The sequence below is a fragment of the Pseudanabaena biceps PCC 7429 genome, assembly GCF_000332215.1.
In the GTDB taxonomy this organism is placed as follows: domain Bacteria; phylum Cyanobacteriota; class Cyanobacteriia; order Pseudanabaenales; family Pseudanabaenaceae; genus Pseudanabaena; species Pseudanabaena biceps.
This window is the reverse complement of sequence record NZ_ALWB01000003.1, coordinates 1-50,704: the sequence shown is the minus strand read 5'-3', so window position 1 is coordinate 50,704 and position 50,704 is coordinate 1. Positions and strand designations below refer to the sequence as shown.

The window sequence follows — 50,704 nt, the reverse complement described above, 5'->3', positions numbered from 1 at the left end:
GCCGTTGATGGTTTGCTGATTTCCCTCATTTTTGCTATGGCTATTGCTGGCTAACTCAATGCCTATTTTCTCCCTTTTGTCAATGCGTAACTTCTAGAGACAATAAAACTTGGCGATCGCCGTTTTTTCGAGATCCAGTAAATCTTGATACGACTGAGACTCATTTGAGATTAAATTTTTCTGTTCGGCGGGAGATAGGATTTTTGCCCTAGAGACAGCTTGGTAACGCTCCTGCCTCGTTTGAGCTAGCGCCTCCTTAATCGACTTCCCAGAATCATCATTACCGATCGTCACGACCGTAACTTGATTGCCCTCAAACACAAGGCGTTCGAGCAAATAGTCTCGCAAAGCCCACATCGCTGCATTGGTTCTCGCCTCCACACTCGCCCAAAGGTCAATGTGCGGATTGTCCAAAGAAACACTATCTACTGGCAAATTAAAATCGCCTAAGCCCGCCCGAATGAGGCTCACCTCCCGATCCCAGCGATTCCTGAGAGTATTTTTGAGATGCATCGGCGAAGAAGACCGATCAATTTTGCAGAAATTAATCCCACGTTCGGCACACCAAACAGTACGCGGGACATTATCCCTAACCCGAGACAAAGCCTGACTCGCATCCGCATCGGTAACCGTACCATAGAACAAACCATAGACCTTATGAAAGCGCTTGACCTCAATCGAAACACCCGTACTCATTGAAGGCGTGGCAATGATCACATCGTAGTTGAACACCCGCTTATTGATATTGCTCATAAAATCCGTTTCATGGCGACCGCCACTGGTATCAGAATTAAAAAGCAAGACCCTAATCTTGGGACGAATCGCCCTAATTTTCTCAACCAACTTAGCGATCGCCTTACTACTAGACTTGCTATCCGTCGCCACAAAAACCCGATTGCCTTTGGTCACATCCGCTAGTAATTCCTGAATAATCGGCACATCGTTATTTGCCACAATGAACCGAGCGGGATAGCCTTCGGGTTGAAATTCGTTCTTAATCAAAAAGACATCAGAACCGTCCCCACGCAAAGCTTGGAGATAGTTCAAACTAATATCGGAGAGATCGGCATCGGCAACAATTACCCGTCTGGCGACTTTTACTAAAATATGCAAACGGGCAAGCAGCGCAGAACGTTTTCCATCCTTATTACAGGTCGAACCTGAAATCAAATGTCGGAGTACTTGCTCCACCTCATCAATGACGAGATCGCAATCCACAAACTGACGGGGATCGAAAGCAAGCAAGCTATCGACACAGGCTCCAACACGAGCAGAATAAGCCGAATCCGTAATAAACTGTCCATCAGCCATATCGAGATCGCCTTTGAAATCCGCATTCATCACCTTACATAGATTGCGAACCAAACTGACTCGATGACCGAGCAAAGCCAACTTATCTGTCCCCGCCACGATCGCTGCAATTGCTTTAGTTTTCCCAGTCCCCTTAGCCGATTGCAGCGCCACAATCCCAGTTTTGGGAATGTAATCGGGGATTTCATATCGATCTAATTGAAATAAAACGTCCATGGATAGATTTCTAGAAGGCTTAAACGTAAGCTGGCTATCTTGCTGATGCTCCCAAGCATAGGTATTGAGAGAAATAGCATTCGCATATACCTGATGAAAAGCATCAATACCGCGCTCAACGATAAAATCATCAACCCCAGTTTTATCAGTACCTTCTAGCAAAGGCAGCTCGAGTACTTTGACGAGACAATCAGCATCCGCAAATAGCTTGCCAGTCTTGACCGTAGCAAGAAAGACATCATGCTTAGTTTTCTCCTTAGTTTCGGCATCAAAGCAGAAGCAGACCTGCCGCTTGGGAGTAGCAAACTTAGCCAGATAGGTTTGCAAAGCCAACTTGCCATCTGCCCCTTGTATCCGCCCCATCGTAATCCCACTCAAAGCGATCGCCACATAACCCTGAGACAACAAGCAGCAAGCCTTTTTCATACCCTCACAGATGAAGATCGGAATTTGAGGATTAGCAGCTACCCAAGACCAAAAATTAACAGAATCAGGTAAAGCCGAGAAATCAACCACCAGACCATAGCGATCGGCTACCTTTTGCCAAATTGCCTGAGTAACTACCGCAAAACCACCGACCTGTCCGCGTTTAGCAGGATTCTCATACTTGCGGGGTTTCCCCTTTTTATGATCGATTAGAGGATTGCTAAGCTTGACTTGGAATACTTCAGACTGGTCGCGCATGGGATTCCAAGAATGAATGAGCGCTCCAAACAGCTCTGGACGCTGTTGTTTACCAGACTGCCAGACAGTACGCCACTTAGCAGGACACCAATTTAGAGCCTCATGGATGGGGTAGCTGACTTCACCCCCACTTTCAATAATTTCATCTGCTATAATTTCCACGTTAGCGGTAAAGAGTTCGGGCTCTACAGCGCTGCCATCAACCCATTCACGGTAAACTAAATCAGAGAAAGAATGCAGATCTAAAGTTGTTGATTTCATCTTTAATGTTAAATAAAAAAACTACAGTTTTGGTACAAAACGTTAAATCTAACGTTTTATGACATAAGAAATCGGCTCGGCTGCAACACCCGATAGGAGGATAATTTCAAAATGTAGGTGAGAATCTGTGTTGTTTCAGGCGAAATTAATTTAATAAAGCATAGTAGAAAAAACTAATTTTTGGGAATACTTTTATTAAATTCTACCCTTTTATATATATTTTCGACATATAGATATCGTAAACCATCAAAAATGCCCCTGAATATTGAGAGCTAGTCCATGGAAAATCAAAAAGCAGACAAGGAGAAAAGCCCAAAAGCAAAGACTTCAAAGGCAAGAATTCCTAGAGTTATGCCCGATGTATCGGAGTATATCAAGCTGTACAAAGAACAAAACTACCCGATTCGGGATATTGCAACCCACTATCAGGTATCGGTTTCGACGGTATATCACGCGATGGTCGCATCAGGGTTTAGTGAATTTAGACCCAAACATGCCCGTATGAGCCATACGAGGATGTCAAAAGAAGAACAGGCGATCGCTCTATATCAATCAGGCTTAACAAGGACAGCCGTAGTTCAAAAGCTCAATATCTCAGCTAGGACCCTCAACAAAGTCCTAGAAAAGCATGGCATCACCATCCGTCGAGGGATTGATTTAGTCACCTCCGCCAACCGCGCCGCCCAGTTCCACAAAGCCTATAACGATCACCAACTAAGCCTAAGAGAAACCGCAGAGCTATTTGGAGTCTCCCACCCGATTATCCTGCGGGAGCTAAAGCGCAATGGCTACCCAATTAGGCAAAGCGTAGACTCCAAAAATCGTCCCACCTTTAAGCTAAAACACAAGCTAGGAGGCATCGCAGGCTTACCCACACCAAAGCTAACACCCAAACAAAAAGAACGCCGTCAGATCTTGATAAGGATCAGGCAGAAACGCGAAGACGACCAAAAGCTCAAGCGACTCAAGAACTACAACCGCGCCAAAGAATATTGGCAACTGGTAAATGAAGGCGGATTGGACTTTGAGGAAGTGGGTAAGCTATTTAACCTGTCAGGCAAAACCATCGAAAGAGTCATTGTCCGAGCGGGAATCGACATTTCTGCAATCGCCCTCAGAGAAAAAGCCGCCGCCTTCAAAGAAGAACAAGCACTCGCCCAGAAATACTGGGAGTTGTATAGCAAACCGATGAGCCTAGAAGAGGTGGGAGAAGCCTTCGGGCTCAGCGATTCCACGATTCGAGCCACGTTACTGAGACATGGATATGAGATCAGGAAGCGAGGTCGAATCGAAAACAGCGATCGCAATCGGCTGAAGCCAAGGTCACCAAAATCCAAAAAAATTAAGCAGCAAGCCGTCATCCCATCCGAAAATATGGAAGCAACGGGACAAGCCTTAGATCTACTGATTTCAAATACAAAAGTTAAGTAGTCCGCGACAGGGCTCATTTTTAGGGTAAATATTACTAACTTTTAGAAATAAATTAATCAATTTATTAGCTATAGTGTTTTTTTCGACTAGCGATCTGCGGAACAAAATTAACGCTGATCTTCATATACTGTCTAGGTTTCAGGTTCATACCCCGAAATTACAAACTTTCAGTTGATTTTAAAAACACAATAACCAAGGAATTGGCTATTGTGTTTTTTTCGATTAAAAATCGATGCAGTCAAAATCAATACCGATATTCCCAAATCTTCATATACTGTCTAGGTTTCAGCCCCATACCTGCAAAACCCGATCGTTAATCAAAAAAACACAATAACCAAGGAATTGGCTATTGTGTTTTTTCGATTAATGATAGTCGCAATCAAAATCCACGTCGATATTCCCGATCTTCATAGACCCTCTGGCTTTCAGGCAATACCCAAAGAGCGCATAAACCTTTAGTAACGTACTTACCCTTGAGAATAATCAAAGCATCCTTAAGATTTTGTTGGTCTTGCAGACAGGTTTTTAAAATGTCTCGATTCCAGTCCACGAGATTCCTTGCTAGCTTGCCATCATCACTCGCTAACCAATCCAAATCCTTGACTGATTGGGGATTGAGGTTAGCTTGAGGAGACAGTACTTTAGCGATCGCCAAGCCCGAAACCAGCCCTGCCGCTAAGCCAATCATCAGCATCCCCGCACAGAAACCAATGAAGGGCAAGCTAATCGCTCGCCAATAACCTTGGGATTCCTGATGCTGCTTATTTTTGATGATATTCGCGATCGCCTGACTAATCGCCACCTCCTGTTCTTTCACCGCAGTCTCGCGCAGAGTCGCCAGAAAGTCACGGAACTTCTGGATACCAACATCGAAGCCCTTAGCTAACGCACTTTGGAGCAGGTTGGGTGCAGTGGCAACCGTAGCTGCAACCTGAGCATTGGACAGAAAAATCGCAATGTAAGGATCGTTCTGGGGAATGCCCGACTTAGCTACAATCTCGTAAATTTTGGCTTTGACCGTGGGGTCGTAATCGTGGATGGCAATATCCAGATAGGTTTTGGGTTGAGGATCGCTATTCATACTAGGATTTTGCTTCTTTTTTCTGGACGTTTTGAGGCAAGAGATTCGTGGACTCGAAGGCTTTGTAAGCATCTCTGAGGAAGGTTTTGATCTGGTTCCTGCCAATGATGCCAAATTCGGAGTAGTTAGAAGCCTCCTCAAAAGTTAGGCGTTTAGCATTGATTTCAATGCGTCTGCCATCTCCCAACTTTGGAAAATCAATCACGGCTACACCATATTCGGCGATCGCTTTCTGGATTGCTTCATGCTCATGGAAATAGCCCCATTCATCACAGCGACCCCAGTTTTTGATAAACACATGGGTGATGTAGCCTTGGTAATGTTCCAGAGACTCGATGAATAGCTCGATTGAGTCACTTTCACCATCACTGACGAACCACTTGATGAAAGACACTCCATGCTCTTTGCCCAAGTCTAGTAAGCCTTTGGTGTTAATCCATTGGGATACAGCGCGATGGGCTTGAGCGGGTAAATTGACGACGACAGTTTTCTTGAGCGCATAGTCAAAAATAGAATCAGGGACATCCGCCATTTTTTCATTTTCAGAGAAAAAAGCAGCTTTACTGTCTTTGTAAATATTGAGAACAGTGGGATTACTACGATCCGCTTCAATGCCAGCCAAAGGGATGGCTCGATCCTTGAGGTATTGGAGCATGGTTCGAGCAACCCAGCTTTTACCCACGCCACCTTTTTCACCATCGATCAGGTTAATAATTGCCATAAGGTTACCTCCTAGTAACGATTGTAGTGTTTCAAGATTTTCTGTTGTGCTAAGTAGTCATCATCGTCGTCATCGTCTATAGGGACAGACTTAGGAACGATACTTTTGGGCTTGCCAGACTCAACCTGAGTAGTCTGTTTTAGATCCGAATTCGTTCTGCTAGATACAGTCCGATCGTCTCTAGTCACGTCAGTAACATTCTGACTGATAGGTGCTGAAATAGGATGCGAATCCGACAACTTTGCGGGTTCAGACGGCAAAACTGACAGCGCAGGAGCGCCCAAGGCTTTTGCGGCTTTAGTAGCATCGCGTTTGGCTTTTGCCGCCGCCTTTTTATTTTCCACATCGATCTTCTGTAAATACTTTCGTACTGTCTCACCAGAGATAGCAATGTGTAGTTCGCTTGTCAGTTTGTTGCTGACTTCTTCAAAGGTGTATCCCAAAGCGATTAAAGATCTAATCCCACTTTCCAAGGTTCGGATGATATCGAGTTTGGTTTTGGGGTTGGTTTTCTTCTGGGGTTCATTGACCCATCGCTCTGATAAAGCTACCAGTTTATCCGTATCTAAGTCCGCTAACGATGAACGAGAGGGATCTTCAGTCATTTTTTTAGCTGTTGTTTAGTGGATGTAAATTCCTAAACTGTTGTCAAAAAATCCCTCGACATGGAAATCTTTGACCCAGATTAATTTCTATATTGGTTTTAATACCTCCCAGTTTATTGCTTTTTTCAATCATAACCATTGCGAAAGAATATTAGGTTGCTTTGCTTGATGATATTTTTACAATTTGTTAACGACCGCGTAATTCCTGTCAATGTCTAGCATCTCAGAGTTTAGTTTGCTAAGAAAGTATTAAGTCAATTCTTGTCTTAGATTATTTTTATACTCAGACCATAACTTCTATGTCTTAAGTATTATTTTTTAAGTGACAATTCTATGCCAATTGAGTGACAATTCTGTACGGTTTGTTTACCAAAACTGTACCTTTTATCGTTCCAAAATGATTCCAAAGTTGTACTAAAATGATTCCAAAGTTGTACGGATCGATGACGCAGCTACAACGATTTTGCGTCGTTTGATGGGTATGCGTCGCGTGTAGCAAGCTATGTTGCTTGTCGGACAAGAAATCGCGCTATCGCTTGATTTTTGTTCGACGGCAACATTACGCTTGCCAAAGGGGAGTACCCCCTTTGGAATCCCCCCAAGCCAAATGATAAAAAGCAAAGAAATTCAAAAAAACAAACTAAATCCAGAATTAATCCTTTAAAATTTAAGAGTGTGTAGGAAAAGATTAACTGTAAGAGTAACTGATAGCTGCGGCTTATCAGTTTGTTTGTGATTTGTATCTATTTTCGACAACAATTAAGCAGGATAAACTTTAGGAGTAATAGCAATGACTTTATCCGTTAAGCTGACAGTGCGAATGACTGAAGATGCGAAAGCTTCATTAGACAAGAAGGCAAGTAAACTGAAGGTCAAGCCAAGTGAATTTGTTCGATTTGCAACTGATAATTACGATCCACAGACACTACCAGTTCAACAGCCCAAAGTTGATTGGGACACATATCACCTGCTTGGGGAACTTAAATTTGAGTTGAATAAAATTGGGACAAACATTAACCAGTTAGCCCATGATGCAAATCTAAGTTTATTGATGGGGAGTCCAATGCAACCCCAACTTGATGAACTAACTGATTTATCTAATCGTATCAATCAAGCTATTGGTTTGATATTTGGTGTGAGGTCTCAAATTATCGAGATAGCAGGTTTAACCTATAAAGCAGAAAAAGAGGATGATTGGGAAAATTAGCAAAGGAAGTGGCTTCCGAGGATGTCTATACTATGTACTGGGCAGAACTGGGGCAGAAATAATTGATACGAATATGGATGGTGACAGTCCACGTAGTCTAGCAAATGAATTTGCAATATCTCGACAACTGCGTCCAAAGCTGAATCAAGTAGTTTGTCACGTAGCACTTAGCCTTCGTCCTGAAGAGCATCTTAGCAATGCTTCTTGGCAGACAGCGATCGCCCAATATCTCAAAGAAATGGGATTTACCAATAATCAATATGTGGCTGTAAAGCATACTGACAAAGAAAATCATGAACACATACATCTCGTGACCAGTCGGGTGCGGATGGATGGCTCAGTGGTTTCTGACAGTTGGGATTGGACGCGCAGCCAAGATGTAATCCGCAAATTGGAGCAGGACTTTGGACTAGCGGCTGTACCCTCAAGTTGGGAGAGCGATCGCCAAGAGCAAACCAAAAGTCAGATTGATAAGGAATTAGAAACAGGCAAAGTTACTGTGAAGCGTCAACTTGCGGACAAAATAGATGCAACTTTGGGAAACAATAATTCACTACCAGATTTTATCGAACAGCTAAATCTTGAAGGGATTGAAGTCAGGGTTGACCGCGATCGCAAGGGAAACCCGAAAGGGATTGCTTACAAATTTGATGGAGTGAGCATGGCAGGCTCCAGTGTGGGCAAGGCTTATTCCTTACCGCGTATCTTGAAGCGGATAGAAAGTGTCTCTGAGCAGAGGATACACCCTAATATTTCCTCTATGGCATCTCACATATCACAAATCATTAGAGAGCAAGTAAAAGCAGATATCACTATGCCCCAGTTGATTGAGCAATTAAAACATTCAGGCGTAGATGCTCATGTCAAATATACCCGCACCAAAAAGATTAAAGGTATTTCCTACAGTTTGGGAAGTAACAGCATTCAAGGTAATGAGCTAGGCAAAGAGTTTAGTTGGGGAGGGCTTCAGAAGTATTTGCAGGTCAGTTACGAACCAGCACGCGATCGCTCGATTATTTTAGAGATGCAAAGTGCTGACCGAAATGCGGTAAGTCAGCCTATGGAGAATCTCAATGGTCTATCAGATAGTTTTCTAAATGAGCTTGTGGTTGAGTTAGAAAAACAGCGATCGCTTAAAGTACCCAAACCAAATCTATCTGAAAATATTACTAAATCAGAAATCCCCATTAACCTAGAGCAGGGCAAAATTGATCGCGCTCAGATGGTTGCAGCAATCTGCCATCAACTCCTCAATGATCTAGGGGCTGACAGTTTTGGAGAAACGGGCAAGAATTCTTACAGTATTCAACGAAGTGGAGATGCTTTGACAGTTGAGAGATTACGAGGCGATCACCAGATCATCTTGCAGGTTAAGGGGCAGGAAATTGGGTTTGCCAATTTAAGCGAATTTGATATCCAACAATTTGAGCAGGCTTGGCAGCATCGATCTCAAGCACAGCAACAAAATATTGACTCACAAGCCAAAACTGTATGAGCTACCATGAGACAGTTTTGCATCTTGCCAATGCACGGTACAAAATAGCGATCGCCCTTGCTACAATCAGAAAACTAGGTGTTGCTGATTTAGATTTGAAATAATCAAAAAATCTTTGTCCATTGTGCTAAGAATATGCGCGTTTCTGCCTTTGGTCTATCTCTATCGTCGCTTGCATCTCAATTGCGATCATGGACAAGCGATCGCGGATTTACATAAAATCTGGCAACCCAACGAGACTTGGCAAAAATTTATTGACACAAAACTCACTTAAGTATCAAAAGCTTATGCTGACCTAGAAGCATTCAGCATAAGCTTTTGAAGTATGCTGAACTACTGTAAGTTTTGCGTCAACTAGGATCGCAGCGTATTTCAATTAGAAATCCATCGGGGTCATAAAAATAAACACCTCTGCCAGTAGGACGAGTAACAGGCTCACCCTCAATTTGGACTTGATGCGATCGCAATACTGACACCGCTTGCTCAAACAATTCAGGAGCAATATCAAAGGCTAGATGATTAGCACGAGTAAATTGTCGTTGTGGATCAGGATCGGGCGGTGTAAGTTCTGGTTCCCAAAACAAATCGAGAACTGTGCCATCGGGGGTTCTAAAATTGGCGACTTTACCTGCTGCTACTAAATCGATTAGAGTACTGGGAACCTCATCACCAATGAGTTGATGCAGTCCCAAAATGCTTCCATAAAAATCACAAGAGACTTGCATATCCCGCACATTCAAAGCAATGTGATGTACTCTTCGTAAAGCTCCATTCGCGATCGTAGATAGCATAGTCGAACTATTGGATGACATAAAATCAGTTCTAGCTAGGTTTACCAATAGTGTAAGACGGTTAGCGCAAAGTTTTGTGTTCCACAAGTCTGAAAAACTCCTTAGAGTCATCACTTAAGATTGAGGAGCGGCAAACTTTGCTAAACGTTTCGCAAGATAAGTATATCTATGCCGATCGCTAACTTGTTTGACCGCCATCCCGATCGCCTTCGACTCCCCGACAATAATGGCAAGCTTTCGCGCACGAGTTAGCCCAGTGTAGAAAAGATTGCGAGAAAGCATCAGAAAATGCTGCATGAACAGAGGCATGATTACCACAGGATATTCGCTGCCCTGTGCCTTATGGATTGTCGTCGCTCTAGCCAGAGCAATCTCATTAAGATCGGCATAATCATAGGTCACTTGCCGATCGCCAAATACAACCGTGACTTCCCGCTCCTCCAAATCGACACCCGTAATCGAACCAATATCCCCATTAAAAACCTCACGGTTATAGTCATTCACCTGCTGCATAATGCGATCGCCAAGACGAAAGATCGTATTCCCATACTTGATTTCAGGCTTAATTGCCTCTGGAGGATTGAGTAGCTGTTGAAGGACAGCATTGAGATTGCGCGTACCGACATCACCTCTAGTCATCGGACAGAGAACCTGCATATCTTGCTGAGGGTCAAAGCCCAGACTCGGTAACAAGTCGGTAATGATGTCGCAAATACCTTGTTGACCCGCTTCAGCATTGGGCATTTCCAGCCATAGGCAATCGGATTGGGGCTGGTTAGAGACTTTTTCCATCTGCGGAAACTTACCCGTATTGATACGGTGAGCATTCTGGATGATTTGACTTGCCTGAGCCTGACGAAACACCTCAGTGAGCGTGATTACAGGGACTTGCTGAGAATCAATCAAATCTTGGAGAACATTGCCCGCACCCACACTGGGAAGTTGATCGGTATCGCCGACAAGGAGTAGCTGAGCGCCCAAGGGAATCGCCTTCACCAGAGAAAAGGCCAGAAACAGATCCAGCATCGATGCTTCATCAATACCGATCGCCTGAGCCGTCAGAGGATATTCCTGATTACGCTTAAAGCCCATTGATTTCGGATCAAACTCTAGAAAACGGTGAATTGTCTTAGCTTCACAGCCCGTGACTTCCTGTAATCTTTGAGCCGCTCGACCTGTCGGCGAAGCAAGAGCAATTTCCTTACCCATCGCTTTCCAGAGTGCGACAATCGTGCGGGTGGTAGTAGTTTTACCTGTCCCTGGTCCACCTGTGAGAATTAACACTGACGAAGTTGCCGCCATCTCCACGGCTTCCCGTTGTTTGGGAGAGAGTTGGATATTTCTTTGGGTGGTGTAGCGATCGATCCAAGCATTGACTCTTTCAGGATCTGGATGATGTTTGCGTTGCAATAATTGATAAACCCGTTCGGCAAGATTTTGTTCCGTGTGGAAGTAAGTAGGTTTATAGCAGATGAACTCTCCTTCTAATCCCTGCATCACTAAGCGATCGTTAACGGAGAGATGGAGAACAATTTTAGAAATGGTTTCAGGATCTGGTTGATAATCTTCGAGGGCAAGTAGTTTGATGGCTTTCTCTTCTAGTTCAGGGCGCGGTAAATAGCAATGCCCATCTTCAGCAGCTTCCCCTAAACAGTGAAAGATACCCGCTATGCTGCGAAACTCTGAACTAACTTCAATACCAATATTCCGAGCGATCTGATCGGCAGTAAAGAAACCAATGCCATAGATATCCGTAGCCAGTTGATAAGGATTTTCGGTAACAGTCTGAATGGAATCATTACCATAGTGCTTAAAAATCTTGACTGCATAGGTGGTGGATACTCCATGTCCTTGCAGGAATACCATGACCTCCTTAATCGCCTTTTGGGTTTCCCAAGCAGTTTTAATCATCTTCACCCGTTTCTTGGCAATGCCAGGAACTTCTATCAGACGATCAATCTCATTTTCAATGATGTCAAGGGTATCTAAGCCAAAATGAGTGACGATGCGTTTAGCGGTGACTGGTCCCACGCCTTTAATCAGTCCACTGCCCAGATATTTTTCAATTCCTGTAATTGTGGCGGGTTTAGTTTCACGGTATTGAGTGACTTGGAACTGGTCACCAAACTTAGGATGCGATCGCCATGTGCCTTCTAGGGCAAGGGTCTGTCCTGCTTGGATATTGGCAAAGTTACCGACTACGGTGATTAGGTCTTGAGCTTTGGGTACTTTTAGCCGCGCTACGGTATAGCCTGTCTCTTCGGAGTGAAAGGTGAGGCGTTCGATGATGCCTTGGAGGTAGTCGATGTTGTCAGGCATATGCCATAAGGACGGATAAGTGTAGCGATCGCTTTACCATTTATATATAGCAATAGATGATGAGTTTATTTATTAGGTTTGTGAATACATTGATTGCTTCAAGAGTATTGATAAAACATTTACTAAATCCCACATTTTACTTAGTACTTGAAGAATGTATGTATTTACTAATCCACATTTTGAGATATTAATATAAGCTTTAACTATAAGTATTTTGCATAAGGTAATGAATGATATTAATAATAGCAATCTAAAAAAACAAAATTTGATCTAAAAAAGAACAAAAGCTTTTATTCCCTATGCTGATGTTTCATTAAAATAATTCTTTCTTTTGCCATTATCTCTTCACTGTCAATCATACGATCTAACATTGCTATGTAGTCTTCTGCAAAAGCTCTAATTTTAGAATCATCATTTTCAAGCCAAAGTTCTATCTCTGTTTTTTTCCTTTTATAGGCTTCAACAAATCCATACTCACCAGTCACAACACCAGTACTCTGTAAAATCATCATGATTTCATTAAGTTCTCTTCTACCTTCTGGTAATCTTTTTATAAGTTCGGTGATAACATCATATATGTTATGGTTCTCATGATAGTTTTTGAGAATCTCTAGGATAAACTGATAATCTTCTTCACCTCCTTCTTGTATCAGATTAAGGATCTCATTTTTGAGATTCTCTTCAAACTCAGGGAAAATATTGCTGATTAATTTTCCACATAAATGACAAAATAATCTTGATCTATCATCGATGCACCATTGCCTTATTATTCTAATTGTTAGCTCATGAATTTTGGCTAGGGGAGAGCGTAATTGATCAAAACTGAATGGTACGGGTTCATAATCTCTTTTGTATTCTTCTTGGCTTATAGATTTGATACGCTTGCCAAAGAAATCAAGAATTTTTGTAGGATTACATTCAGCAATTGCAGCTAAGATATATTCACCCACATAATCTATCCGATCTAAGTAGGTTAGATTGCTTAATACATCATCAATTGTCTTGTCTTCCATTGTCTGGATTATAGTTTGTAGATTATTGCGATACCAGAAGTTTTGAATCCAATGACTATCTTGACACTCTGTCAATACCTTTAAAATTCTCTGTAACAGGGTATTGAAAACTGTATTTGTATATTGTTCTAACTTGCAAAATAATGCCGATAAGCATTCGTAAAGTGTTCTTCGATCTTGCAAATTTATTGCAATCTCCGTAACTTCTAGTAATAGATTTTGGTCAAAGTAATCTGCATATTCACATACTTTTGCCATCACCTGTAAGTGTTTTTCTTGTGCAAGCCATGATTTTGTAAATGTTTGAAATTCGTCTTTTTTATTTGACTGTAAAATACCTATTATTATTGGAACCATAAACCTATCCAAATGCTCGTCATGTTCTCTGATTAGGCTTAAAGTAAAGTCTGGCAAATTTTTACCTATATTTTCAAGAAATCTACTAAAATAAGGGAAAGTAGCCATGTCATTAGACTGGATTTGCGACCAAGCTATGATACGTTTTTCCCATTGCTCATAATTTTCTGGATGAACATCATTAATTAATTCTTGCAACCGTTTTTCTCTATTCTGATTTTCACTTTGGAATTCATTTTCTACATCTATATCTCCTATCTTAGGATCATTCTCCTCATTACACCAAGAATTGAAAACTCCTCGAAAACCGATAAGTACTTTAAAAACCTGATATTCATATTTAGTATCTAGGATTGCCTTTACCTTGCATGTCGCATTCCTGACTGTCTGGTCAGGAAAATGACGGTAGAGCCAGTATGCATCTTCTTCTATTACTTGGACAAGTTGTAAATCTTCTTCAGTGTCCACAATCTTTTCTAAGACTCCAAGAATATACTCAGTGTTTTGCCGAATGATTTGATAAAACTCGTTATCGTATTTTGCTCTATGAGGAGTTCTACAAGCATTTTGTAAAGTACCCAAAATAACTTTTTTGTCTTCTATATTTACTACAAGTTTATAGAGATTTTCCAAGAAAATAATGCTTCTTTGTCGTATATCTGCAAGGATATCATTGGCTATATGACTAGCAGTAGTAAATGTAATGTTTGGATAGCTGAAAGTTGTAGATTTCAATTCAGGAGAAAGAAGATTGATGCAGACAGCAATTAGTCCGTTGAAATACTTTACTTTCTCTTCATTTAGGAGAGATTCAATTCTATCAATTATTTCTCGATGATCATATAAGCCCCTCACTTTATAAACTTCTAAATTATACCCAGCAATATCATTTATGCCTTCAACAGCTTGTCTTCTAATATTAGTATCTTCATTACTACTGTACTTCAGAAAAATCATTAATATTTTCTTGATGTCGAAGTAACAAATATGTCGATAGCAATTGAGACATGCATTAACAAGTTTACTTTTGCTATATAAGCGAGAGACCATATCTTCAGAGATCATAGAAAATGGTTCATGAGTAACTTGCAGAGTCTCCAATCTTTGTAATAGACAATCAAGAATTGAAAATGCTTTTTCTGGGATGCGATAAGCGAAAGCATCAAGCAAATCAATATAGTCTTCAATGGTCTTGAAATCAGTTACTTCATTTAGAATCTTTTCTATCTTTCCAGCTTCTTTTTCTAGAGAAGTCAGAATAACATCTCCATCATCTTTGGCGAGTTGCCTCAGTATATTCTTTCTAGTCTTGATATCAATCATTTTCAATCCTCATCTAATAACGATAAAACATCAGATAACACTTGATTGGCTGCATCTTTACACATCTTGATATCGACAGCTATATAGTAGTTTCCTGTATCTTCAATAACCTTTGAAACGTGGCTCAGATAATCAGCAGTACTTCTTATCTGCTCAGATGTGTAGCCATACTTCTGCTTGAGCCTTTCAATTAAAGTGTCTTTAGAAACTGCATTTTCTCCTTCTAACCAGTATATATAGCCTAGTACCCTTTGAAATAATTCTAGATTAAAAAGTTGAATTAAGCTTCCATCAGAATTCTTTTCGTGAGAATCTTTGATTTCTGGTATATCTTGCAGAGAAGGAGTTGTCTCTTTATCTTTTTGCTCTATGGCATCTAGTACTTCCCTTGCGTTGTGATATGTTTGAATACCCAACTCATTTTTAAACGAATTGTTTAAGCGCTTATCTCTACAAAGAACATAAAAGTTTGCCGTGGTTTCCGAAAAATCAAGTGCAGCCTCTAAAATCCAAGCGTCAGGAAAATGTTCTTTTCTTGCCATACGTGTTTTTGTATCTTCTCTATTTTCTACTCCTTTTTCGCTATTTAATGGATTATTGAAGGGTGGCTTCCAATCAAAGTATCTTGTAAATGCACCTTCCGTATGATGAGGCTGTTTACTGAGAACATATAACCTATTATCACTGACTAGCTTATTAGAGTAAGCGCTTACTTTGGAGTCTATGTCTTTCTCAAATGATTCAATAGAAATATTGGCAATAAAATAAGGATTTTCATCAAGCTTAGAATAACCTGTTGTTGGGCTTTTATCCCAAGTATCGATTAGAGTGTCTATAGATTCTTTCACTCGTCTAGCTTTTTGAATAATGTCATCTCTCCATTGTGAAGACCACTCTTTTAGAACTAATTCTGGAATAACTATCTGTATATTTGCTTGTTTTGATTTTTCTAGTAACAATTGCCAATGAGGATCTTTCCAACTTATTCCTTTAAGGAAGCTGGTATCAATAAATATGATGGGTTTACTATCAGGAGTTGTCATCTAAAGCAATTGACTTTCAAGCATCAAGTATAAATATCAGTATGTAATAGAAATTTTGGCAAATTTTTTATTGTTTATTTTACCTCACCTTCTGCCCCTATGCTATTAGGCACTGAGAATTGAGGCGATCTCCCTTAATTTGCTGAAAATCAAAACAGCGATTTATATAGGGTAATATATAGCTAGTAAACGCTTGAGATTCCTAGGGAGGTATAAAATGAAACAAAAACGAATTACAGATTTAACCATAGAAGATCTCAAAGCCGTGATTACTGAAGTAGTAGTTACGCAGCTACAGCAATGGTTTGGCAAACCAAACTCATCAATTACCACAGTCAAACCAGAGCCAACCATCCCTACCAATCAGCCCTACATTAATGCTGAAGGTGTTTACATATTGCCAACAAGGACACCAGAAGAAATTGCAGTAAGGGCAAAAGCACTGAGCGATCTTTTTAGTGAATGGGATCGCGAAGAAGATGCTGATGAACAGCGAGAGACATGGGAATACTTGCAACAGGCTCTAGGCGAAGAATTGATAACTGAGCGTCCACTATCCCTGACCGCATGATTGTTTTACTCGACTCAGCGCCACTTGGCATCCTATCAAACCCCAACTCCACTCCCTCTACCCTAGAATGCCGCTATTGGTCAGAGAGATTAGTTGCAAAGGGGTATAGATTAATTGTTCCTGAAATTACAGACTACGAAGTTAGGCGCGAATTACTGAGAGCCAATAAACTAGCAGGTATCAGACGTTTAGATAAGCTAAAAGATAGATTGGAGTATTTACCCCTGACCACAGCAACGATGCTGAAAGCTGCTGAATTTTGGGCAGAAGCGAGACAGACAGGTAAACCAACAGCCAGTCCAGAGGCACTAGATGGAGATGTCATCCTTGCCGCGCAAGCATCACTAATTGCAGAATCACAGGGCGATCGCATTGTCGTAGTCGCCACAACAAATGTGGGTCATTTGGAAAGATTTGTAAACGCCAAATACTGGCAAGCGATCGCCTAAGTTACAGAAACAAATAGAGATTCACTTCAAAAAACACCCTAACCACTCAATCAAGAAATGCACCTGCTTATCCCCAGGTAGAAGAGCCAGACTCGTAATCTTAATTCTCCCCTTCTCGAAAGAGAAGCGATAATAGAACTCAATCGGGATCTTCGCATGAAGCAACTCCCAAAGCGAATCCGTAAGCTTCGAGTCCAGAAACAGATCGCGCCCATCTTCTGACGAATAAATGCGAAACACCCCAACCTGACGCGCCACCAACTTCAATTCCATCACCCTGAGCAATACCTGAGTTTCTTCAGGCAAAGCCCCATACAGCCCCTCCCAAACCGCCGCCAACTTGAGAATCTCCTCCTTTGACTTCACCTTCGCCAAAGTCAAATAAGCATTAATCTTCGTCTCATTGTCCTCTATGTAACTATCAGGAATGAAAGCCACCAAACGCGGCAACTGAAGCTCAGTATCCGCAACTTCAGGCAAAATCTTTCCGCGCAACTCATTAATATATTCCTGAAGTAAATCCATGTACAGCGCAAAGCCAATCACATCCGCCTGACCCGACTGCTCCTCACCCAAGAGATCCCCCAAACCGCGAATCTCCATATCGCGCATCGCTAGTTGATAGCCCGAACCAAGCTGACTAAATTCCTGAATCGCATCCAATCTTTTTTTCGCTGCATCCGTTAACTCAAGATTAGGCGGATACAGCAAATAAGCATGAGCCTGAATCCCCGCCCGACCAACCCGACCGCGCAATTGATAAAGTTGCGCTAAACCCAATTTATGAGCATCTTCAATCACAATCGTATTCACACGCGGAATATCCAAACCCGACTCAATAATCGTGGTACAGAGCAAGATATCCGCCTCATTGTTATTAAAAGCAACCATCGCTGCCTCTAACTCTGACTCCTGCATCTGTCCATGCGCGATCGCTAATCTCACATTCGGCAACATCAACCGCAAAGAATCAGCGATCGCCTCAATCCCCTCAATGCGCGGCACAACATAAAACACCTGACCACCACGGTCTAATTCATGACGAATTGCTGTTTTCACAAGTGACGCATCGTAAGCAGACAAATGGGTTTGAATCGATCGCCTTGAGGGAGGAGGAGTCGCAATCACACTCATTTCCCGCACCCCAGAAAGCGCCGCATAGAGAGTACGCGGAATCGGCGTTGCACTTAAAGTCAACAAATCCACATCCCCCTTCATCGCCTTGATTTTCTCCTTCTGCAAAGTCCCAAAGCGTTGCTCCTCATCAATCACCAGCAAACCCAAATCGTGAAACTCAACATCCTTAGACAACAGTTGATGTGTACCGACAATGACTTGAACTTTCCCATCCGCAACATGTTGTAAAACCTGCTTGCGCTCCTTCGCAGGGCGAAACCGATTCACGATCTCCACAGTGAAAGGATAAGCCGCAAACCGAGTTTGGAGCGTATGAAAATGCTGTTGCGCCAGAATCGTCGTGGGAGCTAACAGAGCCACTTGCTTACCCGCACAAATCGCCTTAAAAATTGCCCTCACCGCCACCTCAGTTTTACCAAAGCCGACATCACCACAAACCAGCCGATCCATTGGGCGATCGCTTTCCATGTCTTGCTTCACATCTTGAACTGCTTTGACCTGATCGGGCGTAAGTTGATAGGGAAAAGAATCTTCCATCTCCTGCTGCCAATCCGTATCAGGTGGAAAAGCATAGCCGACTAAATTGGCGCGGCGGACATAGAGTTGTAGTAAATCCCTTGCTAACTTGTAAATCTCCTTTTGGCATTTGCTCAGCGCGTTATCCCATGCTTTTGTATTGGCGATGCTGTTTAACTTGGGAGGTTTATTAGAAGCACTGCGATAGCGGGAGAGAATCTTCTCATTTTCCTGCGCGATCGCCACCGCAGTTTTACCATCAGCAAACTCAACGATATAATGCGGTTGCTTTTCTCCCTTCACTTCAATGGTTTCAAAGCGCGTAAACTTGCCAATCCCATACTTACGATGCACGACATAATCACCAACATTTAGCTCGTCAGGATTAACTGACTTAGCCCTATTCATCCGTGAGGGATGCACAAAAGTTGGCGCGGCTAATAGTTGCTGTCCGAATAATTCGCGATCGGTCAAGAGGGCAAGCTTGCAACTAGGCAAAACAAAGCCTTGCATCTCCATCAGTCCCGAATATTTCAAAATGACGGGTTTACCAGCTTTCTGAATCCGCGCAATGGACTGTAAATCATCAGGATCACTGACAAAGTTAGCAATGCAGTCATACTCCTTGAGCAAAGTTGCCACGCGCAAAGGTTGCGCCGAAATCAGGGTGACTTGATATTCCGATTTGAGATATTCACGAATGAGAGACGCAATCTGGTCAAACTGATGGGGAATTATCGGAATAGAAGTACTCGTAAAATCAAAAATATTGGCTTTGGGTTTAAGCGATCGCTCAGTAAGTTGAAGCATCTGAAACTTCTTTATCTCAGTCATGCACTTAGCAAAGTCCCAATGCAGTTTCAGTGTATCTGCTTGAGGATATTGATTTTGATAAAGCTCATCGGCAGCTTCGTACCAGTGATCGCCATAGCTCTGACATTGTTCTGGTTCATCAATAGCGACAATGAAGTTCTTGGGTAAGTAATGCAGTAATGTAGCTTTGTGAGCAGAAACAAACTCATGCAAATCGATAGGGGCGATCGCTAGGTTGGATAGGTCAGTGAAGCTTTTTGGATTAGTAGGGTCAAACTCTCTGATTTTCTCAACAGTACCCCGATTGCAGCTTAGGCGCACTGGTTGATTTCGATTAACTGGAAACACTTCAAAACTAAATCCTTTACGGCTCCATTGCTTTGATTCCTTTACTTCTTTGACTTCTGCATATCCCAATCTTGCCAGAGCCTCGGCAAGTAATTTAACTGATTGCGAATCGCCGATATTGAGATAGATGCTATGTTTTTGGAAGACTTGAGTGGATGGTAGATGGGGCTGTAGGGCGTTAATGGTGGTAGCGATCGCTAAGTTAGGCTGTGGTTTGGCAAGCAGTTCCGCTAATATCTCAATCCTTGTCCAAGCGGTTTCTAAATCGATTTGGGCTGGTTCGTAGGGAAATGTATCAAGGGGTTGATATAGATAGACGCGCCATGACATGGACTGGAGTTGTAAAGCCCATCGGGTGGCTTCTTCGACGGTGGCGGTGACGATGAGTAATGGTTTGGTTTGTTGTTGGCATAGGTGAGTGCTAATCAGTCCTTTACCTAAGCGTGATAATCCTGATAGGGATATGCTTTTAGCTGTTTTGAGTTTCTCGCCTATTTTTGTGGCGATGGTTGATCTAGCTATATTTTCAAGGGCTGATGTGAAGGTCATAGGTTGGGACTAAGGGTTCTCTATTCTAGTTAAAATACAATCCCTTCGTAGAGAAGCTTGATCGCAAACTCAAATTCAAGACTTGATAAGGTAATCGTATCGCCAGCAATATAGGGATAATACAGCCACATTCTGCCTTCGCCGCGTGCGTAGCGCTCTACTGATATTTTGTCGGAGTTGATGAGTATATACTCTTGTAAGCTGGGGATGGTGAGATAGTTGGTAAATTTCTCGCCGCGATCTCTGGCACTGGTTCCAGGTGAGAGAACTTCGGCAATTATGGTCGGACTTTGGATAAATTTACGGACGTTGATATCTTGAGGATCGCAACTGACGACGACATCGGGATAGTAATAAGGGCTATTGGTCGTAACTTGCACTTTGACATCGGCGACGTTGATGCGACATCCACGCGATCGCACTTGAGGATATAAGGTTCTGTAGAGGTTGAGGGTGATGTCATTGTGGGCGAGTGTGCCGCCTGTCATGGCAAATACTTCACCATTGATATATTCATGGCGGAGATCTTGCTGGGGTTCCCATTCAAGATATTCTTTTATGGACATTCTGGGTTGTTGAGATATGGCAAGCATATTTTTCTCTTTGACTAAGATTCAAGAACAATGAATTAAATGAATTATTTTTATTGTCGCAATTTGGTTAATGGCGATCGTTCCTAACTTGATGGGCGCACAACCCTAATAAGTTTACCTTGTAGAGATTCTTGAGTAGTGATCGCTTCATTAATTCGAGTTGCCATGCGAGGGCGATCGCTGTCGTTGGTACAGATAATAATTCCCAAATGCTCGGAACTAGCGCGATGTAATTTGATAAAGTCTAGGCGATTGATGGTGACGACTGCCCGATTGTTGCTAATTGCAAAGGCTAATACTCGATCGTCAGGAATGCCTAAGTTTGCATTGCCAGCTTCTTGGACTGTCAGAACGTCATGTCCCATATTCCGAAGTAGTTGGCTGACTAACCGTGGAAATTGTTCGTCTGCATATAGTCGTGCCATTGGTTAGGCTGCCTCGTTATTTGCAAGGATTACTGCGGCAATTTCTTCGGGATAGGCTTCGGCATAAGTCCATGCGTTGACGAGATCGGCGGCGGTGATGTGGGGATAGTCTTGTAGTAGTTGGGCTTCGGTGATGCCAAGTTGTTGGGCTTCGACTAGTAACCAAACTGCTATTCGGGTTCCTGCAATGCAAGCTTCGCCCCCACAAACGCCTGCTGTTTTTGTAATTCCTTTGCCGCTTTTGCTTAGGGTTTTGGTAAGACGTTGGACGATCGCTGCTCGGTCGGCGAGTGATATGTTGAGAAATTGATGTTCGATTTCTTGAATGGTCATGGCGATTTCAGTTGATTAGAACTGTGTTTATTGTAGCAATCTGGTGAAGGGCGATCGCCTTGTCATCTCATGGTTAAGCGCATAGGCGATCGCTAAGTTTTTGTAAACCTATTATTCATCGAGCAAAGGTTCTATTGCCGAGGGTTTACAGTGCGGGGGAGGTATGGGTAACTGAGGCGGTGTTGGTTGAGGTAGGTAATGCTTTTAGTGCGATGAATCGTGGTGCTGCTTCTCAATTTATTCAACAGTGTTATCAAACTCCAAATATTCGGGTGGTTAGTGTGGATACGGCGTTGTTGGGTCGTGCTTTGGAGCTTTATGGTGCTAGACCAGATAAGGATTGGGGTTTGACGGATTGTATTTCTTTTACGGTGATGTCAGAGAATAGTTTGATTGATGCTGCAACGGCTGATTTTCATTTTGTGCAAGCGGGATATCGGGCTTTGTTGCTAGAAGCAAGCTAGATATGAAAATATGAGATCGCTTTACTCTAATTTATCACGTTTATATTTTTCAATTTCAGCGGTTGGCAAAAATAAAGTATTTTCTATTTCTTGATGCACTGCGCTACTTACAACACTACAATTAGTAAGGCATTGTATTATCAATTCATTAGCATCATAATATTGTTTTAAGAGTGCACTCTCTTCTTTGCTGAATTGCCAATCATGTCCCATATTAAAACTTTTTACCATAATTTCCCTTAGTTCTATCACCCAAAATCCACCTTGTGATTTCCACCATTCTTCGTAGTGTCTCTCCCAAGTATCATTAGATGAAGGCAACTGTTTTTTGAGCTTTTGCAATTTTCCTTTCACTCTGGGAGTAACTTTGAAATCAAGGATACTATCAAAATCTTGTTCAATAGATAAAGCAATATTGTCAACCTCATCGAAAGGAAGATAGAAATCAATATTTTCGTTAAAAAATTTTAATAAAGTTAGTGTATCATTCAAAATAGAGTTAATAATAGAGTCATGTCGGAGATTTAGCTCATGGGCAAGGTAAATATAAGAACTAGATTTATCTTCTAAATCATCTAACTCAAAGTAACTAATATTATTTACATCTGTATCTATATAAAAATCAATATAAAGGCTTACATAAAATAATCGAGCTTTGTTCTTAATTTTATTTTCTGAAAAAATCAGTGACTTTTCAGTTGCCCAAGTTAGGAGATCTTGTAGTTTTGTTTGAGTGCAAACTAAATAGTCAGTTTTATCCTTCATTAGTAAGAGTAAATCATCTGCAATCTGTATTTGATCTAATACAAGTAGAAATATTTCTTGCCAATTCTTATTAATAATATGAATGATTAAATTTGAGTAATCAGAATGATTAATAAACCACTTTGTCGCAAAATACTCTTGAAACGTTAGATGTGAAAACGACCAAATTTTCTGCGCTCTTTCGATCAATATTCCATGTTGAGATTCGATCGATTTTAATACTGTTCTACTATCTCTTAGCTCAATCTCCAAAAAATTGGCGATATTCTTCTCCAATTCCTCTTGTTCAAACAATACATATTGAGTTTGCTCAAACTTCGTAAGAATTCAGGTAAGAATAGGAATGAGAGAAATAGAAGAAGGATCAATTAAAGCTTGACGGAAAAAATCAATGACAGATTTACCTTGAGCTTTACAGGTTTGAATAACCGTCAACAAAGCGGCGGTATTGTGTAAGCCATCCATAGAACGGGAACCACCAGAAACTTTGCGTTTGGTAACGGCAAGCCTGAGATTACGCTCGGCACGATTATTATCAGGGGGGACAAGGGGATCATCAAGAAAATACCACCACTGAGCTGATTTTTTCTTGAGGGAGTTTAACAAAAGCCCTGCGGCATATCCAACCTTGGGCAACCAGTCTGAAATGGCTTGGTTGACGCGAATTTTAAAATCAGTTGCCCAAGTAAAATATGGTGGATTATCACCGTGTATTCGCCAAGTCGCATGATGTTCAAAGGCTTCATCAATGAGTCTGATAAATACTTTGCCAATTTCTTGTTGCGATTTAAGGGTTAATTTCAGCAATGCTTTAAAGTGTCGTCTTAGGTGAGCAAGACATTTTGTTGTCGCTCAACGGCGTAACCGTTATAGACACTATAGTCGTCACTACAGAGTACGCCATCATAGCTTTGTCCCAACACTGACTCCAGTTCGGCACGACTGCGAGTATCTGCACCACGATATAGGGCATAACCTTCTCCACTGAATGACCATAGCCATTCTTTTACCCCTTTGACCAGCCATGGTGTTTCATCAACTTGCACTTGCGGTTGGTCTTTAATCCACTCTGCTAACTCGGCTACTTTTGCTTCAATACTGGCAGCTACTCGCTCATTGGTGACAGCGATGGTTCCTAGTCCGATTTCGCCTACTCCCATCTCTTTTAGCCATTCTTGCTGTTTTCATAACTCATATGTCCATAATTTCCGAGCCATACCAACATTCCTTGTAGACTTGCTTCTAGGTCTTGTTCGCCTATCACTTCCTTAGGTAATTCTCCCCACACCACCGCCCCACACTGGTTACATTGACATTCCTGTTGCTGATATTCAACGATTTCTATTGGTTGCTTTACCAATCTTGCTGTTTGTCTGATGCTGACTCCTATCTCAGTCCATGATGCGCCTCCGCAATCTGGACATCCTTCGGGTGAGACTGTCTCAAAGCGATCTACTCGATTAAATCCTTTTCTCGTTTTCCTTTATGTCCGATTTGTCCCCCTGCTTTTTCTTCCCCTCCTCTTCTTCTTTTGATTCGTCTATTTTCTCTGACCGCTTTATTAGGTCACTGGATGGCGGTTTGGATGAGTCTTTGCTACTCCTGTTGTTCACCGCTTTTAGTCTCTCTATTTCTTCGTATATTTGTTGCGCCCATTCCTGTTGCCGCACGATTACTTCTACCAGTTCTCCTACTGGCATATTTTCTAGGGCTTCTCGTTCATATTGCGGTGGCTCTTTCATCCCTTTACTTTAGCCGCTTTGGCTCTTTTGTCAATTTCTTACCTGATTCTTTACAAATAAACAGCATAGCTGCCGCCAGTCTTGTTAGGACAAAATTAAAACCCAAAACAGTGTTGCCGCGCTCCGCACGGCAACACTGTTTTTTATGCCCTGATCCAGTTGACGGCAGCTATAAATTAGATCGCAAGAATTAGATATTCACTCTCAAGTCTGGTGACATAGGATATCAAAATAGTCACGAAGTAGTTACGAGGTATTTCGCCATGACGCAATTTACTGCTAGCGATCGACGATGGGAGGCAATTATTGCCAGCAATCCGCCAGCAGAAGGAGCCAAATTTTATGCCGTGAAAACGACAGGTATCTATTGCCGACCACAATGCAAATCCCGAATCCCAAAACCCAACAACATCCAGTTTTTCGCCACCACTACCGAAGCTGAAGCCGCAGGCTTTCGCCCCTGCAAACGCTGTCAGCCCCATACCGACTCGCCACAAACAGAACGAGAGCAACTAATTGCCAATATCTGCAAAACCATCGAAGCCTCTGCGGAAATGCTCTCTTTAAATGAATTGGCACAGATGGCAGGCTTAAGCCCCGATCATTTTCAACGGGTATTCAAGCAGATTGTCGGAGTCACACCTAAAGACTATGCCAAAGGCGAACGAGCAAAACGTTTGCGCGATCGCCTACCCCAAGATCCTTCGATTACCAATACCCTCTATGCAGTAGGTTATGAATCTAGCAGTGGCTTTTATACTGAAGCCCCCCATATATTAGGAATGAAACCCAAGGAATACAAACAAGGAGCGCAAAATCAGGAAATCCGCTTGGCGATAGAGAATACCAAGTTGGGGTGGGTCATAGTTGCCGCAACCGAACTAGGAGTTTGTGCGATCGCCCTCGGCGATAACCCCGATGAACTAGTTAGCGAAATCCATCGGCAATTTCCCCAAGCCAAATTTTGTAACGACAATCTCACCTTCCAAGCATGGGTAGCCGATGTCGTAGCAGCGATCGCCATGCCACAGCGCAGCATAAATTTGCCCCTAGACATTCAGGGTACGGCCTTTCAACAACAGGTATGGCAAGTATTACGGGCCATTCCCCTAGGCAGCACCCTCAGTTATCAACAGGTTGCTAACCAGATCGGGAAACCCAAGGCAGTTCGAGCCGTTGCGTCAGCTTGTGCAGCGAATAAAATAGCGATCGCCATTCCCTGCCACCGTGTAGTGGGGAGTAACGGTTCGCTCAGTGGCTATCGATGGGGAGTCGCCCGAAAGCAAGCAATATTGGAACTGGAAAAACAGTGGAACTAACCAAACCAAATCGAGATTTCCGCAAGGCGATAAGGTTGCTTGCTGCCAAGCCCTAGCAGTGGCAATTCTGGAAGGAAAGATCCATCTAGAATCTTTTGTCAAACTGCCAGATGATGCGATCGCCACCCAACTCCTCCAGATTAAAGACATCGGCAAATGGACGGTAGAGATATTTTTATTATTCTGCCTTCAGCGGCTAGACATCCTGACAGCCAACGATCTGGCGATCCAAGTCGCCTATCAAAAATTAAAGAACCTCAGCATTCGACCTACGGCAAAGGAACTGATCGCTTTAGTTGCTCCTCTAACTCCTTACCGTGGCGTTGTTGCCCATCTCCTCTGGCATTACTATCGCTATCTCCATTCATACAGCGCTTCGCGCTCAAACCCAAACCAAGGAAATTTTTGAAAGCGTTGCTTTGCAACGCTTTCAAAAATTTCCTTGTGGTTCTTTTGATCGATAATTGCTGTAAAAGTTGAACTCATGAAACCATAAAGTTTGCAGGATCTTGATCGCGGCGATGTCTGATTGGAATAGGTGGGCTTTGACGATCGCCAGATAGAGAGGCAGTTTTTTCAAGCGCTTCCCGCAAACGCTTAGCAGCATAGATGGACATATCGCGGGGCACACTAATGCGATCGCGCAGATATCGTAAAGCAAGATCGCTATCGGGTGGGGGCATACATAGGCGATCGCTTGCCATATCGTTCATCATATTGGTTAACGCACAGCGTAAAGCAAGATCGCATAATTGATCGTCCGCAGGGTTGACCTTAATGATATTAGTGCGGTGCTTGATCACACGCTGGAGAGCCTCCTGACTCGAGTTAGCAGGTTCTGGATAATTCACATCGGGTAGATCAAACCAAGACCCATAGTTGACTTTCGCTTGATTGATTCGCGCTTGCGGTTCTCCATTCTCATAGCATCCCCCCATCTGGGGGGGAAGATCATGGACGTGGGTATGGAAGTCACTTTGGGTTCCGCGATAGGTTGGACGACTTTCCATAGCATCAAACCAATCGGACATACGGGGATTCTCTTCGCGCATGGAGTAACCTTTGTAGTAATAGAGGCTGGCATTCATGCGCTCCACATAGGGTGTAAAAATTACATCCGCCGTACCAAAATCATCTAAAAAGTAGGGGCTAGGTGTATTCCCTAAGGCTTCCTCCACCTTTGTCATGACTTCGCCAAACTGATGCCGATGACGTTGTTCTTGCTGTGCTGACATAACAGGACGACACAGCCATTCACACCAAGCCCTAAATAATATCCTTTCTAATCTTCTAAGAGGAATTACTTGGGAATCATTCATTCCCTTGCCAAGAGTCCCAAAAACTTTTTCTAACGCTATTAAAATATCGTCGCTTTCAGTAACGATTTTTCCATCTAAAGCGATCGCAGGTAGCATCCCCGATGGCACAATCTTTTTGTACCAAAGCTCCTTTTCGCCATAGCAAAACATAGTTACTTTTTCAATGCGATAGGGAATTTGTTTTTCCTCTAACCACAGCCAAATCTTCTGGCAATAGGGACACCATGCATGATTATCCCGATATAAAGTGACCCTGACATCAGCCTCAGTATGTCCAAATAATCGCAATCTTGCTTGTGAATTAGTAGAACCATTAACTGTATCTATTTGAAAATCTGCAAAAGATTCTAGTTCTGTCCAGCTTAAAGGGTCGATAGTCATAGAAACTGATGTATTAGCCAAGCAATTGCCTAAAAATTATAACATTCCCCGCTCTCATACTTTATGCTGAATTAATAATTAAATTGATCGATTATAATCATCGATTAAATACCTCAGCATAATTAAAACCTGCGACGCAAGCGGCGCATGCACCGCAGGTTTTAGATCTGGATTTTAATTATGCTGAGGTACTTATAAATTTGTAGCTGTCGCTAAGTTTATAGCTGTCGCCAAGCCTACTAGGAAAGGATTGACTGGCGGCGCGAAGTACCGCTAGTCAATCTTTGGAGTTTGATTTGTTCTAAGTCAAGTGACTGTAGCTACTTAGAATTTTATGTGATTGATAAAAATATGGTTAATAAAAATATTATTTTAAATATCATTTTTAAATATCATTTTTAAATATCATTTTTAGTTATTGTTTTTAGTTATTGTTTTTAGTTGGTTTGAAGACCAAAGGAATTAGGGAATAGAAGCCCTCGACAAAAACTTTAAAAACTGCAATTATATATGTAATTGTATATGCGTTTATTGCTTATCTATTGCAGACGATAAAATATTTAAATTGGAGCTATTTAAATTGGAGCTATTTAAATTGGATCAATTGGGTAGATTAAAGTAGATTAAATATATAGCTAAATATAGCTAAATTATATAGCTAAATCAGCAAGGGATTTTAATTATGATACTAGTTACAGTTGGCACTGAGCAGTATCCATTTAATTCGTTAATGGATTGGATTGGTTTGTTGATGCGAGAGGGGATTCTTAACGAAGAGGTATTTATCCAATATGGAGCATCTACGGATTTACCTGACAATGTAAGGATTGGCAAGCTAATTCCTGAAGCACAATTTAAGCGGCTTATCGAACAGTCGAGCGCTGTAATTGCCCATTGTGGGGAGGGTAGTGCCTTATTGTTAGAAGAATTTGACAAACCCTATATTCTGGTTCCCCGCACCGCCAAATTTCATGAGCATGTTGACGATCATCAATTGGAAATGGCTGAGGATTTGGAAAATCAGGGGGTGGCGATCGCGCGATCGCCTGCCGATTTGGCTAAGTTTTTAAAATTAATTACTATTCCCCATAACTCCCTTACTTTTGCTGAAGATCGCGATTTATGTGAATATTTAAGCGATCGCTATTCCAGTGAAAAGTATGACCAAATTATGTTGGTTTGCTCTTCAGGTGGACATTTTAAAGGGATGCGAGGCTTGAGCCAATATTGGCATAAATTTAACAAAAGAAGTTGGATCACCTTTAAAACAGGTACTACCCAAACCGAGCTTAAAAATGAAAAGGCTTTTTGGGCCTATAGTCCCACCAATCGCAACCTACTTAACTTAGTGCGGAATTTACTATTAGCAATCAAGGTATTGCAGGAGGAACGACCATCGCTGATCGTTTCAACGGGGGCAGGCGTTGCTGTCCCTTTTTTGATCGTCGCCAAGTACCTCTGTAAAAGCAAAATAATTTTTGTCGAATCAAAGACCCGCATTCGCGATCTCAGTCTTTCCGCAAAATTATTGCGATCTTGGAAAGTCCTCGATTTGCTGATTGTTCGTGCTCAAGAAATTGCCGATCTCTATCCCGAATCAGTATATATTCCCACGGGTAACGAGCAAGAACCCAGCAAATTTGGGTTGAGAGATGTCCAAATCACCAACTTTAATGACACGGTTTTAATAAGTACTCCTCCTAATATCCTCAGTACTGAATCAAGAAAATTAAAAGAAGACTTTACGCAGCTATGCCAAGAGGGAGAAAATTTTCGGAAAATAATTCTGGATATGTCTAAAACCGAATTTATCGATAGTTCGGGACTAGGGGCTTTGATCTCCTGCTTAAATGTGCTGCGGCAAAGCGATCTGCAATTGGGTAAACCAGAACCCACTGAATTAGTCCTGTGGAGCGTGAACCCGCAAGTATTATCGCTTCTGAAGATGACCAAAATGGATAGGGTCTTCTCCATTGAAGTATCTGCCCGCACTAATCGATTAGCGAGTAGCAATCATCAGCGATCGCTAGATCGCCCCCATCGCATTTCCATATTTTTATATCGGCTCTACCAATCCCTGATTGACATTCCCATTCTATGCGCGATCGCCTATGGGATGTACTTTTTCTATCCTGCGATCGAGCTCGATCCCGCTTTACCCTTACATCCCTCCGTCCGCAGCTTCCCAAAACGGCTGATCGATATCTTGGGCGCGTTAGCAGGCTTGAGCATCACGGCTCTGATATTCATCCCCATTGCGATCGCGATCAAACTTGAGAGTCGCGGATCGGTTCTTTTTAAGCAGAGTCGTGCGGGAATTATGAGCAAACCCTTTGGGATTTGGAAATTTCGTTCAATGGTCAAAAATGCCGAAATGCTGAAGCAAAAGGTCGTCAATGAGATTACCGATTCCACCGATGGAAAATCCGACAGCGATAGTGGTAAGTTTTTTAAAAATAGTAACGATCCCCGCATTACCAAAGTGGGGAAATTATTAAGGAAAACTAGTTTAGATGAGTTTCCACAATTTTGGAATATCCTCGTCGGAGACATGAGTCTAATCGGGACAAGACCGCCTACTTTTGCTGAGATCGGCTTGTATGAAATAGAAAACGAGTACACAGATGAAAAACTAACCGAATGGAGTCGCCTAGATGTCCGTCCTGGATTGAGTGGTTTATGGCAAGTCAGCGGTCGTTCCACCGTAAGAAGTTTTGAAGAGGTAATCGGCTTTGATTTAACCTACAAACAAAATTGGAGCCTAAAATACGATCTCTGGCTAATTTGGCAAACCGTAGCCGTCTTGTTGAAGCGCAACAATGGAGCAGTCTAAGTATCGAATATAGCTATCGCCAAATGTCCTAGGAAATCAACCCCAAGAATTGATGGGCGGCGCTTCGCGCCGCCCATCAATTCTTGGGGTTGATTTGTCTTAAGTCAAGTGACTGTAGCTATAAGTACCTAGATTATACCAATTCCAAAAATGGTAACGCCATTTTTGGAATTGGTATAACCATACTGGGTTTGTTTTTTAATTCACTAAAGTGTTAGCTCACTTCAGTGAATTGGTATTACAAAAGATGAGTGGTGGCGCGAAGCGCCACCACTCATCTTTTAGTAATTAAGAAATAGTTTCCGAATAAACGTCGATCGCTGGGTTTTCGTCATGATCTTTCTCTTTTTCAATATGTTTGCTCTGAGTCCCGATGCCGATCATGACTAAGCCCGGCCAGAATAAATAGGCTAAAATCTCTAAGTTCTCGCCAAAAGTGTAAAAGAATAGCACCATCACCATACATAATCCGACCTTGGCAGGGATGCTCCTCTGTGATAGATAAAGCATATGGAGAAACTCACATCCAAGAGGAATTGCAAGGGATAAGTAACCTACTATTCCCTTAACATACAACAGTCCAAACCAACTGTGATGGGAGCCAATGGGCATGAACTCCACCATATGCGGACCTTTGACAACAACGCCATGCCCCCAGATGGGAGCTTCTTTTTCCCACCGATACAGAGCAATTCTTCCCAGAGCGGCTCGTACTCGTGAAGAATCCTTTCTTGCCGCTGTAAACATGGCGGAAAAATTTTGGATTGCCTCAGAGATCTGACTGGTGCTAATACTGATAAAGAAACTGGCAAATCCACTAGCAATCAGGTTCAGTGGTCGGCTAAGCTTTGACATGTATAAACTCATCAACCACACCGCAGGTAGACAAATTAATGCTAAACGGGAGGCCGAAATTTGGCAGATGACAACGCATCCAGCAATTCCCAACCAACGCAACTTGCGGTCTTTCTCTTGAATAACCATAAAAAAGTAGATGTTTGCCACAAAGCCTGCGGCAGGAGCCCAAGGAGTATATAGCCGCCATCTTGGCTTACCTTCACCAGGATCGATTTCATAGAGCATTACCTCAAAGAAAGCGTCACTTGGACCTCCGACTGCTCTAAGCGGCGAAACATATAGCTTTTGAGGCAGGTGTAGATAAAAAGCAAGCACTAAGGGAATAGATACTAATAGACTAGTCCGACAAACAAGCGCCGAAGCGCGGTACATTAACTCTGGTCGAATTTTTAAACATCCAACCAAAGGATAGAGAGCCAGTAAAGCCCAACCCTTTGCCCAACCAATCGTGGATTTGATGATTTCTCCTAGCCCTAAATAATTATCCAAATGTCCGATTACTAGGGCAACTTCCATCATGAGCATCCCCCCAATCCATACCCAAATTGACCAAGGAATTTCAATTTTGTCCTCTTGGGGAGTCTGCTCGTCCTGTTTCCATAACTCACGACAGAGATGAAAAAACAAAATCCAAGCAACTGCGGCTCCAACGATATACAATCCACCGATCACATAAAACCAATAGGTCCAGATAATCGCAAACCAGACAATGCGTTCGGCAAAATTTTGTGGTTGGATATTCTCTCTTTTCATTAAGTCACTTCCACTAAATAACTTCTATTAAATAACTTCTACAGGCTTGGATTTACCTAAACCTACCTTTTGTTTGATTTCTTTGCGCCACCAAAGCATCACCAGTCCAGTTGTGACCAGAATTGAACCAATACCTGTTCCTAAAAATACAACTGTAGGTTGGGGAGAAGATTTTTTGTCTGGAAGAGAAGGTTTAGACAAAACCTGAATTAAAGGATAGGCAGTGAAAATATCGGATTTTGCTAAATTTATTTTTGCGAGAGTTGAGGCAAACACAGCTTCGGCAATCTGGACTTCTCGTTGTAAGTTATCAAATACGACCTGCTTTTGCACTAGGGATTGTAATCGATCTTCTAGTTGAAAAATTTGTTCCTCTAGGGCTTGATTTTGCGCGATCGCACCCTGCCGATCGGAATCTAAGGCGATCAAATCGCGGAACAAATTCTCTCTACTAGAACCAGAGCTATCACCCAAAACGAGATGGTCGATATAACTGGGTTTAACTTCTTTGCGCAGTAATTCGCCTGCCCTTGAAATCATGGCAGTTTGAGCCGATTTCTGACGGGCTGCTTCTTTAACCACGAGGGGATGATTAACATCCCACTTAGCTAGTAGGACTGTTAAAGAGGTATTTGCCTCGCTATAGTCCTTAGCATTTTGGAGAAATTGGCGATCGGCATGGAGAATGAAGGCATCGCTAACTTCAGGAACCGTTAATCCTAAACTATCGGACAACTGCTGAAAACGCGAAGATATGAGTTCTTTCTGAGCTGAGAGTTCTGCTTTTTGTTTGCGGAGTATTTCAATGTTTGTAGAAAGTTCGCCGACTTGATTGGATGAGCTTAAACCAGAACTTGCTTTATATGCCGAGAGCCTTTTTTGTGCAATTTGTAATTTTTCCCTAGCTTCCTTGAGTGTAACATCATTATTCTCTCCCCGTTTGTCGATTTCTTCGGCGCGTAACATATTTAACCTTGATTGCAACGCAGTGATGATTGCCGTGGCGTTATCTCTGGCTTCTTCGGGAGTTCTCGCTCCGATTTCCATTTCCATAATCGAAGTGTTATCGACTAATTTTACTTTGGGTTTTCCTAATTTACTAATTGGTATTTTTTGACTGGTTGCCGCAATCTCTAAAAGGCTCTCATCGGTCAGGATAAATTGGTAATTTGCTCTAGGATCCATACTCGTACCACCAAAAGGCGAACTGCTGGAAGCCGAAGTCTGTCCGAGATCCGCCAAGTTAACATTTACGCCCAAACCATTGCCAGGCATAATCATTGCCCATTTACTGATATACACTGGTGGGGTCTTTTTGAGATAGGAAATTGCCGCCCCCCAAAGTAATACATTGGCAACTACGCCCAAGATAATATACCGAGAATATCTTAGAAAGCTATTCTTACCTAGTTTAGCCAGATTTGGTAAACCTGAGGTGATGCTCTCGGTCATTTCTTTGTCCCCCCAAAAACGCCCAAGAGCAGATTAAAGGGATTGATTACATCGGAAATAGTCGAGAATACATCGCGTATATCAGTAGTGGTGGAGTCATAGCAGGCAACAGTATCTTCTGGCATCAAAAACGGATTGTCATTATCATTTTTGGAATCCCTCATAATTTGTTCTATCGCCCGATCCCATGATTGCGTTTCCCCAGTAACCCGATCGACGCGCACCAGTAACGCATGGCGATCGTGGGCTGTGACAACGCCTCCCGCACAGTTTGCCGAAACTACGGCTTGAGAAAATCTCGCTCCATAGGGGAAAGAAGATCCATCGGATTTAATTGCCGAACTTGCATTGCTAGTTGCGGTTCGGGTCAAATTGGACATGAATACTCTAATTCCAGGGGGTGTAATTTGGGAAGGTCGTACGTATTGATTTTGGGGCTTATCTAGCCTAGAAACGATGATTTGATCGCCTGCGATTAAAGGAACATCCTCTACAGGATCGCCTGTGAAGATGCCTGTAAAATCGATCTTGCGTTCTTTTCCATTACGAATTAAGCGGATTTCTTGAATATTGGCATTTGGCATTACGCCTCCCGCACCCCGCAAAGCTGCTGTCAGATACCTTTCAGGTGGGTAGTCACCTGAGGATACAGTTTGCTGTTGCGATCGGTCTTCAGCCGATCGCGAGTTGATGATAATTCTTCCTGGCTGAAACGTTTCCCCCGAAACGGTTACCTGCACTGCCGACCATTGTAAGATACTGACATTGACCTGTAGAAACTGGCGTTGAAAATATCTTTGGGCGATTAGAGAGTCGTATATTTTTTTTTGGACCTCGCTAATTTCTAGTCCTTTAACAGACATTGGTGAGAGAAAGGGAACTTGGATATTTCCGTCAAGGTTAACTTCAAACACCCCACTAAATAGCTCTCCTTCTGGAATTAATACACGGATGCGATCGCCTGGAGAAAGAGGTATGGCACTTACGCTTGTTGCCGTACTAAGAGACATAGCAATCGATAAAAGGGCTATAGAAATTATTTTTTGTGAATAGATAACTAGCCTCATATCAAAACTTACTAGATTAATATCGTTGAGTATAACAGAAATTGAGTATTGACTGGATAGCTGACTAATTAGCCAAAAATCAAAAAATACTGTTAAAATTATTAGCTAAATAGGGGGCGAGTAAAGGCATAAACTTTATAATCCATAAATTTTATAATCTATAAAAACTAAGGTGAACCTATGGGTTTTCATATTATGATGATAGTCCATAGGCGTAAATATAAGATTGTGAAACTTTAAGGATTCAATTTTTTGAAGTCGCGGTAATCGAAGTATTGATAATTTTGCCGAATTAGTTTGAACATTTTGTTCGTATTAGTAACTTCCCATAAAAATGTTTTAAAGGTTTGATATTTAGAATATATTTAGATAGAACTACAGCATCCCAAATGTTTTTAGAATTTTTTAGATATCAAAATCATGAAACCTCAAATATTGCATTTACTAAGTGATCGTAATGTTGGCGGGGTAATGGCTTGCACCAATAGCCTGATTCATTCCCATCTATCTAAAAAATTTGATTTTTTGCTGCTAACCCCCAATGAGGCTTTATCAAAAATATCGGTTTTAAAGCCAGATTTAATGATCTTTCACGACCCGCCATCTTGGAAGGTTTTACCACTACTGTTGCGGTTGAGATTTCACGGTAGGGTTATTATTCACGATCACCACTATTCCCAAGATTTTGAATCGAATAATGTAGCTACTAGATGGAGATTTCGACTGGTTTTAACCATAGCATATCGGATTGCTACCCATGTTGTTGCTGTATCCTCCGCTCAGAGGCAATGGATGCGAGATTGCCAATTTATAACATCTAATAATTTGTCGGTGATTCAGCAATGTCGGGTTCTAGAAGAATTTTTAGCTTTGCCAATTAAGCCATTTAGCACAAGATTAGTTTTAGGGGTATATGGTAGGTTTTCCCAGCAAAAGGGAATAGATATTTTCATTAAATCCATGCAGGATCTGCCCGATCTTGATGTAGATATATTGATCGGGGGCTATGGTGAAAATCAAGAGCTTTTGTATCAATTAGCTGATGGCGATCGGCGCATTCAATTTGTTGGTAAATTAGCAGATGTTCCGAAGTTTTTGGCGAACTGTGACGTTGTCATTATTCCCTCACGATGGGAACCTTGGGGCAATGTCTGTGTCGAAGCAAAAGCTGCTGCTAAGCCCGTGATTGTCACCAATGTGGATGGATTGCCAGAACAAATAAAAGACTGTGGTTTAATTGCCGAACCTAATCCTGATTCTCTGAGGGATGCGATCGCTAAAGTCGTGCATATTTATTGTACTTCACCCCAAACTCTGAGCAATTGGGGTAATAGGGGTAGAGAAGATGTACGAGATGCTTGGAACAGATATTTAGCTGAATGGGATCAGTTGTCCGAACGGTTAATCGAAAAATCATAGGTTCGCACTATATTTCGCACTATATACTTGAAATTCATGAAACCCAGCATCTTGCATATTCTAATCGATCGCAATGTCGGTGGCGTTACCTCTTCTGTTAATGGCTTGTTGCGATCGCCACTTTCGGAAAAGTTTGATTTTCTGCTCCTCAACCTTCAAGAAGCTTTTTCCTATCTATTTAAGCCAAGATCTCAATCAAGTCGTAAATTCAAAGTAGACCTCATTATTTTTCACGATGCCTGCTCTTGGAAATTGCTTGTTATTTTGTTACTCCTCAGGCTAAGAGGTAACTTATGCATTCAAGAACACCATTATTCAGAAGCCTCTGAAAGCCTTAAAGTTCCATCTAAATTAAGGTTTCGGCTGATGTTGAAGCTAGCCTATGGTATCGCAAATCGAGTAATTGCAGTTTCCTATGCCCAGAGGGATTGGATGCTCAAATACAAGTTGATTGCACCTCACAAGTTAACGGTAATTCAGCAATGTCGGGAGTTAGAAGACTTTCTAGATGTGCCGATAAAACCCCTAGCTCCAAAACTTACCTTGGGCTATTTTGGGCGTTTTTCTGAGCAGAAGGGTGTCGATCTTCTATTGAAGGCAATGCGAGACCTCCAAGATCTTGACCTGAATCTGTTAATTGGAGGTTATGGGGAAAATGAACCGCTTTTACGTCAATTAGCCGAAGGAGATGCTCGAATTCAATTTTGCGGCAAACTGGCTAATGTGCCTAAATTCTTAGAACTCTGTGATGTAATTATCATTCCCTCAAGATGGGAACCTTGGGGCAATGTCTGTCTTGAAGCAAAATCAGCAGGAAAGCCTGTCATTGTCACAAGGGTCGATGGATTGGTGGAACAGGTCGAAGATTGCGGCTTGGTGGTGGGGGCAAATGTAGAGGAGATGGCGGCGGCGATCGCGAACATCGTCCATATCCATAAAACTTCGCCGCAAACCCTGATCGATTGGGGAAATAATGGCAGAGAATCGGTACGCGGTGCTTGGAAAAAATATCTATCAGAGTGGGAAGAATTATTGTGGCTATCGAAAACCTCATCAAGATAATTAAAACCAAATTAGCTGATCGCTTTCTCCGCAATCTGGGTTGGCTGGGTCTGTCGCAGATATTCATTCGCGTATCTCGGCTCGCGGCGACCGTTGTTTTAGCTAGATTATTAACTAAAGAAGACTATGGACTGGCCGCATTGGTACTAACCACCAATGAATTTGTCAATGTATTTACGCAAAATGGGATTTGGGCAAAGCTTGTCCAAGCCGATGCCGCTGACTTACCGAAACTTTGTCAAACCTCCTATTGGCTGAACTGGATTGTCTGTGGATTAGTATTTTTAGGGCAATGTATCGCGTCTTTCCCCGTGAGTTGGTTTTACCACGATCCGCGCATTGTTCTGCCTATTTGCGTGATGGCTACGGTGTATCTGATCATTCCGATCGCCTTGGTGCAAGCTTCTCTCTCCAATCGCGAAAATCGCCTTCATGTTTCCGCGATCGCAAGCGGCATTCAAGTTTCTGTCGATAATATCCTCACGATCATTCTTGCTTTCTTTGGCTTTGGCATGTGGGCGATCGTGCTACCAAAGGTCTTAGTGGCTCCCGTCTGGGTGATCGTCCATTACCGCAGCAATCCTTGGCGACCAACTAGCGAATTTACGCTCGATAGGTGGCAAGAGATTGTGAGGTTTGGGCGCAGTGTTCTCGGCGTGAAGATTATGCATACTTTAATCAATAATCTCGACTACGTGATTGCGGGTAGATTCTTAGGTGTGGAAGCGTTAGGTTTATATTATTTTGCTTTCAATGCAGGGCTGGGCATCAGTATGAGTGCGATCAATGCCCTTGATACGGCGTTATTCCCCCATCTCTGTGATGCTCGTAATCAGCCAAGGGAATTCAAAGCAAGATATTTCCAAACTTTTACGAGGGTTGCTTGGATTATCTTCCCTTTAGTGATTTTGCAGTCTGGACTCGCGCCATTTTATGTGCCAATTATCTTTGGACAAAAGTGGATACCTGCAATCCCTCTATTAATTCTCATTTGCCTATCAGCGATCCCGCGCCCCTTTGCAAATGTTGCTTCTAATGGGCTTTGGGCGATCGATAAACCTGATTGGGATTTCGCTTGGAATATTCTATTTACAGGTGCTTTTGCGATCGCGCTACTAGTTGGTGTGAATTGGGGCGTGTTAGGTGTGGCTGTAGCGGTTTTCTTGACCCATAGTATTGCTTCCCCTGCTTATACGGTTTGGGTATCTTCCTATATTTCTAAGGTAATGGATAAGGAGATAGTTGCAATAGAAGCAAAAGAGTGAAGTTCTATTGTGGTCATAAGCTTGATGGTTGTTCAAAACTTATAACTGGCTAATAATGTCATTGCAGGCGATCGCTCCTAATCCCACAACATCACAAATCTCTGCGAATATTAGCTAAAATGTTGTAGTGCTACAATTGATTGGCGATATTGACAAATACTTCTACTAGCTCATCTTCTGTCATGCCAGTTTCTAATAGAACTTTTGCAACTGCGTGATCGAGGGAATCTATAGCACTAGTATCGATATTATTTTGAGAGGTTCTTTGTGCTTCGGCGATTTCTTGACCTTGTAGTTTCCATAATTTGATTTTATGTTTAACATTGAGGGTAGTGACGGTTTCGGCTAGTAGTTCATTCAAAGGGGATGTTAATTTGGGCAGTGGCAGTTGTCATTTTGATTTTCTCTTTTTTAAGAATTATGTGTAACTACTTTGATTCCTGTAACTAAAGGGCATCCTAATTGGTGATAAATGAAATTACAAATTTGTGATTCATGTTCTCTTAACCATTGAGGATCATTACCAGAAAACAAATGAATTTCCCAGACAGGTAAATATTTATCACTATTAGCCTTGTAATGAACGATTCTATAAACGGCACTACAGTTATAGAAAAAGTTGATAACTCTAGTTAGACTTTCCGTAATGTTTTTATCGGCTGAAACAAGTTTATTCAGATTAGCTGAATCAAATGCTTTAGGGCTTTTCAAAGGAGTTTTTTTAGTCCGAAAGTCAATCTCATTTTTACCCTTAAAGCCGTTGCATCTCATACATAATGTTTGCGAATTATCTATAGATGTTTGTCCTCCTAAAATAAACGGAAAAACATGATCAACTTGTAATCTTCTATGATCTCCACAGCATAAACAGGAATTACCATCACGTTCTTTAACTTGTTTCTTCTCTTTTTCGGTTAGCTCTCGGATTACGGGCTGAGGCTTTGGTGCAGGAATATCAACAATATGTATATTAGAATCATCGCTAATAATCTTCATTTCACTAGCATGAACTGCGGTTTCAAAATTTCTAAAGGATTTGTAGAAGGTTTGCCATAAAGAATTAGGTTTAGTAAATTCTTCTTGTAAAAACTTATTTCGATCACGATGAATAAGTCTTAAATCAATAACTTTCTGAGCAATTTTATCTACATCATATAATGCTCTATCTTCAAATGGGTAATAATAAGGCACAGATTCATTTTGAGCAATATGACGAACAATCTTAGCTACGCTAGAACTCAATTTTTCACCAATATTGTCTGAATCAGCATCAAAGTAAATTTTGATCCAAGATTCGATCTCAGATTCGATCCATTCATACTCAAGACGCTCTTTAGTCCATTCATCCTTTAAATAAGCTTTGTCGATAAACTTAATAAAATCTTGAAATCGCTTTTGAGTATGCTCATAAACCATTACAAATTCCGTAACGGTTTCCATTGTGTCTTGACTTTCATCATCTTCGGCATAGGTGATTTCAGTCTTGTACCAACCAACAGGGAAAATTCTTGAAAATGGTGGCATTACATAATCGCCGCCATTTTCAAAGGATTTTGAAAGCTCTTCTACTAGATGAATCGCAATATATTCAAGAGGATATCTTTCTCTCTTAGGAACTTGAGTTTCTTTTGTACCACCATCTTCATGGGCAGGATCAGCCCAATCAATTAAACGCTTCCAATCATCAAAGAATAAAACAATATTCGCTTCACTGCTGCCTCCTGCTTTTTCGCCTCGTAAGGCACGACCGATCATTTGGGTCATCAAAATCTGGCTTGTAGTTTGTCTGGTAATAAATACTGTTTGCACAGTAGGCACATCCGCACCTTCCGTTAACATCCTCACATTGATCAAAACATCAAGGGGTGAATGATTGTTATTTTCATCTAATCCAGTTGCAAATTGCCTCAAAATCTTTTGATTATCACTTTGAGTAACCTTATTTCTTGCTTCAGCCGAACCTTTGTCGGCATCGATTTGCGAATAGATTGCATCTACCCTAATACCTTTTTCTCGCAATTTATCTTTTAAATAAACACATTGAAACCAGCGATCTGCGAAAATAATTGTTTTACCATATCGATCTTTATCTGCTAAGTAGCTATTGATAATTGCATTGTTTCTATCCTTATTATACGCAAGAGTTTCTATGATTTTCTCTGGTAAATCTTTATGCTTATTAGTTAATTCTTCATACAAAGCATCATCTAATTCAACTTCTGTACCAGTAGGAATTTCAGTGTAATTTGGTCTAGCCAAAATACCTTGCATCATTAATTTTTCTTTGTCTGCTTGATAAATAATTCCCTGTTTTCCATCAGTAAATATTTTGGAAAGCCAGCCTTTTTTAGCTTTGTCTGAGTATGTTGGCGTTGCAGTCAGTCCCAATAAATACAAGTTAGGTAATAGACTACGCAAGCCTAGAATAGATTCTTGTTCACCGATCAAAAGATTTCGTAAGCCATAGGCGGGAGTATGATGAGCTTCATCAACCACTACGAAGAACTCAGAATTCTGATTGTCATCAATGAATTGCCTTAATGCGGTTATAATATTTTGATTAGTCTTGTCTTTAGCGTTGCTGTGTAGGTTAATGATAGCCGTTTGAGTTGTCATCAAGATCACATCATCTGACAACTGTATTGATGACGCTTTTGCATGGGACTTACTGCTAGAGACACATCGAATATTTATTGTTCTCCGATCTGGAATTTCTCTAACGTTCTCTTTAAAAGTAGCTGCTGCTTGATCTAATAGATAATATGAAGGTGCTAACCAGAGAACTTTGATTTTTTTAGAGAGTGCATGATTACATAACCACCGAACTGCGGTAAATGTCTTACCTGCTCCCGTAGGAAGCACTAGCATCCCACTAGCTGATTTCTTTTTGCCAAGCTGAAAAACTTGATTAAGTGCAGCAAATGCTTCAGTTTGATGAGAAAATGGAGTCTTTGATGGCGAGTCTGCGTGCAACTTTCTCTGTGCATCTAAATCAATCGACTCGTACATAGGTTTTGGACTCTCTCATTAAGTATGTTTTTACAAATGGATTTTTCATCAATCCAAATGACACATATCAAATATAGCTCACTAATAAGCCACATATCAAAAATTTTAAGATTAGATCGTAATGTTGTAGCGATCGCTCTTAATTTACTGAAAAACAGTGACTACACCAAACTAGTCTCAAGACGCGATCGCTGAAAACTTAATTTCAACCTTCTGATTGAGAGCAACAGCAATTTTCTGTAACATTGACAGCGAAGGCAAATCATAATCAGCATCCTCAAGCAATTCGCGATCGCTGATTGCTTAGTACCAACGCGATTATTGTGGGTTTAATGAGAGGCGACATTCAGTAAATACAAGCATCTAAAATGCTCAAAACTTCAGCCAAAAGCTCATCCGCAGCAACCTCTATCAATTTCACCTTTCTCGACTTGTAATCGATAGATTTCACTTGCTCCACCATCACATAGCCAGTTAGAGTTTTACTACTAGAAATTTCCACATGAAAAGGAAAATCGCGCTTCGTATTTGTAATCGGACAGACAATCGCCAAACCCGTATGCTGATTGAATAGCGTATTACTCACCACTAAAGCAGGTCGCCGACCTTTCTGCTCATGCCCAGGCTGCGGATCGAAAGTGAGGATAATCAAATCGCCCTTTTTGGGAATGTAACTAGCCATTTACCAAACTTCCAAACCTACAGGCGCTCCCCAATTCTCTTCTTGAACCTTATAGTTAGAGGGAATTTGGGAAACTAGATCTTTTAGATCATACTTACCTCGGATTTTACGCACAGGTTTGATCACAATCTGCTCCTTAGTGGTGACAATCTCTAGTGCATCACCAACCAGAATATTAGCCTCAGCTAAAACCTCTTTACTGAGTCTAATTCCCTGACTATTACCCCATTTCTGGACTTTGACCAGCATAACTTTTGACGATTATTTTCGCAAAACATGTATAGCCTAAGTATAGCCTAAAGTTTTAAAATTTTGACAAGCGATCGCCCTTAATTCCTGAAAACTAAAACAGCAACCACACCAAACTCGTCTTAAAGAGCGATCGCTGATTGCTTAGTACCAACGTGATCGTTAGGTTTTGGTTGGGTTTGATGAGAGGCGATCGCGGTTAGATACTGAAGATTTGGGCGATCGCTGTATAATAATATCAGTGATAGAAAGGTAAATTCTATTGATTAAAGGAGTAATGGGAATGACAGCACAGCCTATAAATACCAAAATTAAAAATATTATCAAACTGCGATCGAATCATCCAGAATCGATCAGAGAGATGATTCAAAGTGACTTTGCGAAACGATTACAAAGTCTCGAATTAGGGCTACAAAAAACTCAAACACGACTAGAACAATTTGAGACAAAATATCAATGGTCAACAGAAACATTCATCAATCTCTTTACCAGCGATCAGCTACAGCATAGCTTTGACTTTGATGAATGGCTAGGAGAAGCATGGATGTTAACAAAATTGCAACAGAAAATTGCAATTGTTGAAAATGAGGATCTAAACCAAATATGAAACGCACACAAGTAAAAGTAAATTTATCTCTTCCTTTCAAAGCTCTCATAGAAATGATGAGTTCCCTAGAACTGCGCGAGAAGATCAAACTGCGAGAACTATTAGATCGAGATATTGCCGTAACTCAACAAAAAACTCAAAACCTACCCCCACAAGAAACCTCTCAGGAACTCGAACCTGCGATAGAAAGTTTTCGGCGTGGTTGGGATGATGTGATGAATGGCAGAACTAGACCAATTTCAGAACTATGGGATGGGATCGATGTCGATTGATCCATTAGTTGAGCTTAAATTCTCAGAAGAGTTTAAAAATAAACTTCGCAATTTATCAAAAAAGTATCGTAATATTCGCGCAGACTTACAGCCAGTTCTTGACGACCTCCAAACAGGAAACTTTCAAGGCGATCAAATTGCTAACGTTGGCTATACAGTTTACAAACTACGGATTAAGAATCGGGACAACAAAAAAGGTAAAAGCGCAGGTTACAGAGTCATTTACTACGTCAAAACAGCTACATCGGTTTTTCTAGTTACGATTTACTCAAAATCAGAGCAGTCAAATATCACAGCCGCAGAGATTAGCAGTATTCTGGCTAAATATGAATAAAGATTCTGATTGAGAGCGCCAGCAATTTTCTGTAACATTGACAGCGAAGGCAAATCATAATCAGCATCCACAAGCAATTCGCGATCGCTGATTGTTTAGTACCAACGCGATCATTAGGGTTCGTTTGAGTTTGATGAGAGGCGATCGCATCGTAGATTTAGCGATCGGCGATATAAAATATAATCACGATAAGAGGATGATCATCGCATTAGATGTGTAGAATAACTAAAAACTAAAGTTATGAAACAAAGAGAACTGTTAAACCGAATCTCAATTAACCCTAATATCTGTTTTGGTAAACCCTGTATTCGTGGACATCGCATTTGGGTATCTCTAATTCTTGACTTTCTCGCCAGTGGCACTAGCATTCCTGAACTACTAGAAGAATATCCCCAACTACAACCAGAAGACATTTATGCTTGCATTGCCTATGGAGCCGCCATGTCAAGCGATCGCTATTTTAATTAATCGCACTCAATTAGATAGAACTTATAACTTAGCTTATAACTTAAAGAGTTGCTCATACGCATCGCTAATTGTTTTTGCGTGGGCTGTCCAAGAATATTTAGCAGCTTGGGCTAAGCGATCGCTTTTTGAGGGCTGGGCGCTAGGGACTTGCAGGTGATTTTCGAGAACCGTTACCCATTCATCGATACGGTCTAGCGGACAAAAGGTTACGGCATTACCCCCCACCTCGCGGAGAACGGGAATATCGCTCGCAACCACAGGCGAACCGCAAGCCATTGCTTCGATCACTGGCAAACCAAACCCCTCTGACTCGCTGGTGACTAGGGTAATCGTCGCTTGGCGATAGAGTTCTGCGAGTTCGCTTCGCTCTAGCCCTTGCAACCGAATGATACTGTTGCCGATTCCCAAGCTTTGAATCAACTTCTGCATTTGCGGAGTCCATTCCGCTCCTACACGCACCAATTTAAGTTCGGGATAACGTTCGTGGATACCTGCAAAAACCTGTAATAAAATATCGAGACGCTTGCGGACTTGATTGCTACTGATACTCAGCAGATAGGGCTGCTGCCCCACAGATGCTAATGCTTTAGAAGGTTTAGAAGACTTAGAAGCGATCGCTGTAAATTCAGAGGCAATTCCTAGGGGGGCTTGAACTAGTTGCTGAGGATCGAGAAGCTGATATTTTTCTATTTCTTGGCGCACTTCTTGGGTCGTATAAAAAACGATTTTTGCCTTTTGCATTCCCGTAAGAACTCGTTTTTGTCCTTGATTAAAATGCCAACTACGCGGATATTTATCTGGCTCTAAAAGCGATCGGAAAGCATCGAGATCGTGGCAAAATACGCCCGTTTTTTCCTTAGGTAGATCGTGGACGACATTGGCATAACTATGGTCGCAAATATGAAAATAATCAAAGCGATCGCGTCTTTTTTTTATAGCCCGTGGATAGACATAAAAGTGGTTAAACATTGCATCTAAGGTGCGAATGGGAAATTTTTTACCGAGCCAAGGTATGCGCGTTAAAATTTGGTAGTAATGTTCGGGGATAATGGCTTCGGTATTGAAATAGGGGTCAGGATTTTGCTGGAGATAATGCAGAAGCATCTCCGAACAAAAATTCATACTTAGGGAATTATTTTGCGGAAAATTGAAAACTAGGGCAAGATTGGGTAGGCTCATAAATTATGGGATTTTAGAGGAAAATTTTACTATTAATTTGAAGATAAAAGAGAGTACAGTTGTATTAGTATTCTTGCTAAGTAAGTGGGTTTAATTAAATATAAAATCTTAAAACCTGCGGCGTACGCTGCTCGTGCGCCGCAGGTTTTAGATCTGGATTTTAATAGTGCTGAGATACTTAATAGATTTGCGAATAGTTTGTTTTTATGTTGTTTTTAGTCCCCCAAATCTATTAGAACATACTTAACTGAGGTCAGGCAATGGGCGATCTTGCTGTATCTATAGTCATGCCAGCTTATAATGCGGCTAGTTTTATTAGTCAGACAGTCGAATCGGTTCTAAATCAAAGCTTTGTTGATTTTGAGCTATTAATTATCGATGATGGTTCCACGGACAACACCTTAGAAATTGCATATCAATATGCAAATAGCGATCGCCGCATTAGAGTTTTCTCGCAGGTCAATCGGGGAGTATCCGCGACTCGCAATCACGGTATTCAATTGGCAAAGGGTAAATTTATTGCTTTTCTCGATGCCGACGATCTTTGGCTACCTGCGAAACTAACCGCCCATATGGAGCATTTTGCTGCTAATCCCAACTTAGCGGTAAGTTTTGCTCGCGTTGAATTCATGAGTTGGGAAGGTCAACCCACGGGACAAATCTCGACCTCACGGCTTCTCAATCTTAAACCCGAAGATTTTCTCTACGAGAACCCCACTACGACCATGTCGAACCCGATCGCCAAGGCTGAGGTGTTTGCTCAAGTTGGTGGTTTTGCTGAGGATATGAGTTATTCCGAGGATCTTGAATGGTTATTTCGCGTCATGTGTCACCAACGTAAAGATCAAGATAATGGGAAGGTGGTTTGGCAGATTGAAGGAATTGATCGCGTATTAATCTACTATCGCGCCAGTCCATCAGGGCTTTCCGCGTCACTGAGTCGGATGGAATCGGGATGGGATTTGTTGATTGACAAAGCAAGATTGCAAGCCCCCGCACTCGTCAATCGTCACTATTCTTTGGCGAGAGCGGTTCATTTACGCTATTTGGCTCGTCGTGCTTTTCGATTGGGTTTACCGTCTCCAGTCGGTTTAGACTTTATTAATAGAGCGATCGCTTCCGATTGGCGCATTTTTTTACGGGAACCCCATCGCACCTTTTTAACGTTACTGGCGATCTACTGGCGACACTTAGGCAGTTTATTAAAGGCAGTTTATTAAAGGCAGTCTATTCAATTTTATTAAAAAGCTATAAAGGAAATTAGTCATATGCCCAAAGTTTCTGTAATCATGCCCGTTTATAACGTCGAGAAGTATATCGCTGAAACTATTAGTTCTGTTTTGGCACAGACTTTTACGGATTTTGAACTACTGGTGATTGATGACGAATCAAAGGATACAAGTATTGAAATTTGTGAAGGTTTTACCGATGCGAGAATCCAAATCATCCATCAAAAAAATAGAGGTTTGGCAGGCGCACGCAATACGGGCATTCGTCACGCCAAGGGCGAATATTTGGCTTTTCTCGATTCTGACGATGTGTGGCGATCGCAAAAACTCGAAAAACATGTCCAACACTTAGATGCAAATCCTGCGATCGGAGTGAGCTTTTGTAGTTCGGAATTTATTGATGATGATAGTCAACCGCTTGGTAACTACCAAATTCCCCAAATTAAAAACATAACGCCCGAATTAGTGCTTTGTCGCAATCCCATTAGTAATGGCTCGGTTCCAGTTATCCGCAAAGCTGTATTTCAGGATATTGAATTCATCGATAATTTCTACGGTACGGAAGAGAAATTCTATTTTGATGATCGATTCCGTCAATCGGAAGATATCGAATGCTGGATTCGCATTGTCTTAACTACAAAATGGCAACTCGAAGGTATTCCCGAAGCCCTTACTCTCTATCGCGTTAACTCTGGTGGACTTTCCGCAAATATGATAAAGCAGCTAGATTCTTGGGAAAAAGTGATCGCCAAAACTCGCACCTATGCTCCACAATTTCTCGCCCAATGGGAATCTCTAGCCCGCGCCTATCAGCTCCGTTACTTAGCTCGACGCGCCATTCGCAATCAAGATCGTCAAGCGGGAGTGGCTCTAGTGAATCGAGCTTTAGCCAGTAATTGGAAAATTTTAATCTATGAACCCCAACGCACATTGCTGACGATGTTTGCCGCTTACTCAATCTGGATCTTACCCCGTGGTTTATACAATAGTATAGAGAGTTTTGCTCTACAACTCACGGGTAAAAGTCAGCGCAAAGCGATCGCTAAAAATAGAACTTAAGGACTAAAATTTGGTATTGCTCCATTGATTGCCGTTACGAAATATGACAGATAACGATCGGACTAAATTTTGGTGTGTTGCCGAACTTGACGACCTAGAAGTCCTTCACGCTAGAAATATTGTCCGCTCCAGTTCTCGACATACCCATGAAACTCTCACCCTCGGTATTATCGAACGGGGAACTGCAACCCTAAACCACAAAGGAGAATCCCATCCCATTGGATTGGGGTCGATTGTGGTAATTAATCCCGATGATGTTCATGCCTGCTATGCCGAAAAATTTTTGGGCTACGACCAACATCTTATCTATCCAAGCATCCAGCTATTAGAAAGAGCTAACTCTGAAATAACTGGGCGATCGCCCCAAATCCCCTTTTTTCGGAATCCAATCGTTGAAAATAAAAAACTATTTCGACAGCTCGAAGAACTTTTTTGCGTTTTAGAAAATCCATCTTCAGCGATCGAGCAAGAGACCTATTTAATCCAGACCCTTACACTTTTGATTGGTGTGCTGACTGCATCGATAGGTATCAAGGAGCATGGGAATGAACCCCAAGTAGTAAGGCTGATTCGCGACTATCTAGAGGCTAATTACCGAGAGAATCCGAGTTTGAGTCAGTTGGCGATGCTGACCCATTTCAGCCCTTTTCATCTCAGCCGTGTCTTTTGTCAAGCCGTGGGCTTGCCGCCCCATCTATATCTAATCCAAGTGCGTGTTTTAAAAGCAAAAAAGTTGCTATCTCAGGGCGTAGCGATCGCCCAAGTTGCTCAAGATGTCGGTTTTGCCCATCAAAGCCATCTATATCGGCACTTTAAAAAATTTGTAGGTATCACCCCCAAGCAATATCAAAGGCAATTTCAATAGAGCAAGAACGTGCAAGATTGCGATCCCCTTCATTTTCTAGAGTAGAGCCAATTGTAATTTATCCATATATTCTTTAGTCATGACAACCCACCAAGAAGCGATCGTCGATCAGTTCACTCGTCAGGCAATTCCCTTCACCCAACTATACGCCCATAACCACCAAGAATCCCTAGATCTACTCATCCGTATGGCAAGGGTATCTGGTTCCGATACGGTTCTCGATGTTGCCTGTGGCAGCGGGATCGTCGCATGCGCTTTCGCAAAACTTGCCAACCATGTCACGGGCCTTGACATTACACCAGCGATGCTAGAACAGGCAGATCGGCTCGCTCAAAAAAATTCTTTGACAAATCTCTCTTGGCTCCAAGGCGATATTGCAAAATTACCTTTTCCCGATGCAAGTTTTTCCTTGGTCGTGAGTCGCTATGCATTTCATCATTTTGAACAGACTCAAGAAGTTTTGGAGGAAATGCGGCGCGTATGTCGTCAAGGCGGTCGTATCCTAATCGCCGATGTAGCTTTACCACCAGAAAAAATTGAGGCTTACGATCGCCTTGAAAAACTTCGCGATCCCTCCCATACCCATGCTTTAACCCTAGAGGAATTTCCGCAATTAATTGATCGTGTAAATCTTCAAAACGTGGAATGGGCTTTTTATAAAGTCGAACTGGAGTTAGAAAGCCAGTTAGCAGCATCTTTCCCCCAATTAGGAGATGATGAAAAAATTCGCCAGATTTTCCAAGCAGATATTGGGATTGATCGCCTTGGGGTTGGAGCCCATTATAAAAACGAGCGCATCCACTATGCCGTGCCGATCGCCGTAGTAGTGGGTGATGTCGGTTAGCCCTAGAAGGTTGCCGCGAAGCGGCAACCTTCTTTTCTTTGTTTTGATTTTGGCTTACAGCGCTTTGCACTCAAACTGGAGTTTAGACTAAGTTGATTAAGCTAATCAGAAAAAGAGCAGGAAAAAGTAACCCAGAGAATGGAGAACTGGGCAAATCCAAGAGAATGAAAAGGAGAATATTTAGGATTAGGAATTAAGGATGTCTTTGTTGACCTTTTGGGACGAGAAGCGCGTTTTTGATGATAGGAAAGCGAGGATAAGGATCGCGCTTGCGCCCAGATTTCCAACCAAGAGACTTACCACGAGGTTTCGGAGAACAAGCAGGAGAGCCGATCCTGACTAAAAGTGCGGCAAAGCCCTGAGCGACACGACCAAAAGTAAGATTAGTTTGAGGCTTCTGCCAAGGCAAAGGAGTATCAATCACCAGTTGACGCGCCAGCCATAACTGCCAAGAGAGTAACGGCATGAGGTCACTCCAGCGCAAAGCCTGTTGAGGAGTCAGTAATTGTGGCAGCGTCCAATGTAAACGTTGTTGGCAAAGCGATTCCAATGGTCGATGGCAAAACGGCGTAAGTACAAGCGCCAAATCTGCTCTAAAGTTGGCATTTGTTCACCGACCCAAGCTAACCATAAACCAGAGCAATGGGGATGGGTGACTCGAATAACTTGGAAATGTCGTTGGGATGCTTTTTTAAAGTGCAAATCAGACCATTGCTGGATTTGCACCTGTCCGACCGTCTCATCCTCTAAGCTAAAAGTTGCCGATGAGTCCTCCCCAACTATCAGCATTGGCAAGTTGGAATTTATCACCATGCTTGCGAGGACGACCAGAGCCACTATAGGGTTCAGGTGCTTTGTATAAGCATCGATTCGGGCGTAGACGCAGCAATAAGTCTGCTGGGATATCCTCGGTCAAATTCATAAAGGCAGCACTGCCATATTCACTGTCATAAGTAGCGATCGGTCTTACGGACAAATCGCGGCATACTTGCCTCAGTTGGAAGGCTGCTCTTTTGGGCTGCTGTCTCAAAACTACTGATCCGCTCGTGACATAACGGGATTGCCCAACTCCCTGACATTTTCTGGTACCCATCCCAAGGTGCTGTAGTCATGCCCCAACACAATTGGTTTGTTGCCTTCAACCAAATTCGGTTGATGCACAAAACTCCTGTCTTTTAGCGTTTTGGCATGGGGTCTTCCCCACCCCTGTATGGTCTCCTGCTAGCAATGGTCGAATATCTTTGGGTATTTGTTCTACACATAGTCGTCTAAGCCTTCCTCGTCTCGGACGACTATCTTTTAGTGATTCATACAGGCTTGACCATTTCCGCCGATACACCGCAGATAACGATAATTCTGCAAATGATTTCACGCTTGGACTGGTTAACACTGCATCCATTAAGTCAAATATTGCATCTCTTCCATTTCCTAAAAATTATATGCCTGTTGACGAAAGTTCTGTAGTTTATCAATAATCATGACTGTAGATGTGCTTTTCTTTTCATCTACTTTAGGCAGTTTGTATCTCTTTTACTCTGCCTTTTTCCTTTTAGTCTAAACTCCAGTATTTACATTGATGGTGAAATAATTTCTACTACAGGTGAGCATCCTTTCTG

At 41.9% G+C, this 50,704-nt stretch carries 43 protein-coding genes and 2 pseudogenes; 21 read left to right on the top strand and 24 right to left on the bottom strand.

Annotation, left to right across the window (positions count from 1 at the left end; genetic code table 11):
* Positions 1-93: 93 nt before the first annotated feature.
* Complete coding sequence (locus PSE7429_RS00795) at positions 94-2,472, bottom strand: plasmid replication protein, CyRepA1 family (RefSeq protein WP_009625127.1); 2,379 nt, start codon at positions 2,470-2,472, stop codon at positions 94-96.
* A gap of 279 nt (positions 2,473-2,751) precedes the next feature.
* On the opposite strand from PSE7429_RS00795, the gene PSE7429_RS00790 reads away from it, so the two are divergent.
* Positions 2,752-3,903 (top strand): COG3415 family protein, encoded by a 1,152-nt coding sequence (locus tag PSE7429_RS00790; RefSeq protein WP_009625126.1) that lies wholly within the window; start codon positions 2,752-2,754, stop codon positions 3,901-3,903.
* Positions 3,904-4,282: 379 nt separating this feature from the next.
* Here the strand turns inward: PSE7429_RS00790 and PSE7429_RS00785 are convergent, their stop codons facing one another.
* The 3 genes from PSE7429_RS00785 to PSE7429_RS00775 are packed head-to-tail and all read right to left on the bottom strand — an operon-like array spanning position 4,283 to position 6,310.
* On the bottom strand, positions 4,283-4,984 hold the full coding sequence (locus PSE7429_RS00785) for a DUF6753 family protein (RefSeq protein ID WP_009625125.1): 702 nt from the start codon (positions 4,982-4,984) through the stop codon (positions 4,283-4,285).
* A 1-nt stretch (position 4,985) separates the two neighbouring features.
* On the bottom strand, positions 4,986-5,705 hold the full coding sequence (locus PSE7429_RS00780) for a P-loop NTPase family protein (RefSeq protein WP_009625124.1): 720 nt from the start codon (positions 5,703-5,705) through the stop codon (positions 4,986-4,988).
* 11 nt (positions 5,706-5,716) lie between these two features.
* Positions 5,717-6,310, bottom strand: coding sequence for a hypothetical protein (locus tag PSE7429_RS00775; protein ID WP_009625123.1), 594 nt, complete (start codon positions 6,308-6,310; stop codon positions 5,717-5,719).
* A gap of 790 nt (positions 6,311-7,100) precedes the next feature.
* Here PSE7429_RS00775 and mobC point away from each other — a divergent pair.
* From mobC to PSE7429_RS24965, 3 genes are all read left to right on the top strand, one after another.
* Positions 7,101-7,517, top strand: coding sequence for a plasmid mobilization relaxosome protein MobC (gene mobC / locus PSE7429_RS00770; RefSeq protein WP_009625122.1), 417 nt, complete (start codon positions 7,101-7,103; stop codon positions 7,515-7,517).
* Positions 7,501-9,012, top strand: a complete 1,512-nt coding sequence (locus PSE7429_RS23180) for a relaxase/mobilization nuclease domain-containing protein (RefSeq protein ID WP_009625121.1) — start codon at positions 7,501-7,503, stop codon at positions 9,010-9,012. The genes mobC and PSE7429_RS23180 overlap by 17 nt, the downstream gene beginning before the upstream one ends.
* A gap of 115 nt (positions 9,013-9,127) precedes the next feature.
* Positions 9,128-9,286 (top strand): protein-tyrosine phosphatase family protein, encoded by a 159-nt coding sequence (locus PSE7429_RS24965; RefSeq protein WP_193789114.1) that lies wholly within the window; start codon positions 9,128-9,130, stop codon positions 9,284-9,286.
* Positions 9,287-9,362: 76 nt separating this feature from the next.
* Here the strand turns inward: PSE7429_RS24965 and PSE7429_RS00755 are convergent, their stop codons facing one another.
* The 4 genes from PSE7429_RS00755 to PSE7429_RS00740 all read right to left on the bottom strand — a co-directional run bounded on the left by PSE7429_RS00755 (position 9,363) and on the right by PSE7429_RS00740 (position 15,858).
* Positions 9,363-9,803 (bottom strand): VOC family protein, encoded by a 441-nt coding sequence (locus PSE7429_RS00755; RefSeq protein WP_009625119.1) that lies wholly within the window; start codon positions 9,801-9,803, stop codon positions 9,363-9,365.
* A gap of 114 nt (positions 9,804-9,917) precedes the next feature.
* The gene (gene recD2 / locus PSE7429_RS00750) at positions 9,918-12,122 is read right to left on the bottom strand and encodes an SF1B family DNA helicase RecD2 (RefSeq protein ID WP_009625118.1); all 2,205 of its coding nucleotides are present in this window, start codon (positions 12,120-12,122) and stop codon (positions 9,918-9,920) included.
* 290 nt (positions 12,123-12,412) lie between these two features.
* Positions 12,413-14,815 carry a hypothetical protein gene (locus PSE7429_RS00745; RefSeq protein WP_009625117.1) on the bottom strand — a complete coding sequence of 801 codons (2,403 nt, stop codon included), beginning with the start codon at positions 14,813-14,815 and terminating at the stop codon, positions 12,413-12,415.
* A gap of 2 nt (positions 14,816-14,817) precedes the next feature.
* A complete protein-coding gene (locus PSE7429_RS00740; protein ID WP_009625116.1) occupies positions 14,818-15,858 on the bottom strand; it encodes a PIN domain-containing protein in 1,041 nt (346 codons plus the stop codon).
* 217 nt (positions 15,859-16,075) lie between these two features.
* Between PSE7429_RS00740 and PSE7429_RS00735 the strand changes: the two genes are divergently transcribed.
* Positions 16,076-16,429, top strand: a complete 354-nt coding sequence (locus PSE7429_RS00735; RefSeq protein ID WP_009625115.1) for a hypothetical protein — start codon at positions 16,076-16,078, stop codon at positions 16,427-16,429.
* On the top strand, positions 16,426-16,878 hold the full coding sequence (locus tag PSE7429_RS00730) for a type II toxin-antitoxin system VapC family toxin (RefSeq protein ID WP_009625114.1): 453 nt from the start codon (positions 16,426-16,428) through the stop codon (positions 16,876-16,878). The genes PSE7429_RS00735 and PSE7429_RS00730 overlap by 4 nt, the downstream gene beginning before the upstream one ends.
* A gap of 21 nt (positions 16,879-16,899) precedes the next feature.
* Here the strand turns inward: PSE7429_RS00730 and mfd are convergent, their stop codons facing one another.
* From mfd to PSE7429_RS00710, 4 genes are all read right to left on the bottom strand, one after another.
* Positions 16,900-20,241, bottom strand: a complete 3,342-nt coding sequence (mfd, locus tag PSE7429_RS00725) for a transcription-repair coupling factor (RefSeq protein WP_009625113.1) — start codon at positions 20,239-20,241, stop codon at positions 16,900-16,902.
* 29 nt (positions 20,242-20,270) lie between these two features.
* Positions 20,271-20,834, bottom strand: coding sequence for a Uma2 family endonuclease (locus PSE7429_RS00720; protein ID WP_009625112.1), 564 nt, complete (start codon positions 20,832-20,834; stop codon positions 20,271-20,273).
* A gap of 83 nt (positions 20,835-20,917) precedes the next feature.
* Entirely contained in the window at positions 20,918-21,259 is a 342-nt protein-coding gene (locus PSE7429_RS00715; RefSeq protein ID WP_009625111.1) for a DUF5615 family PIN-like protein, read from the bottom strand.
* Positions 21,260-21,262: 3 nt separating this feature from the next.
* The gene (locus PSE7429_RS00710) at positions 21,263-21,592 is read right to left on the bottom strand and encodes a DUF433 domain-containing protein (protein ID WP_009625110.1); all 330 of its coding nucleotides are present in this window, start codon (positions 21,590-21,592) and stop codon (positions 21,263-21,265) included.
* Between the two features lie 134 nt (positions 21,593-21,726).
* Here PSE7429_RS00710 and PSE7429_RS00705 point away from each other — a divergent pair, with 134 nt between their 5' ends.
* Entirely contained in the window at positions 21,727-22,056 is a 330-nt protein-coding gene (locus PSE7429_RS00705; protein WP_009625109.1) for a type II toxin-antitoxin system VapC family toxin, read from the top strand.
* A 21-nt stretch (positions 22,057-22,077) separates the two neighbouring features.
* On the opposite strand, the gene PSE7429_RS00700 is transcribed toward PSE7429_RS00705, so the two are convergent.
* Together PSE7429_RS00700 and tnpC are read right to left on the bottom strand one after the other, a co-directional pair.
* The gene (locus PSE7429_RS00700; RefSeq protein ID WP_009625108.1) at positions 22,078-23,115 is read right to left on the bottom strand and encodes an NACHT domain-containing protein; all 1,038 of its coding nucleotides are present in this window, start codon (positions 23,113-23,115) and stop codon (positions 22,078-22,080) included.
* 33 nt (positions 23,116-23,148) lie between these two features.
* Positions 23,149-24,563: pseudogene (gene tnpC / locus PSE7429_RS24960) on the bottom strand (IS66 family transposase).
* A 263-nt stretch (positions 24,564-24,826) separates the two neighbouring features.
* Between tnpC and ada the strand changes: the two are divergent.
* Positions 24,827-25,882 carry a bifunctional DNA-binding transcriptional regulator/O6-methylguanine-DNA methyltransferase Ada gene (gene ada / locus PSE7429_RS00675; RefSeq protein WP_009625103.1) on the top strand — a complete coding sequence of 352 codons (1,056 nt, stop codon included), beginning with the start codon at positions 24,827-24,829 and terminating at the stop codon, positions 25,880-25,882.
* On the top strand, positions 25,818-26,291 hold the full coding sequence (locus PSE7429_RS25860; RefSeq protein WP_144052469.1) for a DNA-3-methyladenine glycosylase family protein: 474 nt from the start codon (positions 25,818-25,820) through the stop codon (positions 26,289-26,291). Before ada ends, PSE7429_RS25860 begins: the two co-directional genes overlap by 65 nt.
* A gap of 73 nt (positions 26,292-26,364) precedes the next feature.
* Here the strand turns inward: PSE7429_RS25860 and PSE7429_RS00665 are convergent, their stop codons facing one another.
* Positions 26,365-27,582: a glutathione S-transferase family protein gene (locus PSE7429_RS00665; RefSeq protein ID WP_009625100.1), complete on the bottom strand. Its 1,218-nt coding sequence runs from the start codon at positions 27,580-27,582 to the stop codon at positions 26,365-26,367.
* A gap of 682 nt (positions 27,583-28,264) precedes the next feature.
* Between PSE7429_RS00665 and PSE7429_RS26990 the strand changes: the two genes are divergently transcribed.
* Entirely contained in the window at positions 28,265-30,415 is a 2,151-nt protein-coding gene (locus tag PSE7429_RS26990) for a sugar transferase (RefSeq protein WP_009625099.1), read from the top strand.
* Between the two features lie 288 nt (positions 30,416-30,703).
* Here the strand turns inward: PSE7429_RS26990 and PSE7429_RS00655 are convergent, their stop codons facing one another.
* Genes PSE7429_RS00655 through PSE7429_RS00645 form a run of 3 tightly spaced genes read right to left on the bottom strand, consistent with a single transcriptional unit; the run spans position 30,704 to position 34,488 of the window.
* The gene (locus tag PSE7429_RS00655; protein WP_009625098.1) at positions 30,704-32,026 is read right to left on the bottom strand and encodes a hypothetical protein; all 1,323 of its coding nucleotides are present in this window, start codon (positions 32,024-32,026) and stop codon (positions 30,704-30,706) included.
* A 27-nt stretch (positions 32,027-32,053) separates the two neighbouring features.
* A complete protein-coding gene (locus tag PSE7429_RS00650) occupies positions 32,054-33,478 on the bottom strand; it encodes a GumC family protein (protein WP_009625097.1) in 1,425 nt (474 codons plus the stop codon).
* Positions 33,475-34,488: a polysaccharide biosynthesis/export family protein gene (locus tag PSE7429_RS00645; RefSeq protein WP_009625096.1), complete on the bottom strand. Its 1,014-nt coding sequence runs from the start codon at positions 34,486-34,488 to the stop codon at positions 33,475-33,477. Before PSE7429_RS00645 ends, PSE7429_RS00650 begins: the two co-directional genes overlap by 4 nt.
* Before the next feature lie 477 nt (positions 34,489-34,965).
* Between PSE7429_RS00645 and PSE7429_RS00640 the strand changes: the two genes are divergently transcribed.
* Genes PSE7429_RS00640 through PSE7429_RS00630 form a run of 3 tightly spaced genes read left to right on the top strand, consistent with a single transcriptional unit; the run spans position 34,966 to position 38,291 of the window.
* Entirely contained in the window at positions 34,966-35,964 is a 999-nt protein-coding gene (locus PSE7429_RS00640) for a glycosyltransferase family 4 protein (RefSeq protein WP_009625095.1), read from the top strand.
* A gap of 36 nt (positions 35,965-36,000) precedes the next feature.
* A complete protein-coding gene (locus PSE7429_RS00635) occupies positions 36,001-37,026 on the top strand; it encodes a glycosyltransferase family 4 protein (protein ID WP_009625094.1) in 1,026 nt (341 codons plus the stop codon).
* Complete coding sequence (locus tag PSE7429_RS00630) at positions 36,999-38,291, top strand: lipopolysaccharide biosynthesis protein (RefSeq protein WP_009625093.1); 1,293 nt, start codon at positions 36,999-37,001, stop codon at positions 38,289-38,291. The genes PSE7429_RS00635 and PSE7429_RS00630 overlap by 28 nt, the downstream gene beginning before the upstream one ends.
* A gap of 130 nt (positions 38,292-38,421) precedes the next feature.
* On the opposite strand, the gene PSE7429_RS00625 is transcribed toward PSE7429_RS00630, so the two are convergent.
* From PSE7429_RS00625 to PSE7429_RS00610, 4 genes are all read right to left on the bottom strand, one after another.
* On the bottom strand, positions 38,422-38,652 hold the full coding sequence (locus tag PSE7429_RS00625) for a hypothetical protein (protein ID WP_009625092.1): 231 nt from the start codon (positions 38,650-38,652) through the stop codon (positions 38,422-38,424).
* A gap of 50 nt (positions 38,653-38,702) precedes the next feature.
* Complete coding sequence (locus PSE7429_RS23170; RefSeq protein WP_009625091.1) at positions 38,703-41,300, bottom strand: DEAD/DEAH box helicase family protein; 2,598 nt, start codon at positions 41,298-41,300, stop codon at positions 38,703-38,705.
* A gap of 346 nt (positions 41,301-41,646) precedes the next feature.
* Positions 41,647-41,982, bottom strand: coding sequence for a type II toxin-antitoxin system PemK/MazF family toxin (locus tag PSE7429_RS00615; RefSeq protein WP_009625090.1), 336 nt, complete (start codon positions 41,980-41,982; stop codon positions 41,647-41,649).
* A complete protein-coding gene (locus tag PSE7429_RS00610; RefSeq protein WP_009625089.1) occupies positions 41,983-42,231 on the bottom strand; it encodes an AbrB/MazE/SpoVT family DNA-binding domain-containing protein in 249 nt (82 codons plus the stop codon). It lies immediately after the preceding gene.
* Positions 42,232-42,514: 283 nt separating this feature from the next.
* Between PSE7429_RS00610 and PSE7429_RS00605 the strand changes: the two genes are divergently transcribed.
* From PSE7429_RS00605 to PSE7429_RS00590, 4 genes are all read left to right on the top strand, one after another.
* A complete protein-coding gene (locus PSE7429_RS00605) occupies positions 42,515-42,838 on the top strand; it encodes a hypothetical protein (protein ID WP_009625088.1) in 324 nt (107 codons plus the stop codon).
* Positions 42,835-43,110, top strand: a complete 276-nt coding sequence (locus tag PSE7429_RS00600) for a hypothetical protein (RefSeq protein ID WP_009625087.1) — start codon at positions 42,835-42,837, stop codon at positions 43,108-43,110. The genes PSE7429_RS00605 and PSE7429_RS00600 overlap by 4 nt, the downstream gene beginning before the upstream one ends.
* Positions 43,058-43,444: a type II toxin-antitoxin system RelE/ParE family toxin gene (locus tag PSE7429_RS00595; RefSeq protein WP_233424275.1), complete on the top strand. Its 387-nt coding sequence runs from the start codon at positions 43,058-43,060 to the stop codon at positions 43,442-43,444. The genes PSE7429_RS00600 and PSE7429_RS00595 overlap by 53 nt, the downstream gene beginning before the upstream one ends.
* 240 nt (positions 43,445-43,684) lie before the next feature.
* Entirely contained in the window at positions 43,685-43,912 is a 228-nt protein-coding gene (locus PSE7429_RS00590) for a DUF433 domain-containing protein (protein WP_009625085.1), read from the top strand.
* Between the two features lie 33 nt (positions 43,913-43,945).
* Here the strand turns inward: PSE7429_RS00590 and PSE7429_RS00585 are convergent, their stop codons facing one another.
* Positions 43,946-45,091 (bottom strand): glycosyltransferase family 4 protein, encoded by a 1,146-nt coding sequence (locus tag PSE7429_RS00585; protein WP_009625084.1) that lies wholly within the window; start codon positions 45,089-45,091, stop codon positions 43,946-43,948.
* A gap of 260 nt (positions 45,092-45,351) precedes the next feature.
* On the opposite strand from PSE7429_RS00585, the gene PSE7429_RS00580 reads away from it, so the two are divergent.
* From PSE7429_RS00580 to PSE7429_RS00565, 4 genes are all read left to right on the top strand, one after another.
* A complete protein-coding gene (locus PSE7429_RS00580; RefSeq protein ID WP_009625083.1) occupies positions 45,352-46,311 on the top strand; it encodes a glycosyltransferase family 2 protein in 960 nt (319 codons plus the stop codon).
* Positions 46,312-46,359: 48 nt separating this feature from the next.
* Positions 46,360-47,379, top strand: coding sequence for a glycosyltransferase family 2 protein (locus tag PSE7429_RS00575; protein ID WP_009625082.1), 1,020 nt, complete (start codon positions 46,360-46,362; stop codon positions 47,377-47,379).
* Between the two features lie 43 nt (positions 47,380-47,422).
* The gene (locus PSE7429_RS00570) at positions 47,423-48,244 is read left to right on the top strand and encodes an AraC family transcriptional regulator (protein WP_009625081.1); all 822 of its coding nucleotides are present in this window, start codon (positions 47,423-47,425) and stop codon (positions 48,242-48,244) included.
* A gap of 79 nt (positions 48,245-48,323) precedes the next feature.
* Positions 48,324-49,088, top strand: coding sequence for a class I SAM-dependent methyltransferase (locus PSE7429_RS00565; RefSeq protein ID WP_009625080.1), 765 nt, complete (start codon positions 48,324-48,326; stop codon positions 49,086-49,088).
* Between the two features lie 186 nt (positions 49,089-49,274).
* Here PSE7429_RS00565 and PSE7429_RS27695 read toward each other — a convergent pair.
* A pseudogene (locus tag PSE7429_RS27695) lies at positions 49,275-50,567 on the bottom strand (NF041680 family putative transposase).
* Between the last annotated feature and the right edge of the window lie 137 nt (positions 50,568-50,704).

Excerpts from the sequence above, each read along its gene's own strand:
- PSE7429_RS00795 (WP_009625127.1), bottom strand. The coding sequence starts at position 2,472 with ATGAAATCAACAACTTTAGATCTGCATTCTTTCTCTGATTTAGTTTAC.
- PSE7429_RS00790 (WP_009625126.1), top strand. The coding sequence starts at position 2,752 with ATGGAAAATCAAAAAGCAGACAAGGAGAAAAGCCCAAAAGCAAAGACT.
- PSE7429_RS00785 (WP_009625125.1), bottom strand. The coding sequence starts at position 4,984 with ATGAATAGCGATCCTCAACCCAAAACCTATCTGGATATTGCCATCCAC.
- PSE7429_RS00780 (WP_009625124.1), bottom strand. The coding sequence starts at position 5,705 with ATGGCAATTATTAACCTGATCGATGGTGAAAAAGGTGGCGTGGGTAAA.
- PSE7429_RS00775 (WP_009625123.1), bottom strand. The coding sequence starts at position 6,310 with ATGACTGAAGATCCCTCTCGTTCATCGTTAGCGGACTTAGATACGGAT.
- mobC (WP_009625122.1), top strand. The coding sequence starts at position 7,101 with ATGACTTTATCCGTTAAGCTGACAGTGCGAATGACTGAAGATGCGAAA.
- PSE7429_RS23180 (WP_009625121.1), top strand. The coding sequence starts at position 7,501 with ATGATTGGGAAAATTAGCAAAGGAAGTGGCTTCCGAGGATGTCTATAC.
- PSE7429_RS00755 (WP_009625119.1), bottom strand. The coding sequence starts at position 9,803 with ATGCTATCTACGATCGCGAATGGAGCTTTACGAAGAGTACATCACATT.
- recD2 (WP_009625118.1), bottom strand. The coding sequence starts at position 12,122 with ATGCCTGACAACATCGACTACCTCCAAGGCATCATCGAACGCCTCACC.
- PSE7429_RS00745 (WP_009625117.1), bottom strand. The coding sequence starts at position 14,815 with ATGATTGATATCAAGACTAGAAAGAATATACTGAGGCAACTCGCCAAA.
- PSE7429_RS00740 (WP_009625116.1), bottom strand. The coding sequence starts at position 15,858 with ATGACAACTCCTGATAGTAAACCCATCATATTTATTGATACCAGCTTC.
- PSE7429_RS00735 (WP_009625115.1), top strand. The coding sequence starts at position 16,076 with ATGAAACAAAAACGAATTACAGATTTAACCATAGAAGATCTCAAAGCC.
- PSE7429_RS00730 (WP_009625114.1), top strand. The coding sequence starts at position 16,426 with ATGATTGTTTTACTCGACTCAGCGCCACTTGGCATCCTATCAAACCCC.
- mfd (WP_009625113.1), bottom strand. The coding sequence starts at position 20,241 with ATGACCTTCACATCAGCCCTTGAAAATATAGCTAGATCAACCATCGCC.
- PSE7429_RS00720 (WP_009625112.1), bottom strand. The coding sequence starts at position 20,834 with ATGCTTGCCATATCTCAACAACCCAGAATGTCCATAAAAGAATATCTT.
- PSE7429_RS00715 (WP_009625111.1), bottom strand. The coding sequence starts at position 21,259 with ATGGCACGACTATATGCAGACGAACAATTTCCACGGTTAGTCAGCCAA.
- PSE7429_RS00710 (WP_009625110.1), bottom strand. The coding sequence starts at position 21,592 with ATGACCATTCAAGAAATCGAACATCAATTTCTCAACATATCACTCGCC.
- ada (WP_009625103.1), top strand. The coding sequence starts at position 24,827 with ATGACGCAATTTACTGCTAGCGATCGACGATGGGAGGCAATTATTGCC.
- PSE7429_RS00665 (WP_009625100.1), bottom strand. The coding sequence starts at position 27,582 with ATGACTATCGACCCTTTAAGCTGGACAGAACTAGAATCTTTTGCAGAT.
- PSE7429_RS26990 (WP_009625099.1), top strand. The coding sequence starts at position 28,265 with ATGATACTAGTTACAGTTGGCACTGAGCAGTATCCATTTAATTCGTTA.
- PSE7429_RS00655 (WP_009625098.1), bottom strand. The coding sequence starts at position 32,026 with ATGAAAAGAGAGAATATCCAACCACAAAATTTTGCCGAACGCATTGTC.
- PSE7429_RS00650 (WP_009625097.1), bottom strand. The coding sequence starts at position 33,478 with ATGACCGAGAGCATCACCTCAGGTTTACCAAATCTGGCTAAACTAGGT.
- PSE7429_RS00645 (WP_009625096.1), bottom strand. The coding sequence starts at position 34,488 with ATGTCTCTTAGTACGGCAACAAGCGTAAGTGCCATACCTCTTTCTCCA.
- PSE7429_RS00640 (WP_009625095.1), top strand. The coding sequence starts at position 34,966 with ATGAAACCTCAAATATTGCATTTACTAAGTGATCGTAATGTTGGCGGG.
- PSE7429_RS00635 (WP_009625094.1), top strand. The coding sequence starts at position 36,001 with ATGAAACCCAGCATCTTGCATATTCTAATCGATCGCAATGTCGGTGGC.
- PSE7429_RS23170 (WP_009625091.1), bottom strand. The coding sequence starts at position 41,300 with ATGTACGAGTCGATTGATTTAGATGCACAGAGAAAGTTGCACGCAGAC.
- PSE7429_RS00615 (WP_009625090.1), bottom strand. The coding sequence starts at position 41,982 with ATGGCTAGTTACATTCCCAAAAAGGGCGATTTGATTATCCTCACTTTC.
- PSE7429_RS00610 (WP_009625089.1), bottom strand. The coding sequence starts at position 42,231 with ATGCTGGTCAAAGTCCAGAAATGGGGTAATAGTCAGGGAATTAGACTC.
- PSE7429_RS00605 (WP_009625088.1), top strand. The coding sequence starts at position 42,515 with ATGACAGCACAGCCTATAAATACCAAAATTAAAAATATTATCAAACTG.
- PSE7429_RS00600 (WP_009625087.1), top strand. The coding sequence starts at position 42,835 with ATGAAACGCACACAAGTAAAAGTAAATTTATCTCTTCCTTTCAAAGCT.
- PSE7429_RS00595 (WP_233424275.1), top strand. The coding sequence starts at position 43,058 with ATGGCAGAACTAGACCAATTTCAGAACTATGGGATGGGATCGATGTCG.
- PSE7429_RS00590 (WP_009625085.1), top strand. The coding sequence starts at position 43,685 with ATGAAACAAAGAGAACTGTTAAACCGAATCTCAATTAACCCTAATATC.
- PSE7429_RS00585 (WP_009625084.1), bottom strand. The coding sequence starts at position 45,091 with ATGAGCCTACCCAATCTTGCCCTAGTTTTCAATTTTCCGCAAAATAAT.
- PSE7429_RS00580 (WP_009625083.1), top strand. The coding sequence starts at position 45,352 with ATGGGCGATCTTGCTGTATCTATAGTCATGCCAGCTTATAATGCGGCT.
- PSE7429_RS00575 (WP_009625082.1), top strand. The coding sequence starts at position 46,360 with ATGCCCAAAGTTTCTGTAATCATGCCCGTTTATAACGTCGAGAAGTAT.
- PSE7429_RS00570 (WP_009625081.1), top strand. The coding sequence starts at position 47,423 with ATGACAGATAACGATCGGACTAAATTTTGGTGTGTTGCCGAACTTGAC.
- PSE7429_RS00565 (WP_009625080.1), top strand. The coding sequence starts at position 48,324 with ATGACAACCCACCAAGAAGCGATCGTCGATCAGTTCACTCGTCAGGCA.